The following is a 57,041-nucleotide window of genomic DNA, read 5'->3' as shown; positions in this document are numbered from 1 at the left end:
CGCCCCGACCAGCACAAACGCGTGCTCGGCGAGATCAGCGCGATGATCGCAGCCACCGGCAAGCTGGTTGCCGCCGCCCCCGGGGCCAAACCCCTCACCGCCAGCGTCGTCCGGTGGTCATCAGAGGGCCCGACCATCGTCGGCGGCAACTCACTGTCGAGTTGGGTGCTCGGCAAGGTCGGGATGACGCGCCCGCAAGCGCAGGAACGGATCAATTCCCGCAACCGCGCCGGTGAGAAGGTCAGCATGGAGAACCTCGACCTGATCGACGCGGACTACATCTTCTTCGGCGTCCTCGGCAACGCCGAGCAGGCACACAAGGAGCTTGACGCCGCACGTCGCAAACCCGGTTTCAACGCCCTGCGCGCGGTCAAAGCCGGGCACGTGTACCCCGTCGACGGCACGCCGTGGACGAGTGGGACCGGCCCGCTGGGCGTCGAAGCGATCCTGCACGACATCGATACCGCATTCCGCTAGCCAGACTCCCCGATCGGAGACCCGTGTCCATCCCACCGATAAGCCCGTACCGGCTGAGCGACGTGGCGCCGCACACCACACCCAGGCTCGACTGGCAGATCGACCGCAATCGTGCGGCGCTGCTGATCCACGACATGCAGAACTACTTCGTCGACGTCTACGAAGAGGGTTCCGAACCGCTGGCAACAGTGGTGCCGACGATCGTGGCGCTGCGCGAGGCCGCCGATGCGGCTGGCGTGCCTGTCATCCTGACTGCCCAGCCGCCACAACAACACCCATCGCGGCGCGGCCTGCTCACACAACGGTGGGGTCCAGGCATCCAGACCGCAGAGGAAGCCGAAGTCATCGAGCCGTTGCGCGCCCGCCCGAATGACATCACCGTCACCAAGTGGCGCTATTCGGCCTTCGCGCGCACCGACCTGCGGTCGCTGTTGGCCCACGACGGGCGCGACCAGTTGCTCATCACCGGGATCTACGCCCACATCGGGTGCATGCTGACCGCCGCGGACGCCTTCATGCACGATGTGCAGGCGTTCCTCATCACCGACGGAGTGGCCGACTTCAACTCCGGGTACCACGCCGGGGCCATCGACTACGTCAACTCCACCTGCGGTGTGTCCGCCACCGCCGACGAGGCGCTGCGGGCCCTGCAGTCTGACGCGGTCGGGGCCCGGCGGTGACCGAAGGGGCACTGCGCGGTAAGCGCGCTTTGCTCACCGGTGCGGCGGGGGGCATCGGGTCGGCCGTCGCGCAAGCGTTCGTCGACGCGGGCGCGACGGTGCTGCTCACCGATCTAGACCCTGCAGTCGCGGAGAAAGCTGCGGGCCTCGGCGCGCGCGGGGTGATGCTCGACCTGGCCGATCGCGCTGCCGTCGCAGAGCTCGTCGCCGATGCGCCCGGACTACTCGGGGGCCCGCTGACCACCGTCGTGCACACCGCCGCGGTCCTGGCTCTTGGACCCGTTGCCGACATCGACGACGACGAGTGGGACCGCCTGGTCGCCGTGAACCTGACCGCGACGATGGCGCTCCTGCGCGCGGCTTCGGGCGTGTTGGCCGATGGCGGGTCGATCATCGTGGTGTCGTCGAATTCAGCGGCCGTCCCGCGTGTCGGTATCGGCGCCTACGGCGCGACAAAGGCGGCGGTATCGAACCTCGTGCGCAGCACGGGCCTGGAGATGGCGGGCCGCGGGGTGCGGTGCAACATCATCACCCCCGGGTCGACCGACACCGCGATGCTGCACAGCATGTGGCCCGAGTCGGTGCCCCCGGAGCAGTCCGCGGAAGCGGTGATTGCCGGTACGCCCGAGCAATTCCGCCTTGGCATCCCGCTCGGACGGTTGGCGCAGCCGGAGGACATCGCCGCGTCGGCGGTCTTCCTCGCCTCCGACGCCGCCCGGCACATCACCCTGCACGACCTGCGCGTCGACGGCGGCGCCTCCCTCGACCAGTAGCCGACGCCGCCTGGGCCATCGGCCCAAATGTCGGAATTGGGTAGGTTGGAGGAGTGAAGTACGCCGTCATCATCATCATCGCGCTGCTGCTCATCATCGCGGTCGCCGTCGTGTTCAACACCCTGGCCGCCAATGCCACCCGAAAGGCGGAAGCGGAGGCCTTGCGCAACCGCACCTACCGACCCGGCGATCCGTTTTCCACCGCCGACGATGACGCCGTCCGGGGCGATCCGCGCCAACTCAAACCCGCCGACCTCGTCGATATCCGCGGCACGACCTTCGCCGTACGCGGCGTCATCCGGTTCACCCAGGACGGCTACAACTGGATCGAGGCACATCTGGACACCGGGACCGGCCAACGCGTGTGGCTGTCGGTGGAGGACGACCCCGACCTGGAGGTCGTGCAGTGGGTCGAACTGGGCGGCGTCACCGTCACCCCCGGACCCCCGACGATCGACTTCGAGGGCCGCCGCTACAACTACGACGAGGACGGCGCCGCCAGCTTCACGTCGGCGGGGACGACCGGCGCCGCAACCAGCGGCACCATGCGGTACCACGACTACGAGGCAGGCAACGCCCGGCTCTCGTTCGAGGACTACGGCTCGGGCTGGGAGGCCGCCCGCGGCGAGGTGCTCGCGCGCAGCGAGCTCCGCATCTACCCGTCGAACCCGTCGCCCGAGGCGGCGAGGTGACAGCGCTGGTCGAACTGGGCGGCGTCTTCGTCGATACCCGGGCCGGTGACCTGACCCTGACGCTCGACGCCGACGACCAGCCCGCGTTGGCCACCTGCGCCGGTCGACTCGGGCCTTTCGACATCCAATTGCGGCTTCTCGGTGCCAGCCATCAGGTCGTCGTCGACAGGCCACAGGGGCGGCTGCGCGAAACCCTCGCCTGCCTGCCCGGCGTCGAACCGGCGCTGCCGACACACTGGGTACGCGGCGACTACACCTTCAGCTCTGATGTCCGGGTTCACGACGAGGAGTCGATGCGCATGATCGTCGGCCATCTCGAAAGCCAGGTGCGTCCGACTGACGAGCGCGCGCTCGGGCTGATCGGCAGCTATCCCGGCCGCCCGTTGGCGGTGACGGCGGTGCGTGCTCAGCACGACCCGGCTAGCGGCGTACTGCAGTGGGATACCTGGCACTCTTACCCACAGTCCGGCGAAGTCGTCGTCACGACCAGCACCATCCGTGAGCGAACCGGAGACACAGACCGATGACCTTTCGAAACGGCGGCGGATCCGAGGATCCCAGAGCACTTCTGCGCTTCATGCGCAACGCGCTCATCGGGATCATCGCACTGGTCGCTTTCGCCGTCCTCGTCGTCACGTGCAACGTCGATGGCAAGCCGACCCAGCCCACGCGCACCCCTACCTACACCTATCCCACAACGAGCAGGCCCACCACCAGCAGTCCCACTACCAGTACTTCCGCCACCTCCGAAGCACCCACCGATCCGGGAGCGCTCGGTGCCCTGAATGCCCGCGACTACATCGAGAAGCGGTACCACCGCAAAGCCGGCCTGGACGAAGGATCCTCGCTGACCGGCTACGTCGCCGACGGTGACGTAGCCACCGTCGCCGAAGAAATTTCGCAATCGGAGCGGCCCACCGATACCCGGCCTGGTGCAACGGGCTATGGCAATGTCGCGGGATCCACGTTCTTGCAGTACCCGAAGTACATCGTCGGCCTGTTCCCCTACGGCGCCGACAAGACCCGCGTGATGGTGAGCAAGGACTACCGCACCGGCCTCAACCACTACCACGGCTACATCGGCAGCTACTGGGTCCCGACGCCCCACTACTCTGGCCGGGGCAACAGCTACCGCGGCGGCGGTAGTGGGTCGGGCAAATAGACCAAACCGCGCACCTCAACGGGCACCTACGAACGAAGGACGACTATGGATGAGAAGTTCTGGGACGACCTGATCGCGGCCGGCGCCTATTCGGTGGCGGGGATCGTCGCCATGGCAGTCGGCTTCATCGTCCTCGACCTGCTGACGCCGGGCAACCTGCGCGCTCAGGTGTGGTCCGATCGCAACCGCAACGCCGCCGCGCTGGTCGCATCGAACCTCATCGGCATGGTGATCGTCGTCGTGGCGGCGATCGCGGCAAGCGAGGGCGGCTTGGCGAGGGGCATGCTCTACACCGCCGCCTACAGCGCGCTGGGCCTCGTCGCAATGGCGGTTACTTTCGGACTGCTGACGCTGGTCACACCGGGCAAGATCGGCGACGCGATCATGGACGAGCAGCCGCATCCGGCAGTCGCCGTCCACGCGGTGCTCCATATCGCTGCTGCGTGCATCATTGCTGCCGCCATCCTCTGACACCATCGGCGCCGACGCCGGACCTGCGTCCCCGCGCGCGGGCCGTCGGCGGCTCGCGCGCGCGACACTGCTCGCCGTCGTATTCCTCTGCGCCGCCTGCGGACTCGTCTACGAGTTGGCCCTGGTATCGCTGGGCTCCTTCCTGATCGGCAATACCGCGACCCAGGCCTCCATCGTGCTGGCCGTCATGGTGTTCGCGATGGGCATCGGATCTCTGTCGGCCAAACCTCTCCAGCGATGGCCGGTCACGTGGTTTGCCGCCGTTGAACTCACGCTGGCACTGCTCGGCGGTTTGTCGGTCATGGCGTTGTACGCCGCCTTCGCCTACCTATCCCTCTACACCGCGGCACTGGTCGTCGTCGCGTTCGTCCTGGGCCTGCTCATCGGCGCGGAGATCCCGCTGTTGATGGTGCTGCTGCAACGGATTCGACGCCAAGACGCCGGTTCGGCGGTCGCCGACCTGTTTGCCGCCGACTACATCGGTGCGCTGCTCGGCGGACTCGCCTTTCCGTTCCTCCTTCTACCTGCGTTCGGGCAGCTGCGCGGGGCGATCGTCGTCGGCCTCATCAACGCCGTCGCCGGAGTCCTGCTGGTCGTCGTGCTGTTTCGGCGCGACCTGTCGCGACGAGGGCTGGCGGCAGTCGGCGCCGGGGCGACGACGGTGATCACGCTCCTCGTCGCCGCGTTCGCGTACTCGGGCACATTCGAAGTCACCGCGCGCCAAGCGCTCTACCGCGATCCCATCGTGTTCGCACAGCGAACTCCCTACCAGGAGATCGTGATGACCTCGGCCCCTTCCCTGCGCGGAGCCGAAGACATTCGCCTGTTCCTCAACGGAGACCTCCAGTTCGCCTCACCAGACGAGTATCGCTATCACGAGTCACTGGTTCATCCTGCGATGGCCAACCGTCCTCGCCGGGTGCTGATCCTCGGCGCCGGGGACGGACTCGCGCTGCGCGAGGTGCTGACCTACCCGACGGAATCGGTCACCCTCGTCGAGCTCGACCCGGTGATAATCCGGCTCGCACAGACCGACTCGCGCCTGACCAGACTCAATCGCGGTTCAATGACCGATTCCCGTGCCCGCGTGATCGCTGCCGATGCATTCAACTGGCTGCGGACCACCGACGAGAAGTTCGACGCGATCATCGTCGACCTGCCCGACCCCGACGAGACCGCGACGGCCAAGCTCTATTCGACCGAGTTCTATGCGCTCGTCGCCGCTCACCTCGCGCCCGGCGGCGTCGTCACAGTGCAGGCCGGGTCACCGTACTTTGCGCCGCGCTCCTTCTGGTGCATCGGCGCGACCCTCGCCGACGCCGGTCTGACGGTGCTGCCGTACCACGTCGACGTCCCGTCATTCGGCGACTGGGGCTTCTTCCTCGCCGCGCGCACCAAACCGACGTTGCGAATGGCGCCGGTGGCGCCGACGAGATTCCTCTCCGACGACGAGCTCCGTGCCGCCCAAGTCTTCCCGCGCGACCGTCCGCCGCTTCAGCTACCGCCGTCGACGCTGATGGACCCTCGCATTCTGCGCTACGCCCAGGACGAGTGGAAGCAGTACTGACTGCCCACTCGGCGTTGAAATCGGGCCCAGTCGGCGGATTCCATTGCCCACTCGGCGATGGAGTGGGGCCCAGTCGGGAGTCAGTAGGCGCTGATCTGCACCGACATCGCCGGGTCGGTAGCGACGGTCAGCGGCGACGGCTCCGCGCCGCCGGCGATAACGTGCGCGCCCAGGGTCGCGATCATCACGCCGTTGTCGGTGCACAACCGCGGCTTGGGCACCCGCAATTCGATGCCCGCGGCATCGCAACGCTCCTGCGCCAACGACCGGATGCGGGAGTTGGCGGTCGCTCCGCCCCCCAACACCAGCGTCGACACCCCGAAGTCCTCGCACGCCCGCAACGCCTTGAGCGTCAACACATCGGCGACCGCCTCTTGGAACGAGGCCGCGACGTCGGCCAGCGGCACGTCCTCGCCGCGGCGCTCGCACCCCTCCACGTAGCGTGCGACGGCTGTCTTCAACCCGGAGAACGAGAAGTCGTACCGCGCATCCCGCGGACCGGTCATCCCTCGGGGAAAGGCGATCGCGGTGGGGTCGCCGTCGCGCGCCAGCTCGTCGATGGCCGGTCCACCCGGATAGCCCAGGCCCAACAACCGCGCGACCTTGTCGAACGCCTCACCGGCGGCATCGTCGACGGTGGTGCCAAGTTCCTCGATCGGCTCCCCCAGGTCGGTGACGCGCAACAGGTGCGTGTGCCCGCCGGAGACCAGCAGCGCAATGCACGGCGGCATCGGCCCGTGCTCCAACGTGTCGACCGCGACGTGCCCGCCGAGGTGGTTCACCGCGTACAGCGGCACGTCCCAGGCCAGGGCATACGCCTTGGCTGCGGCGACGCCGACGAGCAGCGCCCCGGCCAGGCCCGGGCCGATCGTCACCGCGATCGCATCGGGCTTATCGATCCCCGCGGCGGCCAGCGCTCGGCGCATCGTCGGCACCATGGCCTCCAGGTGCGCACGAGAGGCGACCTCGGGCACGACGCCGCCGTAGCGGGCGTGCTCGGCGACCGAGGAGGCCACCTCGTCGGCCAGCAGCCGCAGCGGGCCGCCGTCGGCGTCGGGATCCCACGCCACGATCCCGACGCCGGTCTCGTCGCACGAGCTCTCGATGCCCATCACGATCAGCGGTTCAGGCATCGGGGTCCTCCGGCATCTTCTGACTCCCAGCGCTGGGACGGATCATCGTGTACGCGTCGGCCCCCGACGGTTGGTAGTACCCCTTGCGCACACCGCATCTGGTGAACCCGACACTCTCGTACAGCCCGATCGCCGGGTCGTTGTCGACGCGGACCTCCAGGAACACCGGCGCGTCGCGCACATCGGCCACGGCCAGCATCTCCTCGAGCAGTGCGCGCCCGATCCCCTGGCCGCGGTGCGTCAAGTCCACCGCGATGGTGTGGATCTCGCATTCGTGGTCGTCGGCACTTCCGAGGATCGAGATGCCCGCGTATCCAATCGGGGTGCCGCCCAAAGCCTCGCGGGCAGCGAAATAGCGGTTGTAGGGCGCTTTGATCTCGGCTCGAAAGGCCGCCGCCGACCACGGAGACTCGTCGGCGAACAGCTGCTGCTCCAACTCCGCACACCGTGCGACGTCGGCCAACTTCAGTTCGTCGATCAGCGTCATGCGCGCGCCCGCTTCTTCTTCTGATCAGCGAGTTCGACGGCATCGGGGCGGCGCAGATATAGCGGCAGCAGCGGATCGGGCTCGGCACCGGCCAGCACCGCGTCAGCGGCGATCGTGGCGAGGCTGACGACGTCAGGACCACAGTCACGGGATATCGATACACCGAGCTCGGCTAGCGCCTCACCTGGCACTCGACCACCACTCAGCAGCGCTGGCACCCCCGCGACGAGGTCGATCTGCTCACCCGCGAGTTCGTCGACGAGCACGGCCGGCGCGATGACTCCCGGTCCGGCAACGCACTCACCGTCGAGAAAGCGCGCCCAATAGACCTCTCGCCGTCGCGCGTCGGTCACGACGAGGACCGACCGCGTCCCGCTCTCCCGAACCGCCACGGCGGCGATGGCATCAAGACTGCACACTCCGTACACCGGAATCCCCAGCGCATCGCCGTACGCGGCAGCCGTCGCCATTCCGACGCGCAGCCCGGTGAACGGGCCCGGTCCGCAGCCCACGACGACAGCGTCCAAGTCGGCACCGTCCCAGCCCGCCTCCAGCAGGCAATCGGCCATCAACGTCGTCAGCGTCTCGGCGTGGCGACGCTCATCGGCCACCACCCGCGAAGACACCTCGCGGGCGCCCGACGCGGTGACCGCCGCCAACCCGGTGACCACGGCGTGGGTCGCGGTGTCGATCACGAGAACCCGCCGCTCAGTCACCGGCCCACTCCCAACTCACGGTGCGCACATCCGATTCCGGTTCGCGCGACAACCGCACCAACAGGTGCCGCCCGGCCAGACGCTCGGCCACCCCGGCACCCCATTCGACGACCACGACCGAGTCGGCGAGATCGGTGTCAAGGTCCAGTGCATCGAGTTCGTCGAGGATCGCGGTGTTCACCGACGCGGCGTCGTCAGCTCCGCCCCCCAGACGGTAGGCGTCGACGTGGACCATGCCCGGGCGGGTGGGATCGGCCGACCGGTGGGCGCGGGCGATCACAAACGTCGGCGACGTCACGCGGCCGAGCACGCCCAGCCCGGCGCCGATGCCCCGGGCCATCGCCGTTTTCCCTGCGCCCAGAGGACCGTCGAGGATCACCAGGTCGCCGGCCCGCAACGTCGCGGCCAGCGACGCACCGAACTCTTCAGTGTCGGCGACGTCGGGCAGTACGGCACTGCCCGATTCGGCGGTCACCGCTGCCTTCGCTGCCACCAGCGGCGGCGCACCGGCTCCGGCTCTACGACCGGTTCGACGATGACGGGATGCTCAACCGGTTCGCGGGAGGCGAGCTCTTCGCGCACGCGGGTGATCAGCCCGTCCAGGATCTCGTCGACCTCGGTCGGGCGCTCCATGGCGACCATGTGACCGGCCCCCTGGATGATGGTCAGCCGGCACTTCTCCCCCAGCGACCCGTACAGCGAGTACGAGTTCTGGAACGGCGTCATGCAGTCCTCGTCGCCGCACACGACGACGCTGGGCACCGTCGCCAGCACCGGGAGCGCAGCCGACTCGTCGTGCACCTCCAGGACGTGGAGGAATCCGACGATCGTTTCCAGCGGAGTCTGGCGGATCATCCGCTCGACCGCCCGCGCCGTCGCCGGACTGTAGAAGTCGGGCCCGAAACTGGCCGCGAGCAGGACCGGCTCCAGTGCGCGGCGGGCACGTGTCCGGCCCGCCTGGATGAACCAGGGCGCACGCCGCACCGCGAGACGGAACGCGTTGATCACCGGATTCTGGAGGCCCTCGCCCACCCCGGCCTCGGTGATCCCGCGTGCGGCCGTGGCCACCAACCCGACGCCGACGACCCGGCCACCTGGTGCGAACAGCGCGGGATGCCGACGGGCCAGCGCCATCGTCGCCATGCCACCCATCGAATGCCCGACGACGACGACGGGACCCGTCGGCGCAAGTGCCCGCAGCACCAGTGCCAGGTCGTCGCCGAGCTGGCTCATCGTCATCGTCTGCGGCGGCGCCGCATCGCTGCGACCGTGCCCACGGTGGTCGTAGAACACCAGTCGGGTCCGCTCGCCCCAGGTTGGCGCGAGCGCGGTGCGCTGGAAGTACCAGGAACTCATCCGCAACGAGAATCCGTGCACGAATACGACCGTCAGATCGGGATCGTCGACGTCGTTGACGACGCGGGCGGCCAGGCGCACACCGTCGTCGGTGATGACGCAGCGGTCGGGCTCGCGGTACATCGAATCGAACCGGATGTCGGCGAACGGGTCGTCCAACCCCGCGCGCGCCTGCGTCACCTGCCGGGTGACGCCGGTCGCCGCGAGGCTGCCGAGCATCGAGACCCCCGCACTGGCCTTGCGGCGCCGGATCATCGGCTCCTCATCGTCGAGGGCGATATCGGCCCGCACCCCGCGTCCACGCGCCATCACGACTGCCCGCCCACGTAGCGGCGGGCGATGCGCCCGCCGATGCCGGTGATGATCTCGTAGTCGATGGTGTCGCTCATCTCCGCCCATTCGCCCGCGGTGGGGGCGTCATCTGCGCCGGTTCCAAACAGTTCGACCTCGTCACCTTCGGTGACGCCGCCCCCGTCCGGTCCGAGGTCGACGACGAACTGGTCCATACACATCCGCCCGATCCCGGGGAAGTCACGCCCGTTGATCCGCACGCGCAACTTTCCCGACAGTGCTCGGGGCACACCGTCGGCGTAGCCGACTGGGACGATCCCGACGACCGTGTCAGCGGGCGCCACGTAGGTGAGGCCGTACGAGACGCCCCCACCGGCGGCCACCCGTTTGACGAGCGATACCTCGCTGCGCAACGTCATCGCCGGGATCAGCGGTGCATCGCTGTGGTTCGGCACCGGATTGAGGCCGTACAGGGCGACCCCTGGGCGCACCGCGTCGAAAGCCAGGTCGGGACGGGTCAGCGCCGCGGGCGAATTCGCCAGGTGCACCAATTCGGGGACACCGCCGACCGCGGCCAGGTCTGCGACGGCCGCGCGCAACCCGGCGGCCTGCGCATCGTTGGCGGGGTGGTCAGGTTCGTCGCTGCACGCAAGGTGCGCCATCACCCCGCGCAATGCGACGGCACCGGCGGCATGTGCACGGGCGAATGCCTCGATGAAGACCTCCCACTCGGCCCATCCCACGCCGCTGCGGTTCATCCCGGTGTCGACCTTGACGGTCAGCGTCGCCGGTTCACCGCGACGTGCGGCGGCGTCGACGACGGCGTCGAGTTGGCGCGGCGAGGAAACAGCAATGTCCACGCCGCCGGCGATCGCAGCCTCGAAATCGGTGTCGGGGACGTGCAACCAGGCGGTCACGGGCGCGGTGATCCCACCCTCGCGCAGCGCGAGGGCCTCGGCCACCTGGGAGACCCCGAGTCCGACGACACCGGCCTCGACGAGGGCGCGCGCGACGGGCAGCGCACCGTGTCCGTAGCCGTTTGCCTTCACGACGGCGAGCGCACCCACCCCCGCGACGTCGGTGACGACGCGGAGGTTGTGGGTGATCGCCGCCAGATCGACGATGGCGGTGCCCATGGAGGTGGTGCCGACAGATGATTGCATCGAGAAGATATTGTCTCAGATCCGCGCGAGATTACGACTTCGCCCCGGCTTGGGCCCGCAACCGCCGAATCGCATCGCTGATGGCCGCTACCAGCCCGGATGCCCCGATCGGCGCCCCGGGGGACCCCGCGGCAATGTGTGCGGCAACACTGTGAGCGCGCGCTCCCATGGCCGCGGCGACGTTCGCGGGCAGCCCGGTGGCCAACAATGCGCCGATGATCCCCGACAGCACATCGCCCGATCCGGCGGTCGCCGCCCACGACGATCCGGCCTCGTTGACCAGGACAGCGCCATCCCCCGCAGCGATCAGCGTCGCTCGGCCCTTCAACAGTACTGTTGCACCGAGGTCGGCAGCACAGGCGGTGACCGCGGCCACCCGGTCGGCACCGAGGGGCTCCCCGGTCAGCCGGGCGAACTCCCCGGCGTGCGGGGTGAGCAGCGTCGGCGCGCTGCGGTGGGCCAGCAGATCGCGATGGGCCGCCAGCAGGGTGATGCCGTCGGCATCGACGAGGACGGGGACGTCCGCAGCCAGAACGGTGCGCAGGCGGTCCAGTGCGGTGTCGTCGGTGCCGAGGCCGGGGCCCACGACCCACGCCTGCACCTTCCCCGCGTCAGCCACGTCGGACACTGCCACGACTTCCGGGTACCGGTCGACGACGGCCGTGGCCGCCGGGCCGACGTAGCGCGTCATCCCCGACGTCGCAGCGACCGCGGCTCCGGTGCACAACAGCGCCGCCCCGGGATAGGTGGCCGACCCCGCGACGATCCCGACGACTCCCTGCCGGTACTTGTCGTCGAACGGGCCGGGCACCGGCCACGCCGCACCGACCTGCTCGTCGGACAGCGACACCAGCTCGGCGTCGTGCCCGGGGTCCTGTCCCAGCCCGATGTCTACGACGACGACCCGACCGCACTGCGGCGCGGCCAGGACGTGGGCGCGCCGCGGCACACCGAAAGTCACGGTGAGGTCGGCGCGCACGGCCGAGTCGTTCACGACGCCGGTGTCGGCGTCGACACCGGATGGGACGTCCACAGCGACGACCAGCGCCGACGGGCAGTGCGCGCGCACCGCGTCGAATACCGACGCGGCGTTCGGGCGCAACGGACCGGAGCCGCCGATGCCCACCACCCCGTCGACGATCACATCGAGCGGCCCGAAGGCGTCGACGACACGACCGCCGGCGCCGCGCAGGGCAGCGAGTCCGCCGTCGTGTGCGCGCTCAGGCGCAAGCAGCACCGCCGACACCGCGGCACCGCGGCGGGCAAGGATGGCGCCGGCGTAGAGGGCGTCGCCACCGTTGTCACCGGAGCCGACGACCAGTCCGACCCGACGGCCATACACGCCACCGTCGCGCAGCGCGTTGATGATGGCCGACGCCAACCCGTGCGCCGCCCGGCCCATGAGGACGCCGTTTGCCAGCAGCCCGGTGGCCTGCTCGGCAGCGCGGATCTGGGCGACGGTGGGATAGTGCACGAGGGTGCTATTCGACCGTGACGGACTTCGCAAGATTGCGCGGCTTGTCGACGTCGTAGCCGCGCTCGTCGGCGACGGTCGCCGCGAAAACCTGCAACGGGATGGTCGACACCAGGGGCTGCAGCAGCGTGGAGATGTGCGGGATCGGAATGAAGTGGTCGGCGACGGCGCGCGCGGACTCGTCGTCGGCCTCGGCGATCACGATGGTCTCGGCGCCGCGCGCCTGGACCTCGCGGATGTTGCTGACCATCTTCGAGTGCAGCACCGCACGACCCTCCGGCGACGGCATCACCACGAACACCGGCAGCCCGGCCTCGATGAGCGCGATCGGCCCGTGCTTGAGTTCGCCGGCGGCGAAGCCCTCCGCATGGATGTAGGCCAGCTCCTTGAGCTTGAGCGCACCTTCCAGTGCCACCGGGTAGCCGACGTGGCGCCCGAGGAACAGGACCGTGTCGCGGTCGGCCATCGTGCGGGCCAGTTCCCGCACCGGCTCCATCGTGTCGAGCATGTCCTCGACGGCCGCGGCGGCGGCCTCCATATCGTGGAACTCGCGCGTGATCTCATCGGTGAACTTGGTTCCGCGTGCCTGCGCCAGGGCCAGCCCGACGAGGTAGGCCGCGACGATCTGCGCCAGGAAGCACTTGGTGGACGCGACGCCGATCTCCGGGCCGGCGTGCGTGTAGAGCACGGCGTCGGACTCGCGCGGGATCTGGGCGCCGTTGGTGTTGCAGATGGCCAGCACACGGGCGTTCTGATCCTTCGCGTGGCGCACCGCCTCCAGGGTGTCGGCAGTCTCGCCGGACTGCGAGATCGCGACGACGAGCGTCGAGCGGTCCAGCACCGGGTCGCGGTAGCGGAACTCGCTGGCCAGCTCCACCTCGACGGGCAGGCGCGTCCAGTGCTCGATGGCGTACTTGGCGAGCATCCCGGCGTGGTAGGCGGTGCCGCAGGCCACGACGAACACCTTGGAGACCTCGCGCAGTTCGTCGTCGGAGATGCGCTGTTCGTCGAGGATGATCTGCCCGTCGCGCAGATGCCCCATCAGTGTGTTGGTCAGCGCATCGGGCTGCTCGGCGATCTCCTTGACCATGAAGTAGTCGTATCCGCCCTTCTCGGCGGCGGCGAGGTCCCAGTCGATATGGAAGGGCTTGCCGCTGCGCGGCTCACCGTCGAAATCGGTGATCGTGTACGAGTCCGCGGTGATGACGACGACCTCGTCCTGGCCGAGCTCCACGGCGTCGCGGGTGTGCTCGATGAACGCGGTCACGTCGGAGCCGACGAACATCTCACCGTCGCCAACGCCGACCACCAGCGGTGTCGACCGGCGCGCGGCGACGATGGTGTCGGGGTGGTCGGCATGGGTGAAGACCAGGGTGAACGCGCCCTCGAGCCGGCGCAGCACGGCGTAGGCGCTGGCGACGAAATCACCGGCGGTCTCTCCCGAGGAGTAGGCGCGCTGCAGCGAGTGGACGGCCGTCTCGGTATCGGTGTCGGAGTTGAAGTCGACGCCCAGTGATTCGAGCTCGGCCCGCAGCGGGGCGTAGTTCTCGATGATGCCGTTGTGCACGACGGCGATCTTGCCGTCGGCAGACAGGTGCGGGTGGGCGTTGCGGTCGGTGGGCTTGCCGTGGGTGGCCCAGCGGGTGTGGCCCATGCCGGTGGTGCCGGTCAGCGTGTCGGCGCCGACCAGCGCGATCTGCTTGTCGAGGTTCTCCAGCCGGCCGGCCTTCTTTTCGACGACGAGACCCCCGTGACCGTCGAGGATCGCGACTCCGGCGGAGTCATATCCGCGGTACTCCATCCGGCGCAATGCATCGACCACGATGCCCAGCGCCTGGCGCTTGCCGACGTACCCGACGATTCCACACATAGTGCTCCAGGGTACCTAGGAGCCGCGCAACGCCCGAATCGACGAGAGTGCGACGCCGCCCGACGACGACTTCTTCGGGGCGGGCGGACCACTGAACAGCTTGTCGATGTGGGAGCGGTCGTCCTCGTCGGGTTGCGACGGGTCGACGTTGGTAGCGATGCCCAGCACGGCGTCGGCGTCGGTGAACGCCTCGTATGTTTCGTCGCCACCGAGGGTGGCCAGGAAGAATCCCGTCAACAGCGCCCGGACTGTCGAGTGCGTTGCCTTGTCGGCACCGTTGATGCCGACCAACGACTTCGGGGTGCGCCGCTCCAACAGGCCGCGGCTGCCGGCGCCGGGCAGGGCTCGCAACGTCACCGGCCCAGCCAGCGTGCGCGCCAGCGGCAGCGGGTTGGCGTCGTAGGTGTCGAGCGTCTGACCCGCGGCGATGACCATCGCTGGGGCGTCGACGACAGACGCGGCAGCAAAGGCCGCGGGCGTCGACTGCGACGGGAAGACGGCAGCGACGGCATCGACGGGCACCTGGACCGTGGCTTCGAGGATGTCGGGTCCGGCGGCGTACACGGCAGCCGAGGCTCCAAAACCGTGCCCCGCGAGTCCGCGCCGCTGATCGTCGACGGTGACGTTCTCGGCCAGGCCCAGGCGGACCCCGGGCAGTCGGTCCAGCGCCGTGCGCAGCCCGGCAGCCAGGACGACGTCCGATGGCGTGAACCCGCGCTCGACGTCGGGTGCGGCGACCACGATGCCGTGGCTCGCGAGGTGGAACAGCAGGTCGCGATACCGGCCGGAGTCAGCCATCCATGCGTGCGCAAACGCCACCAGCGGCAGCCCGGTGCCCTTCTCCGGGGTGAAGATCTGTCCCCGCACGCCGACGAATCCGAGGTCGCCACGCAGGACACGGTGCGGGCCGCGCCGCGCCAATACGGTCATCAACTCGTCCGGCGGCGGCGGTGGCACGTCCTTCTTCTTTCTGCCTGTCACGGTCCGAGCTTAAGCCCACCAACCCGCGCGTTGTAGCAGGCGTCGGGATTGGCCCCCGGACAAACCGCGGTCACCGACACCAGACGGTCGGTCACGCATCGACTCTCCGGTGACGGGCGCCCCGTCCGAGTTCGGCGTCACGGCAGCGGCGGCCGCGGCGGCGTCGATTGCCTCGATGCACTCGGACGCGGCCACGCGGATCCACTCGGCCACAGCCCGGTTGCGGGTCACCGCCCCCCGATCAGGACGAGATCGGCGTCGGGCCCGCCGTCGAGTTCGCCGAGCAGACCGTCGATCCGGGCGAGGCCCGCGCGGGCATATCCGGCCGCCGGGTGCTCGTCCCCGGAGTCGGCGAACAGATCGTCGGCGCCGTCGGCGTCGGGGTCGGCGAACACACCGGCCACACCGTCAGCCGCTTCGTCGGCCAGCCGGGCGAGCCGGGCGCATACGGCGGAAACGCCGTGCCAGGCGGCCTCCGCGGCCTCCCGGATCCCGTCGAGGACGTCGAGGTCGGCGCGCAACCGCTCCGGCAGGCCCGCCATGACCGCCAGCGGATCGTCGCCTCCCCCGACCTCCGAAAGGCCCAACCCTTGCGTCCGCGCCCGCAACGCCAGGACCTGCGCCCACCGCTCGCGCAGCGCCTCACCGGCCGTACCGAGCACGGCAGTATCGGAAGCGAGTCGCTCGACGTCGACCCCGAGCATGCGCGCCACGGTCACGGCGCCACCCCGCCCATCCGCGCGGACAGTCCCGATATCCGCCGCGCCGCCGCACCGTCGGCCGCCGCGATCGTCGACGAGCATGCGGTCAACCCGCGCGCCGCCGCCCGCAGCTCGATCGCACGTCCCTCCAGTCGCGCTGTCACCGCATCGACGGCCGGGCGATAGCCGGTGCCACCGCGGCCGCGCACACCGCCGTATCCCCCGGCGCGCAGCAGCGCCACGTGTTCGTCGATGGCGTCGGCCACCCGACGACAGTCATGGGCTAGCCGCGCCGCCTCGCCCGAATCCAACCGAATCCCGCGCATTGTGCTCACATCCCTTAGACGCACCGCGCCCCCGAACGGTTCCACTATTTGTTCCAGCGTTAACAGCTGTGCAACAACCGGGCCGTTGACTCATAGGCAGGCGATCGATTGATCAGTCGGCCCACGAGTCACCTGGAAGGACATTGCCCATGCCCGAGATGACGCTCATCGTGAAATGGCCCGACGGCCTGCTGCAGGAGTGCTGCGCACCGAGCCTGGCGCTGTACGACCACTTCGCCGAGGGCGTGACCTACACCGTCGCCCACTTCCGCAGCCAGATGTTGGACGCGCTCGACGGTGTGCTCGGCGACGCCCGCTCCCGCCTCGGCTTCACGCGCACCTCACCGGCGGCCACCGCCGAGCAGGTGAAAGCCGCCGCAGCGCGGTTCGCCGCGTCCGACAAGGTACGGGTCATCTCCATGTACCCACCACTGAAGACCGCCGCACGCGAGCCCCAACCCCTCCGGTGGTCGTCCTGAGGCAGGACGACCACCGCGGCTGATCAGCCTGGCGTTTTCACCGGTTTCCGGGCACAAGTCCATGCTGATCACGCAGTGCACCGCCGCCTATCCCGTCGTCCCGACGACCGATAGCCTGTGGACATGGCGAACAACTTCATCCGCACGCTCGCGAAGAGCTCACGGACGCTGGCGACCCGCGCGGCCCTTCAGCGCGCCTTCACCGTCGGTGACCTGACCGACATCGTGGCGCCCATCGACCTGTCGGGCAAGAAGATCGTCGTGACCGGCGCCTCGTCGGGAATCGGCGAAGAAGCCGCCCGACAGCTGGCCGCCGAGGGTGCCACCGTGATACTCGTCGCGCGTGGCATCGGTGAGCTCGAACGCGTCGCGAGCGAGATCTCCGCAGGCGGGGGCTCCGCGTTCGCGGTGTCGGGCGACCTCTCCACCGAGAAGGGTGTCGGCGACGTCCTCGACGCGGTGCTGACTCGCTTCGGCACACCCGACATCATCGTCAACAACGCCGGTCGCTCGATCCGCCGCTCGGTCGCCGATTCGACGGGCCGCATGCATGACTTCCAGCGCACGATGGCGATCAACTACTTCGGCCCGATCGGATTGACGCTCGGCGTCCTCGACGAATTCCTGCGCCGCGACAGCGGGCAGTTCATCAACGTCTGCACGTGGGGCGTCACCAACGGCTCGATGCCGCGCTTCGCCGCCTACGCCGCATCGAAGGCCGCGTTGGCCGCGTTCGGCCGCAGCCTCGCCGCCGAGTTGCTCGACACGGGGGTGAGCGTCACCAACGTGTGCTTCCCGCTGGTGAACACGCCGATGATCGCGCCTACCGCCGAGTATGAGCGAGTGCCGTCACTGTCAGCTCATGACGCCGGCGAGTGGATCGTCTACGCCGCGAAGCACCGGCCGCTGGAGATCATGCCGCGCTATGCGCGCGCCCTGCGCGGCGTCACGGCGATCTCGGCGTCGTGGGCCGACGGGATACTCGCACGCGGAGTCATCTAACACTCGGACCGGCTGCCGATTTCCGCGTGACCGTGATTCAGCGGTCGTAGGTCCAGCGGCCCCGCGTGCACTGCATTGCGCGCCCGTTGGGTCCGCGCGCCGTGATGTATTGGCCGGTGCACTTGGTCGCGGGCTTGCGCGCCTGCGGGTCGACGCCGTTGATCTGCACCCACCGGTGGGCACCCGAGCCCATCCGCGCGCAGACGACCTTGCCCCGAACACCGTTGCGGATGCGATTGACCTGCCTCTCCCCGCACGGGCGCCCCACGCCGGGCAGCCTGTTGCTGCCGGGGCGGGCCTGATTGCGCTGACCGGGCTTGCGCTGCTTCGGTTTGCCCGCCTTGCGCTGGTCGGCCGAACCGCGATGCACCTTCTTCTCGACCAGGGCGGGCCCGAACGGGTTGTCGGCCGGGTTCTGCGAGAGCGACCCGAAGTCCAGCACCGCTGAGCGGCCCGCGGGCACCGGCTTCGCGCCGGGTCCGACAGCACCGATAGTCGCGACGGCTCCGACGCCGAGGCCCAAGACAACCGCGCCGGCCAAAGCCGCACGGGTAAGCGCGGATCGCTTTGTCCGCTTAGTCACACCAGTCACATCAGTAACAATAGGGGTGGTTGTGCTGCACCCGGGTCGCGGCAGGGTCTCGGTTGGGCGTCGGTGCGTTGGTCCCGCTAGGCTCCCGCGCCGGCCACCACGTCGGCGATGCGCGCGGCAATCCCGTGCGCCGCGTCGGCGGTCGGCGCCTCGACCATCACCCGGACGAGCTGCTCGGTACCCGAAGGACGCAAGAGCACCCGGCCCTGACCGGCGAGTTCGGCCTCAGCGGCGGTGACGGCGTCGCGGACCGTCTCCGCTTGCGCGACGGCGTGCTTGTCGGCAACGCGGACGTTGATCAGTTCCTGCGGCAGCACCGTCATGATCGACGCCAAGCAGGCCAACGACTGCCGGGTGGACGCCAACTGCTCCATCAGGAGCAAGCCGGTGAGGATGCCGTCGCCGGTCGTACCGGCCGCGGGAACGACGATGTGCCCGGACTGCTCGCCGCCCAGCGCATATCCGCCGCGGCGCAGTTCCTCGAGCACGTAGCGGTCGCCGACGGCGGTGGTGCGCAGCTCGATGCCGGCCTTTTCCATCGCCAGGTGCAGCCCCAGGTTGCTCATCACCGTCGCGACGAGCACCCCGTCGGCCAGGTTCCCCTTCTCGGCCATCGCGGTGGCCAGGACGGCCATGATCATGTCGCCGTCGACGAGATTCCCGTCGGCGTCGACGGCCAGGCAGCGGTCGGCGTCGCCGTCATGGGCCAGGCCCAGGTCGGCGCCGTGCTCGAGCACCGCGGCGGTGAGCTTTTCCATGTGCGTGGAGCCGCAGGCGTCGTTGATGTTGAGGCCGTCGGGGTCGGCGAAGATGGGGATGACCGTGGCACCCGCGGCGCGATAGGCCTGCGGACCGAGCTGCGACGCAGCACCGTTGGCGCAGTCGACGACGACGGTGAGGCCCGACAGGTCGATGTCGACCTGCTCGGCGAGGTGGTCCAAGTAGCGCTGCGCCGAGTCCGGCGCCTCGCGCAGGCGGCCGATGTCGGCGCCGGTGGGCCGGGGCACGGTCTCGACGGTGGTCATGGCCGCCTCGATGCGGTTCTCCACCTCGTCGTCGAGTTTGTGCCCGCCGGGCCCGAAGATCTTGATGCCGTTGTCGGGCATCGGGTTGTGCGACGCGGAGATCATGACGCCGAAGGTGGCGTCGTAGTCCGCGGTCAGGAAGGCGACCGTCGGGGTGGGGACCACGCCGAGTCGGATCGCGTCCACACCGTGGGCGGCAAGGCCGGCACACACGGCGGCCTCGAGGAATTCACTCGACGCGCGCGGATCGCGGCCCACGACCGCCACGGGCCGGTCCGAATCCGACCCGGGGGTGTGTAGAACTTCCGCGGTGGCCGCGGCCAGGCGCAACGCGAGCTCGGCAGTGAGCTCGTCGTTGGCCCGGCCGCGGACGCCGTCGGTTCCGAACAGACGGGACACGCGGTTCAGCGCTTGCTGTACTGCGATGCCTTGCGGGCCTTCTTCAGGCCGTACTTCTTGCGCTCGACGGCACGCGGGTCACGCGTGAGGAAGCCGGCCTTCTTCAGCGCCGGACGATCCTCGGGGCTGACCTCGATCAGCGCACGGGCGATCGCGAGACGCAGGGCGCCGGCCTGACCCGAGGGGCCGCCGCCGCCCAGGCGGGCGTAGATGTCGAACGACTCGGTGCGGTCGACGGTCACCAGCGGCGACTTGACGAGCTGCTGGTGCACCTTGTTGGGGAAGTAGGTCTCCAGGTCGCGCCCACCGTTGAGGTGGAACTGGCCGGTGCCGGGCACCAGGCGCACGCGCACGACAGCCTCCTTGCGGCGGCCGACGGTCTGGATCGGGTGGTCGATGACCACCGGCGCACGCTCCACGGCGGGGGCGGCGGGCGCCTCCGACTCGGTGGTGTAGTCGTCGGTGGCGATCTCCACGGCGTCGACCTCGATGTTCTCTTCAGTCACGTTCTCGTCGCTCACTGGGCCACCTGCTTGATCTCGAAGGGGACGGGGCGCTGGGCCGCGTGCGGATGATTCGGGCCGGCGTACACCTTGAGCTTGGAGCCCATGGCACGACCGAGCTTGTTCTTCGGCAGCATGCCCTTGATGGCCTGCTCGACGGCGCGCTCCGGCTTGGTCGCGAGCAGGTCGCCCAGCGACGTGGACTTGAGGCCACCGGGGTGTCCCGAGTGGCGGTACTTCATCTTGCCGCTGGCCTTGTTGCCGGTGATGGCGACCTTGTCGGCGTTGACGACGATGACGAAATCGCCGCCGTCGATGTGGGGTGCGTAGGTCGGCTTGTGCTTGCCGCGCAGGAGCGTCGCGCTCTGCACGGCGAGGCGGCCGAGCACCACGTCGGTGGCGTCGATGACATGCCACGTACGCGTGATGTCACCCGCCTTCGGGGTGTAGGTAGACACGGTTGATCCTCAACTCTTTGTCGTGACTGCTGGTCAAGGTGGCTCGACGGAGTGATTCCCGGCGACCAGTTGGGACCCGGGAGCTCCGAAAACGCCGAAACACCGAGGAGCCAGAGTACGGGAGTGCCCAGGTCAGGGTCAAAACGACGATAGGGTCGGTTCATGACCCAAACGTGGACGATCGGCCCCGCCGACGGCGAGCTGCTCCTCAAGACCGACAAGACCGGCCCCGCCGCCAAGACCGGACATCGGTTGACCATCGGGTTCAACGACTGGACGGGCTCCGTCGACGTCGACGACACCACGCCGCAGAAGGTTTCGCTGGCGGTCGTCGTCGACTCCATGGAGGTGCTCAGCGGCGAGGGCGGCCTCACCCCGATGACCGGGGCGGAAAAGGCAATCGCCCGGTCCAACGCGCTCAAGTCGCTGAAGGCCTCGAAGTCCCCGACCATCACGTTCACCACCAGCAACGTCTCCCCCACCGACGGTGGTTACCGTCTCGACGGTCAGCTCACCGTCGCCGGCACGACCGTCCCGCACACCGTCGACGTGGCCGTCGCCGACGCGGATTCCGGCGCGAAGGTGAGTGCGACGACGACGGTCAGCCACAAGGCCGTCGGGATCAAGCCGTATTCGCTGGCCATGGGTGCGTTGAAGGTCGCCGACGAGGTGGGGATCGAGTTCCACGCCACCGTCGGCGCCTCCGAGTGAGGCACCGGTGCCGAGCACCCGCAAGGGCCACCGCACCGAAGAGGCGTTCCTCGCCGCCGCCCGCGAGTGTTTTGCCACGCTCGGCTATCTGAACACCAAGATCGCCGACATCTCCGCGGCCGCAGGTCGCTCGACCGCGTCGTTCTACAACTACTACGACAACAAGGAACAGATCCTCGAGGCGCTCCTGGGCGACTTCGCGACGTCGGTCGTGGAAGCATCGCTCACCACCGGGCACCACGATCCGTACGAAGGCGTCACCGCCGCGGTCACCGCGTACTGGAAGATGTACAAGGAGTACCTGCCGGAGATGATCGGCCTGCAGCAGATGGCGCTGACCGATCCCGGCTTCCGCCAGCGCCTCCTGGAGACGCGGGCCGCGGGGATCAAGCAGATCCTCGTCGGTCTGCACCGCGCCGAGGACTTGGGCTACACCGTCGACCTGCCCCTCGACCTCCTCGCGTCGGCGCTGACGTCGACGCTGGAGTCCAACTGCTCGGTGTGGCTCGCCGTCGGCGGGGACATCGGAATCCCACCGCCCGACGACGAGACAGCGATCCGGGTCCTCAGTGCGATCTGGTACCGCACCGTCTACAGCGGCCCGCCCGCGCCGGCCTGACTCGCCTCGATCAGCCCTTCTTGCGACCGCCGGTGAACCCGAACAGGTGGCCGGCGACGCGTCGCATCTGAATCTCCTCCGCGCCCTCGGTGATGCGGTAGCGGCGGTGGTGGCGGTAGATGTGCTCGAACGGCAAGTGCCGGCTGTAACCCATACCGCCGTGCACCTGCATGGCCCGGTCGGCAGCGTCGCACACGAGCCGGTTGGCCCGGTAGTTGCACATCGACACGTGGTCCGACAGTTCCATGTGGTCGACCGAGTCGAGGTCGGCGGCGGTCTCGCGGATGAGGCTGCGCAGCATCGTCGCCTCCGTGTGCAGTTCGACCAGCGGCCATTGGACGGCTTGACGGGTGGCCAGCGGCGCGCCGAACGTCTCCCGCGTGCGGGCGTAGTCGACCGACTGGTCGATGCAGTACTGGGCCGCGCCCAGGCTCGACGCCGCCTGTCGCAGTCGGTTCTCGTGGACGAAGGCCTGCGCAATCTCCAACCCACGGCCCTCCTCCCCCAGGATCGCCGAGTCGGGCACCCGCACCGAGTCGAACTTCACGTCGGCATGATCGGTCGGCATATTGAGGGTCCACCGGAAGAGCCCGATCTCGACGCCGGGTGTCCGCACGGGAACGATGAAGGCGGTGATGCCGCGCGGATCCCCACCGGATCCCGACGTGCGGGCGAACACGAGGTCGTGGGTCGCAACGTGCATGCCGGTGTTCCAGCGCTTCTCGCCCGTGATGACCCAGTCGTCGCCACTGCGCGTGCCGGTCGTCTCCATCCACGTCGCGTCCGAACCGTGCTCCGGCTCGGTCAGGCCGAACGCCAGGGTGCGCTCGCCGAGAACACCGGGCGCGCCGAACTCTGCGATCTGCTCCGGTGTGCCGAACCGCAGCACCAGGTGCACCGACGGGAAGTTGCCCACCACCGACGACTCGTCCTGCAGGTCGTTGTGCAGCCCCAATCCGCGATGCGCCAGGTGCTCGCGGATGATCGCCATCTCCAGGTTCGATGATGCGTCGCCGCCGACGCTGACCGGCAGGTCGTGGCGCAGGAAACCCGCGCGATCGGCGCGGCTCTTCATCTCGGCGAGCAGTTCCTCCCACTCGCGCCGCGGCAGCCCGCCGCCCTCGAAATCGGTGCGCGCCCATTCCCGGCGGTGGTCGAAGAATCGCTCGTTGTCGTCGGCGGCCTGCAGCGGCACGATCTGCGCGTCGATGAACTCGTCGAGCCGTGTGAGGTACTCGGCGGTCTCGGGGGCAACGGTGGACGGCATGGCGGCGTTCTCCTATCGAATGACCGAGTTTTCACCGTACGCTCACCGATGAGCACGCAGTGGCGAGAAAAGGAACGAGCCGATGACCGATACCGCCCTCGCTGCCGCGCTGGAGTCCCGACTCCGCGAGGTCTACGGCACGCCCGTCACGATCAGCGGTTTGCGGCACTTGACCGGGGGCGCGAGCCGCGAGACGTGGAGCTTCACCGCACAGGTCCACACCAGCGAGGGCACTGACGACTCGGACGGATCTGCGCCAAAGGGCCATCGGCTCATCCTGCGCCGCGATCCGGCGGGCTCCACGGGGGCCGAGCGAATGCGACTCGAGGCCGCGGTGTTGCGCGAAGCGGCCCGCATGGGCGTTCCGGTGCCGGTCGTGATCGACGATTGCGGGAGTGCCCCGGAGGTGCTCGGCGGTGCGTTCATGATCATGTCGTGCGTCGACGGAGAGGCCGCACCGCGCCGCATCCTGCACGACGCCGAGTTCGACTCGATCCGTCCGCGACTGGCCTACGAGATGGGCACCGTGCTGGCCCGCATCCACGCCGCCGACGCCGACCGGGTCCCCGGCCTGCCCGACGGCAGCGACCAGCTCGACGCCCTTTACCGCGAATACCTGGAATCCGGTACACCGCTGCCCGTCATGGAGATCGCGTTCCGCCGGCTCCGCGAGAACCAGCGTCCACCAACGCGGACCACCCTGGTGCACGGCGACTTCCGACTCGGGAACCTGCTCGTCTCGCCGTCGGGTATCACGGGCGTCCTCGATTGGGAGCTGACCCATCGGGGCGACCCGGCGCAGGACCTCGGCTGGCTCTGCACCCGGGCGTGGCGCTTCGGGTCGGCCGGGCGCGTAGGCGGCATCGGGGACCTCGGCGACTTGCTGCGCGGGTACACCGACGAGAGCGGCATCACCGTCGACGCCGAGTCTGTCGACTGGTGGCAGCTCTTCGGTTCGCTGCACTGGGCCATCATCTGCCGCCAGCAGGCCGGGCGCGCCGGGTCCGGCCACGACGCGCTGGAGCTCCTGGCCGTCGGGCGACGGGTAGCCGAGTGCGAGTACGACCTGCTCGTCGAGCTCGGGCTACCGATGCCTGCTTCCCCGCCCCAGGCCGGCGACGACGATCCCGATCTGTTCGGTGAGCCGACCGCGGCCGACCTCCTCGATGCCGTCGGCGGCTTCATCGCCGAGCTCGCCGACGGCGCGTCGGACCGTGACCGTTACCGAAGCAAAGTGGCCGCGCACGTCCTGCGCATCGTCGCTCGGGAATCCCAGACCGGCAGCGCCGCACGCACGGAGCTGGGTGCCCACTTGGCCCGCGCCGGCTTCGAGACCGAATCCGGCCTGGCGCTTGCGATCCGCGACGGGTCGGTCGATCCCGGCGACGCAGACATTGCCGCGGCCATCTCCACCGCAGTCGGCCTGCGGTTGGCGGTGGCCAATCCTCGCTACGCGTCCTGACCCCTCCCACTGCGGTGCACCGAATCGCACGTGGGATCGGGCTGGTGGCCGGCAGCGTTTCGGGCACCTGGGGCTACCGCCGCGAGCTCGCCGGGCAGGGGCGTCAGTTGCGCTGGCAGATCCCCCGACTGCAGCGCTGGGCAGCGGCTCGCCGGGGCGGTGAGGCGGCTCATCGGCCGCCACTGTCGCCGCCGCGCTCATGATGTGTGACCTGGGGTGCCTGAGGAGGCCTTCTGGAGACGACCCCGTTGGATCTTGCCCGTCGCGGTCCGCGGGATCTCGGCAACGACGACTATGCGCGTCGGACACTTGTAGTGGGCCAACCGGTCGCGGCAATAGGCGATGACCTCGGTGTCGTCGAGATGCGCAGCGCCAAGGCCCACGACGACGGCCGCGACGACGCGCTGCCCCCAGTGCTCGTCGGGGACGCCGTAGACCGCGCATTCCTCGACGCCCGGATGGCTTTCGAGGACTGCCTCGACCTCGGCGGGCTGCACGTTCTCGCCGCCGGTGATGATCATGTCGTCCATGCGGCCCTCGATGTAGACGTAGCCGTCGGCGTCGATGCGCGCACGGTCGCCGGTCGCCAACCAGTCGTCGGTCCTGCGGGCGGGCCCGATCCGCTGCCCGTCGTCCCAATATCCGAGCATCATCGTCGGGGCGCTCACCCACAGCTCGCCCGGCTCGTCGGTGTCGCAATCGCTGCCGTCGGGTCGCCGTGTCGCCATCGTCGCTCCGGCGATCGGTGTGCCCACCGACCGGAGCCGGTCGGCGTGCGGGCCGTCGGGATCGTGATCGTCGGGCGCCAGATAGCTCGCCACACCGCCGAGCTCGCTCAGGCCGTAGACGCCGCTGAAACGGCAACCGAGCACATCGATGGCATCGCGGAGCAACGCGGGCGAGATCGGCGCGCTGCCGTATCCGATGTGTTGCAGCGACAGTTGCGCCGGCTTGCCGCGCAGCGCCTCGACGAGGACCTGCAGGAGCGTGGGGACCGCGAGGAAGTGGGTGATGCGGTCGTCCACCAGCGACGACACGATCCCCGACGGGGTCGCGTCGGCGATGAAGTAGCCGGTGGCGCCGCGCGACATCACGTAGTGCGTCCAGATCGACCCGGCGGCGTGGAATACCGGCGGCACGATCAACAGCCGCGACGCCGTGCTCAACCGGTACCCCGACCGCAACGCAACGGCCAATTCGATCCGGTCCGCCGACAATCCGACTGCCTTGGGCACTCCGGTCGATCCGGAGGTGAACCAGAACAGCGCGACCTCGTCGTCGTCGCCGGGACGGTCGTGCAGTTCGACGTCGTCGGCGCGGTGCCCGTCCCAGGGCCTGCTGCGGCCCGCGTCGAGGACCACGACCTGATCGTGGTCGAGCTGCCGTCCGCCCTCGTGGTGATCGGCAACGACGATCACCGACGGCACGCGTGCCAGCGTCGCCGCCAGCTCGCCGTCGGTCAGTCGCCAGTTCCCACCGACCAGAGCTGCCCGCAGCCGCCGCGTGGCGAGGTAGACGATCGCGAAGTCGGGGCTGTTGCGCCCGAGCCACACCACGTTGTCGCCAATGCCCACGCCCGCCGCGGCGAGCCAGGCTGCGCACTCGTCCGCGGCTAGGTCGAGCTGTCGCCAGGTCAGCGTCGAATCAGGGCCGACGAACGCAAGACCGTCGCCGCGCTCCGACGCCCACTTGCGAACCGACTCGCTGATCGTGCGGTCGGTCGCCAACGAGCCGTCCGCCCCGGCGCGGCGGATCAGTTGCGCGGACGTCTGCATCGGTACGGCTCACGCCCCCGCAAAGCCGTGGCGCTTGAGCCAGTCGTCGGTGATCTCGACGGCCTTGGCCAGCGGCACGTCTTGCCCTTCGCCGAGGTAGTAGTGATTGGCGTCGGGGATCTCGTAGAGCTCTTTGTCGGCCGATCCGACGGCCTCGTAAAGGCCGTGGGTGTGCGCCGGAGTGCAGATCTCATCGTTGAGATTGCCCACCACCAGTGCTGGCACCGTCAAATCGCGCGAGCACGCGATCCCGTCGCCGCGCGCGTCGTCGTAGCTCCACTGCGAAAGCCAACTGCGCAGCGACGTGAAGCGGGCCAGGCCAAAGGGTCCTTCATTGACCTCCTGCGGCGGGCCGAGGTAGCTCACCCCCGGTTCACGCCCGTTGGGGTCGATCGTCGGGTCGAGCCACCGCGGGTCGCCCATCGTGCCGTGGACGACGAAGCAGTGCTCGTCCTGCGGGCGGTCCGACGCCTTGATCGCGGCCAGCTTCTCCTTGACCCAGGCGGTGATCTTCCGGTTGCGCGCGATCTGCGCCGCGAAGTAGCGCTCCAAGAATTCCTGGCTGTAGGGCGGGGAGACTTCCGTGCCGTAGATGTCCAGCGATGCGTCGCGCACCGTCGGGTCGCTCTCGTCGAGGATCGACGCGTCCAGGCATTGGGTGAGCGTGCCGTGGCGGCTGCCGTGCGCGGCGACCAGCATGATCGCGTCCGCCGGCGGGAGTTCGGCCTTGGTCAGGTCCGGGCCGTCGCCCGACGGGCTCGACGTCAAGGTCGGGTTGGTCGCCTGCTGCTGGTAGAACGCGGACAGCGATCCGCCGCCGCTCCACCCGCCGAGCACGATCTTGGAGTACCCGAGGCGCTTCTTCGCGAACTTGATGCTCTCCCCCAGGTCCTGCACCACCTTCTCCATCAGCAGCGCCGCGTCATTGCCGCGGTAGCGGCTGCTGGCGACGAGGATGTGGTGCCCGGCCTTGGCGAGCGCACCGATGATCGGCAGATACGCGCCGGTGAGCACCGGGTGCATGAAGACGATGAGCGTGTCGGACTCGTGGTCGACCGGTCGGACCAGCTGCGCCTCCAGGACGACGTAGTCGGTGGTGCCGCCGTAGGCGTCGCGGGTGCCGGTCTCGTTCTTGAACCGGAATCCGTAGGGGATTCGCTCGATGGTGTGGGCCACGTTCTGCCTCCTGATTGGTTAGGACTTGCCGAATGACGAGATCTGCTGCTGTGCCGCGGCACTGGCGAGGACCTCGAGCTGGTTGTCGCGCTCGGCGTCAAGGGCCTGCGCCAGCGAGGCCGACCAGGACGCGTCGAGCAGCTTCTTGTTGCCCGCCAGTGCGATCGGCGAGTGGCCCAGCAGCGTGTCGACGACCTCGCCGCCGACCGCGGCCAGCGCGTCGTCGCCGACGACCCTGGTGATCATCCCCATGTCGAGCGCGTCGGAGGCGGGGACCTGCTGGCCCAGCAGGGCCAATTCGCGGGCCCGGCGCTCCCCGACCAACCGTGGCAGCAGCCAACTGGCGCCACTGTCGAGGGACAGACCGCGGTGAATGAACAACTGGGCGAACCGGGAGCGCTGCGTCGCAATGACCAGATCGCAGGCCAGCGCCAGGTTCGCACCCGACCCCGCGGCCACCCCGTCGACGAGGGCGACGGTCGGGATCGGCAGGTCGTGCATCGCCAGAACGCACCGGTTGGACACGTCGATTCGTCTGGGCATCGACGACGGGTCGTCAAGCAGCCCGGTGACGTCGGAGCCGCCGCAGAAGGCGCCACCGGCACCGGTCACGACCAGGACGCGGTCCGCGCCGCCGGGGTCGAGCGCGCGCAGGTGGGACTCGAAGAGCGCCCACATCTCGTCGGTCATCGCGTTGCGCTTCTCGGGACGGTCCATCGTGATAGTGGCGACGCCGTCGCGGCGGTCCAGACGCACGGTCATCGGGCGCTCCAACCACCGTCGACGGCGAGTACCTGCCCGGTGATGAAGGTGCTCGTCGCCAGCAGCAGTAGCGCACCGTCGAGCTCGTCGAGACGGCCCGGACGCCGCATCGGCGTGTTGCGACGAATCCAGGCCAGGGACTTCTCGTTCTCGAACATCTCCTCGGTGATCTCCGACGGGAACCAGCCCGGCGCGATGGCGTTCACCCGGATGTCGCGGCCCGCCCATTCGGCACCGAGCTGTCGGGTCAGGTTGATGACGCCGCCCTTGGCCGCGCAGTAGGCGGCCTGCTTCACCGGCCACGAAGCGCCCAGCCCGAGGATGGAGGCGATGTTGATGATCGCCCCGCCCGACCCCATCTCCTTCGCCGCAGCCTGGGACACCGCGAACGTGGCGGTGAGGTCGACATCGAGGGTGCGGCGGAATTCGTCGACCGATACCTCCAGGGCATCGCCCTCGTCGCCGAAACCGGCTGCGTTGACGACGATGTGCGGGCCGCCGAGCTCGACCGCGGCGGCGACGAGCGCGCCGACGTCTCCGTCGTTGGTCACGTCGCATTCGACGGCACGGGCAGCGGCGCCGTCGGCGACCAGGTGCTCGAGCCGGTCGATTCGCCGCGCCGCGGCGACGACCTGTGCCCCGTTGCCCGACAGGACGCTGCAGAAGTGTCGGCCCAGCCCGCTCGACGCCCCGGTGACGATGGCGACGCGCCCGCCCAGGTCTGCGGTGATGGTCATGGCGCTCCTACCAGCAGGTCAAGGCAGCCGGCCTCGACGGCCCGGTCGCGATGTTGGGCCGGGGTGCCGCCGATGGCCGCGGTGGCCCGGGCCCGACGGAAGAACAGGTGGGCGTCGTGCTCCCAGGTGAAGCCGATCCCGCCGGACACCTGGATGTAGGAATCGGTGGCTGCGGTGAACGCATCAGCCGACTCGGCGCGTGCCAGTAGGGCGAGCTGGAGGGCCGCGCCACCATCGCCCCCATCGTGGGCGGCGGCTGCGGCGGTGACGAGGGCGCGCGCTGCGGCGATGTCGACGGCGGTGTCGGCGCAGCGGTGCGCAATGGCCTGGTAGGTGCCGATGAGTTTGCCGAACTGCTCGCGCACTCCGGCGTAGGCGACCATCCCGGCGAGTGCACCCTCGGCGCCGCCGACCTGCTCGGCGGCGACCAGAATCGTCTCGAGTCGACGGTGGGCGTCGAGGCCCGCGGAATCAGCCGGGCCCACCAGCACCGCCGCGGGGGCACCGATCACCGCGACGTCGGCCAGTGGCGTCGCAAGATCGACGGTCCTGCGCGGGGTTCGCGACACGGTCGTTGCGTCGCTGAGAAGGACAAGCGCCACAGCCGGGCCCAGTTCGGTCGCCACCTCGCCGAGCAGCAGGTCGGCCGACCCACCGTGGGTGACAGCGTCGAACCGTCCCGTCACCCGCCCGTCCGCGAACGCCGGACTGTCCCCGGGGACGCCCGGCACACCGGCGATCGCGGTGCCACCCAAGAACGCCTCGACCCCGCTGCGCATCTGCGACGAGGCGTTCTCGGGCGGCACCAGTCCCCCAAGTGCGGCGGCTAGCAACACCGACGCCCGCACCGGCCCCGGATACAGCGACGCCGCACACTCTTCAACCACACCGGCCAACGACTCGGTGTCGCAGGCCAGCCCGCCCCAGGCCTCGGGTGCGCCCAACCCGGTCACTCCGAGCTGTTCGGCAAGCCGCTGCCAGGTGGCCCGGTCGAACCCGGGATGGCTCGCGTCGCCGTCGGCGCGGTCGCGATTAGCACGCACCTCGGCGATCCCGGGCGTGTGCGCGAACCAGTCGCGCAGCGACGCCCGGATTTCGTCGACGGTCAGTTCGGCAGTCACACCTGGACCTCTTCGGCGACCTCGACAGGGGCGCTGGCGCGCATCACCGGCGCTGGCGTCAGCCGCCGCCGGGTGTCGATGGCCAGCACCTTCCACTCGACGCGCTCGTCGACGTCCGTGCGACGGCGAGCGCGCTCGCGAGCACGCTCGGGCATGCCGTGGTGGACGCCCTGCGGTGCGTGGGAGATCAGGCCGGGCGGCATGTTGATGCCGAACACGCTGCCCCCGTGGTAGAACGCGATCTCGTCGTAGTCGACGTTGCGGTGGTACCACGGCGGGCGTTCCGCGCCGGGCCGCCCTTCGGCCCGGCGCGGCAGGAAATTCGCGACGTAAACACCGGTGGCCTGCAGGAACAGGTGCACCATCGGGACCAGGTGCACCGTGTCCGAGGCGATGACGTCGTAGTCCTCGATGTTGTAGGTGAAGGCGAAGTTGTCGCCCTTCCACCCTTCGACGTCGAGCGGGTTGTGCGGGTAGAACAGCGACGTGCGGCCCTCGCGCTGGCGCAACCGCACCTCGTACTCGTCGCGGCCGTCGTCGTCGAAGGCCTCCGCCTCCGGCACGGTCACCAGCGACGAGTCGAACGGATGGTGCCGTCCGAGCAGTCCGGCCTCCGGCACCCGGAACTCCTCGGTCGCCTCGATGATGATGAAGAACGACTCGTCCTGCGGGATCTGGCGATATGTCGTGGACTTGGGCAAGTACACGTAGTCCCCCGGCCGGTAGGGCAGGCGTCCGTACTCGGTCTCGAAGTAACCGGTGCCCTCGTGGACGAAGATCAGTTCGTCGCCGTCGACGTTGCGCGTGTAGAACGGCGCGGTCTCGCTGCGCCGGCTCAGCAAGATCCGACAGTCCTCGTTGTGGAACATCAGCAGCGGCTCGCCGGCCGGGTCGATCTGATCGGTCGGCGTCAAGTCGTAGCCCTGCCGGTCCAGCGGTGCGAGGTCGCCCTCGGCGCGGTAGGCCGTCGGATCGTTGCGGCGGTAGTAGTGCACCGTCCGCCCGACGAATCCGGCGCGGCCGGCCTCGTCGTCCTTGAGGTCCTCGACGTCGCGGTGGATCTGCCGGGGCGTGCGGCCCTTGCGGTGCTGGATGAAGCTTTCCATCGGTGCGTTCTCCTTATCTCCGCGGCAGGCCCAAGCCGCGCTGTGCGATCACATTCCGTTGAATCTCGTCGGTACCACCCGCTAGATGTAGCGCAGGAACACCGAGCACGAACTCCGACCACGCGAATTCATCGCGCGCGCCGCTGTCGACAAAAGCGTCGGACCCGAGGACCTCGGCGACCAGCGTCGCGATCTCGTCGAGAGCCCGCACCATCAGCATCTTCGCCACCGAGCCCGACATGGGTGCCAGGTGGTGCGTCCACGATCCCGGAGTCAGGGCGGCGCTGGTGCGCATCGCGGTGACCGCGGCGACCGTCTTCGCGATCTGGCGACGGTGGATCGGGTCGGCCTCGGCACCCAATCGGCGCACCAGAGCGACGAGTCGCTCAGTGACGTACGGGGTCAGCGGGCCGGCGGCGCCGCTCATCGTCGACCGTTCACTGCCCAGGCTCGTCGACGCGACCGTCCATCCCTCCCCCACGCCGCCAATGCGTGCGGAGTCGGGAACGCGGACCTCGTCGAGGAACACCTCGTTGAACGCGGCACCACCGGTCATCTGCCGGATCGGGCGGACGGTGACACCGGGGGCATGCATGTCCACGAGGAACATCGTCAGCCCGGCGTGCTTGGGCGCGGCGGGATCGGTGCGCACCAGGGCCTCGCCGACGTCGGCGAGGTGCCCCATCGACGTCCACACCTTCTGCCCGTTCAGTACCCACTCGTCACCCTCGCGGACCGCTCGGGTGGCCACCGACGCCAGGTCGGACCCGGCGCCGGGCTCGGAGAACAGCTGACAACCGATGAGCTCGCCGCGGTAGAGCCCGCCGACGACACGGTTCGCCAGTTCCGGCGCGGCGTGGTGCACGAGCGCCGGGGCGACGATGTTGAGGCCGACGAACAGCGCTTCGCGCGACGGGAAGCCCATGTCCTCGAGCACCTCGTCGAGCACTGCCTGATGTGTCGCCGGCAGCTCCATGCCGCTGAACTCGGCGGGCCCCGACGGCCAGGCCAGTCCCGTGTCGAAGAGCGCCCGCTGGAAGCGTCGCACCTGCTCGACCACGGCCTCGTGGCCTTCGCGCAGTTCCTCGACCGCGGCGATCCGGTCGTCGTCGGCCGGGCGCGCGCCGGTATCACCCGCGTATTCGTCGACCAGCGGCGCCAACCGCTCGCGCAGGTGCGCGGCGAACTCCGTGAGGTCCGTCGGGATCGTCGGCGAGGCAGTCACTACAGGCCGGCCAACCGCAGGGCCAGCTTCTTGGCGTGGTCCATGTCGTAGTGCTTGCGCGCGACCATCCGCTGCGCGTACAGGCCGCCGCCGGACTGAAGCATCGTGACGAGTTGCCAGCCGCCGTAGGCGTCGGCGGTGAAGTCGCGGATCGCGTGGAACAGGCGCAGCCGGTATTCGCCGCTAATGCCTTCCTTGGTCGCCATGTACTTCTCGATGAAGGGCCCGACCTCTTCGCTCTGCAAGTCCTGGATCGACGGCGCGGTGAGGATCGACCCACCACCGATGTCGTGCAGGTGGCGGACCATCAAGCTGTAGTCGGCGGCGGCGTAGTGCTTGGCCGCGTTGGTGTATAGCTCGCTGGGGAAGCACCAGCCCTCTTCGCTGAGCTCGGCGTTGGCGATCGCCGCCTCCAGACCGGCCCGGGTCATCGTCGCGTAGATGACCATCTCGTTGATCTTCTCTTTGATGTGTGGGATGCGCTCGGTGCCGTTGGCCTCGGCGATCAGCTGGGCCAGGCCGACGAGCTGATCGGCGAACTCGGCCATGTGCGCGGTGCCGCCGAGGCGCTCCCACAGCCCGAGAGCATGCGCGAAGGCCGCCGAGTACTCGGTCTGACCGTCGAGGAAGACGCGCTCGTTGGGGACGAACACGTCATCGAAGATGATGAACCCCTCGGGCATGTTGAACTTGCCGCTGACCGGGAAGTCCTCGACGCGCTCGCGCGGGGCGTAACTGGTGTTGACGATGCGCACGCCGGGGGCGTTCACCGGGACCGCGCACGCGACGGCGTAGTCCTCGTCGCCGGGCTTCATGTTCTTGGTCGGCATCACCACGAGTTCGTGACTGACCGAGGCCGACGAGATGTGCAGCTTGGCACCGCGGATCACGATGCCGTCGGGCCGGCGCTCGACGATCCGCGTGTAAACGTCGGGATCGGCCTGTTGCCCGGGCGCCAGCTTGCGGTCGCCCTTGGCGTCGGTGATGGCCTGGACGCAACGCAGGTCGTTTTGCTTGCAGTAGTCGAAGTACTTCTCGATCCGATCGGCCAGCTCGGGGTAGTCCGCGCGCATCCGCGTGGCCGCAGTGATGAGGGCCAGCAGGCCTTGGCTCGTCGTCACGGTGACCATGTCCCAATCGGCGAGGAGTTCCAGGATCTCCTTGAGCTCGCCGGGGCTGTGCGGGATCCGGAAGTAGGGTCCGCTCGCGTCGTCGCCGGGGATGTAATTCTGCTCGTAGCCCTCGCCGACGAGGCTGATCGCGGTGGCGAACTGAGGATGACTGGCGAGGTCCTTGATCTCTTCGCCCTCGGCGAAGGTGCGCCGTCCGTCATCGAGCGACGCCACGTATTCCTCGCGGGTCATCATCGCCATCGGGTTCTCCTTCATAGTGCGCCGGTCTGGCTTGCGGCAGTCGGGCTAGTCTCGGTCTCGTACGGCATGTGGCCCACGCCATTTTCTGATGTTAGATTCAGTTTCAGAAAGTATCAAGCACTTGTCGCGCCGACCCCGAGGAGACGACCACCGTGACAACCGGCGCACTCGACGGAATCCGCGTCCTGGAGATCGGAACACTCATCTCCGGCCCCTTCGCGGGCCGGCTCCTCGGCGACATGGGCGCCGAGGTCATCAAGATCGAGCCGCCCGGGCAACCCGACCCGATCCGGACGTGGGGCCAGGCGGAGGTCGACGGTTACCACTTCATGTGGACCGTCCACGCCCGCAACAAGAAGTCCATCACCCTCAATCTGCGCGAGCCCGACGGCGCGGCGGCGTTCCTCGACCTGATCAAGCGCTCCGACATCGTCGTCGAGAACTTCCGCCCCGGCACCCTGGAGAAGTGGGGCCTGGGCTACGACGTCCTCTCCGACGCCAATCCGGGCATCATCCTGGTGCGCGTATCCGGGTACGGGCAGACCGGTCCGGACGCGGGCAAGGCCGGGTACGCCTCGGTCGCCGAGGCGGCCAGCGGCCTGCGGCACATGAACGGATTCCCCGGCGGGCCACCACCGCGCCTGGCGATCTCGCTGGGCGACTCGCTAGCCGGGATGTTCGCCGCCCAGGGCGCGCTGGCCGCGCTGTACCGCCGCACCATCACCGGGCGCGGGCAGGTCGTCGACACCTCGCTCATCGAGGCTTGTCTGGCCGTCCAGGAGTCCACGATCCCCGACTACGACGTGGGCGGTGTGGTCCGCGGACCGTCGGGCACGCGGCTCAAGGGCATCGCGCCGTCGAACATCTACCAGAGTTCCGACGGCAGCTGGGTGGTCATCGCGGCCAACCAGGACACCGTCTTCCGTCGGCTGGCCACCGCCATGGAACAGCCAGAGCTCGCCGACGACCCGCGCTACGTCGACCACGTCGGGCGCGGCCAACACGAGGACGAACTCGACGAGATCATCGGCGCGTGGGCCGCGCAGCACTCTGCCGCGCAGATCACCGAGATCCTCACGGCCGCCGGTGTCATCTGCGGACCGATCAACACCGTCGCCGAGGTGGTGGCCGATCCGCATCTCAACGCACGCGGTGCCATCGCCGACCACTGGGACGAGCGCTCGCAGCGCACCGTGAAGGGACCCGGAATCGTCCCGCAGCTGTCGGAGAGCCCCGGCAGCGTCCGCAACGCCGGGCCGCCGGCAATGGGCCACAGCAACGACGAGGTGTACCGCGAGCTGCTCGGCTACTCCGACGACGAGGTCGCCCGCCTGCAGAAGGAAGGGGTCATATGAGCACGCACGTAACGATCCGCGACGTCGCCCTGCGCGACGGGCTGCAGATCGAAGACCCGATCCCGCTGGAGGCGAAAGTCGAGCTCCTGGAGGCCATCGTCGCCACCGGGGTCACAGAGGTCGAGGCCACCGCTTTCGTCTCCCCCAGCAAGGTGCCCGCACTCGCCGACGCGGCCGAGCTCGCCGTCGAACTCAAGCGCTTCGGAGACGTGGCGTTCTCCGCGTTGGTCGCCAGCGCGGGCGGCGCGAGTCGTGCGCTGGCCGCCGGACTCTCGTCGATTGAATACGTGGTATCGGCGGCCGACGCCCACAGCACGGCCAACGTCGGGCGCGACACCGAAGCATCCACCGCCCTCATCCCGGAGATCGCCGCGCTGGCCCATGACCACGGCGCCACCGTGGAGGTCATCGTCGCCACCGCGTGGGACTGTCCGTTCGACGGTCCGACCGACCCGCAGCGCGTCGAGCGCGTGGTAGCCGCCGGCGTGGCCGCGGGCGCTGACCGGATTGCGATTGCCGACACCATCGGCACCGCCACCCCCGGGCGCGTCGTCTCGCTCATCGAACGGGTCCGCCCCCTTATCGGCGACCTGCCGCTGGGCGCGCACTTCCACAACACCCGGGGCACCGGCCTGGCCAGCGCCTATGCCGCGGTGACGGCGGGCATCACGCGGCTGGACGCGTCGACCGGCGGCCTCGGCGGCTGCCCGTTCGCACCGGGCGCCAGCGGCAACATCGCCACCGAGGACCTCGTGTACCTACTGCGCGACAGCGGGTACGAGGTCGACGTGGATCTCGACACCGCCATTGCGGCCGCGGCTGTCGCAGAACGCTTGATCGGGCACCCGTTGACCAGCGCACTGCTCGCCGCCGGCGACCGAAAGCACTAAGCGGGCCCGCCGACGAGCCCAAACGCACGCCGACCGAGCCCACCTCAACGCCGACCGAGCGCGATACGCTCACACCCATGCCGCCGCACGACCGCGTAACGATTCGCCGCGCACTTGCCAGCGACGCCGACGCGGCCGTCGACCTGCGCGTGCGGGTCGTCGACGAGGGCATCTGGATGGGGACCGAACCGCCCGTCGATCGCGCCGTCGCCATCGCGGCATTCCACCACTACGTCGATTCCGACGACAAGGGTTCCTTCGTCGCCGTCGTCGGCGAGACCGTCGTCGGGGCGATCGTCGTGTCCTTCGCCCTGCCCGGGGTGACAACCCTGGGCATGAATGTCGACGCCGAGTGGCGCGGACGCGGCATCGGCAAGGCCCTGGTCGAGCAGGTGATCACCTGGAGCCGAGCACATGGCGCACACAAGATCGAATTGGAAGTCTGGCCGCACAATGCCGCGGCCATCGGACTCTACGAGCGCACCGGATTCGAGCGCGAGGGCCTGCGGCGACGCCAATACCGCCGCCGCAACGGCGAGCTGTGGGATGCCATCGTCATGGGCCTGGTCCTCGACACCCAGTCGCCCGGATCCACACTGTCTTAAGGCCGCGCTCAAACGCTCGCAACCGCCCGGCGGCACGCCCGCTCGAACTTGGCAGCACCGGAGTCCTGACACCCGACGCTGACCTGCGACATGCCCCGCCCTTCGACATCGGCGACGCGCACGTACCAGCGGATCGGCGCGCCGGAGTCGGGTGTCTCGCGGTAGGCGGTCACCGACTGACCGGCGTACTGCGCACGCGCAGCGAAGTCACTGACGGCATCATCTCCGCGCTGGCGGATGCGCTCGGCAAGGCTCGCGGCGACCGACTCCGGTGTCGCCCCGGCGCGCAGCGGGCTCACCGCGACGACGATCCGACTACCGGTGCCGGGTTCGACGAATACCGCGCGTGGCGCGGGCTCACCGGCCAGTTCAGTGCGGCGCCAATCGTCGGGAATCTCCACCCGCACCCCGCCGACCACCGCGGGCGCGGCAGTACCGGCATCCGGACGCGTAAACGACACGGCCGACGCCACCCCTAAGACGAGGACAGGTGACGCGACCAACCAGGGCCACCGGCGCACGCGACGATGCTCGAAGCCCTCGATGACCGGGCTCAACGGGGGCAATGGCCGGTGCGCACCGAAGCGGTGCAGCAGCCCCTCGTCGACAGCAACGAGCCGAGCGGAACCGATCACCGCGGAGACCGTACGCATCGCAGCGCCAACGCGCCCCGCTGGCGCGTCGACGACGACTAGGTCGACGGTTCGCGCCGCTGTCCCCAACTCGGCGATCACTGTGCCGACGGCACCCCGGAGCACCAGATGCGCCGCTTCCGCGGCCGCACCACCGACCCGGTGCACGAGCCACTCCCGCCCATCGGTCGCGACCACGAGCAGCGCCGCGACCCCTGCGTCGGCGTGGCTGCGCGCAATGGCGAGCGGCCGGCTCACTGTTGCTGCGCCACGTGGATGACTTCGCTGCCCGCCCGGGTGACAAACTCGCCGCGCCCGGGGATGCGTCGACTCATCCGGGTCTGCCCGACGATGTAGCCCTCATCGCGGTCGCCACTCATCAGCAGCATGTCGGTCGACAGGTCGCGCAGTCGGCCGATCACCGGATCGAACAGCGCGCGCGACACCCCGCCCGAACGGCGGGCCAGGATCAGGTGGAAGCCGATGTCGCGGGCGCTGGACAACAGGTCGACCAACACGAGCAGCGGATTGCCACTGCTTGTTGCGACCATGTCGTAGTCGTCGACGAGTAGGTAGACGTCCGGTCCGGTCCACCAATCCTGTGCGGCAAGTTGCGCCGGGGTCACGTCCTCCGGCGGCAATCGCCCCTCCAGCAGGGTCGCGAGTTCAGCCATGAGCGGGCCTGCCGACGACGCTGAACTGGCATACCCTGCGCGATGTGAGTCGGGTACGCGGCCGAGCATCGTGCGGCGATAGTCGACGACGACGAGCTTGGCCTCCTCGGGAGTCGAGCCGGCGACCAGCCCCGACGCGAGCGTCGTGAGCAGCGTGGTCTTGCCATGCTCGACGTCGGCGAACGCCAGTAGGTGCGGCCGGGCGGTGAAGTCGAGCAGCACCGGCGCGAGGTCGGATTCGCCGACGCCGATCGGTACGACCCCCGAGGGCAGATCAGCCCCGGCACTGACAAGGTGCGCGCGCAGCGCGACGAGGTCCAGGCTGGTCGGCAGGAGCGGTACCGGCGGAGCATGGTCGTCGGGGTGCTGTGCAGCGACGGCCTCGACGAGGTGAGCAGTCCCCTCGTTTTGCCCCAGTCCCGGCACGGCTATCAGTAGGTGCAACCCCTCCGCGGTGATACCCCGGCCGGGCCGGTTGGCCGGGACCAGTTCGGCGTCGCGTCGACTCATCTCCGAGTCAAGCGGATCACCCAGGCGCAGTTCGATCCGCGAACCCATCAGGTCCCGGATCGAGGGATGGATCTGTGCCCACCGTGCCGCCGTGACGACGACGTGCACGCCGTAGGACAGGCCACCGGCGGCGATCGCGGCCAGCTCGGATTCGAGTTCCTCGAACTCGTCGCGCAGCACACCTATGCCGTCGACGACGAGGAACACGTCGCCGTGCGGGTCGGCGGGCTCCCCGTCGACGGTCTCGTACCCGTTGTCGCGGCGACGCCGGAACTCGCGCATGGACTCGATGCCGTGCCGGGCGAATTCGTCCTCGCGACGAGCCATGATCGCGCGCACCTCGGCGAAGGTTCGACGGATACGCTCCGGGTCGGCGCGTGTGGCCACCGAACCGACGTGCGGGAGCCCCACGAGGCTTGCGAGCCCACCGCCGCCGAAGTCGAGGCAGTAGAACTGCACCTGGGCGGGCGTGTGCGTCAGGGCTGCCGCGCACAGAAGCGTTCTGAGGGCCATCGACTTGCCCGCCTGCGGACCACCGACGATGGCCACATTGCCCGCCGCGCCGGAGACATCGACGATGAGCAACTCTCGGCGCTGGTCGTAGGGACGGTCGACGATGCCGACGGGGAGTCGAAGCGCCCCGGTGACGCCGGCGATCTCCCTGGGCAGCGGGTCGACGAGCTCCCCGATGAACGGCGACGCGTCCAATGGCGGCAGCCACACCTCGTGGGCTGGGGAACCGTGGTCGGCCATCGCACCGACGACGACGTCGAGCAGCGACGGCCCGGTGCGCCGGCCGGTGGGCTCGGTCGGCGCGGATTTGGGCTCGCTCGGCGCGGATTTGGGCTCGGTCGGCGACATAGCCGAGAAATCGAGAACCCACCCCGAGCGGCGCGGCCCGCCTACCGAGCCGGCGGCTCCCTCCTCGTCATCGACCTCGTCAGCAACCGGCCCCGACACGTAGCAGGTGTTGAACCGTCGCGGCGACGAGGAGTCGCACTTGAGGTAGGCCGATCCGGGAACGCTCGGCAGGTGGTAGGCGTCCGGGACGCCCAGCACCGAGCGCGACTCGTGGGCCGAGAACGTCTTCAGCCCGATCCGGTAGGACAGGTGCGAGTCGAGCCCGCGCAGCTTGCCCTCCTCCAATCGTTGCGATGCCAGCAGAAGGTGGATGTGCAGCGATCGTCCCAAGCGCCCGATCATCACGAACAGCTCTGCGAAATCGGGCTTCTGCGCGAGCAGCTCGGAGAATTCGTCGACGACCACGAAGAGCGCTGGCAACGGTGGCAGGTCAGCGCCGTCAGCACGGGCCTGCTCGTATTCGGTGACGTTCGCGAAGTTGCCCGCCGCGCGCAGCAATTCCTGGCGCCGGTTCAATTCGCCCCGCAGCGCGTCGCCCATCCGGTCGACCAGTGACAGCTCCTGCTCGAGGTTGGTGATGACCGCGGCGACATGTCTGCTCCGCTCGAGTCCTAGGAAGGTGGCGCCGCCTTTGAAGTCGACGAGGACGAGGTTCAGCTCGTCGGGCGAATGCGTTGCGAGCAAGGCTAGGACGAGAGTGCGCAACAGCTCGGACTTGCCCGACCCGGTGGCTCCGACGCACAGGCCGTGCGGCCCCATCCCGCCGTGCGCGCTCTCCTTGAGGTCGAGTTCGACTGCACTGCCGTCGGGTCCGTAGCCGATCGGCACCCGCAGCCGCTCGCGTCCGGTCCTCCCCCGCCACCGAGCCCCGGGGTCGAACGACCGTGGATCCCCGAGGTCGAGAAGCGCCACCAACCCGGGGTCGGCCGTCGGGCCGTCATCACCGAGGTCGGCCAGCGAGGGGAGCACCGTCGACGGCCGGAATCCTGCCAACCGTCGGGCACATGCCACAGCCTGCGCGACGGTCAGCCGATCGGCGATCGCGAAGTCCTCGAATCCGACCGCCGTCTCGGCAGAAAGGACCGACCCCGAGACACGCAACGCGAGGCCGCGCCGCAACGCGACGTCGCGCATCGAACCGTCGACGGCGAGGATCGCGACACCGTCGATACCGGCGTCGCCGGCCAGTCGTTCGTCGCCCGTCACCTGCCCACCGTCGAGCACGACGACGACCTGGGGGCGGGCCGCGGTCCCCGGCTCACCCCGGGTGAAACGGGTGCGCTCGGCGAACTCGACCGACAGCGCTGACTCCAACTCCTGCAACGAATCCACCAGCAGCACACCCGGCCCGAGTGGGTGTGCGCACTCGCTGCCCCGGTCAGGCCGCGCGGCGTGCGGCAGCCACTTGACCCAATCCCACTGCGCCCGGGCATCTGCTCCGGCGACCACGGCCAATCGCATTTGATCTGGCCCGTGCCACACGGCGAGGTGCACGAGCATGGCCCGTGCCAGGGCACGTACATCGTCGGGGGGACCGTCGACGGCCACCACCGGGAATCCCCGCATCGACACCGCGATGGGCAGTCGGTGCACCGCTGCGTGGGCGCGCAGGAACCGACGCAAGGCGACCATGGCGACCGGTTCCAGGTCCTCCGGCGGCGCCATCTCCGGCGGTACCAGCCGCGTGGCAAGTCGTTGCGATCCGACTCCGACGCGAAGGTGCGCGAAATCGGAGTCGGCGGGGCCGCGCTCCCACATCCGCCGCGACCCGACGATCCTGCTCAGGGCGGTGGGCGTCGGATGGCACCAGCGCAGTGCCGCGGACTGCTCGTCGACGGTGGTGGTTATCTGACCGCGCAGCTGCGCAAGGTAACGGAAGTAGTCGCGGCGCTCCGCCGCCAGTTCGGCCGTGCGCTTGCCCCCGCCTCGGCCACCGGTGGCGAACATGCCGACCATCGACATGAGCATCATCATCGGGAACATCAGGAAGAGCGGATTTGCCAGCACCGACCGTCCACCGGTCACGAACATCAACGCGATCATCCCGACGACCGCGATGACCATGATCGCGGGCAGCGCGGTGGCAGCCAGGGAACCCGGGACCGGGCGCGACACCTCCGGCGGTGCGATCAAGTCAATGTCACCGCCCGGCGCCGGTGGTGGCTGGATGCGTGTCTCCCGGACGAACACGCGCGTCGACTCGGCCATTGATCCCCCCAGATCTCCTGCTCCGACCGCGCTCCCCCGAGCGCCGGTCAGCTCGCAACACTAGCGCCGACACGCCGTCTGGACCGGCGAATCGCCCCAAACCGAGATTCCCCCGATTTCAGTAAGCTTCGCATCGGCCGCCAGTCGTGCGCCCCCTCGGAGAGCGGGGCGCACGACGAGACGATCAGCGCCCGTCGTAGAGGGTGCCGACCACTTCCCCCGTCGCCGAGGTCAGTACGAGCGTGGTGCCGTTGCGCTCGCGCAGGGCCAGTCCGGACGCCCCACTCGCACCGTTCTCGCCCGTGCCCGCCTCCCACAGCACAGAACCATCACGACCGGTCAGGACCACTCCGGCAGGCGTCGCCCGTGCGCGGACCGGGGTCTGCGAGACACCGTCCGGATGGGACGACCACAGCAGTTTCCCACCGGCATCCCGCAGGGCGAGTCCGTACTCGGCGTCGACGGCCAGCGTGGCCGAACCGCCGGACGAACGCAGTGTCTGGCTCGGCAACAAAGACGAGCGACTGTCGGCATCGATCCGGTCGTCGACGAGAGCCTCCCCCAGCAGTGACTGTGGCAGAAGCCTGCGGACCGCATCGGCGTCCCATCCGTTGCCGGACCAGCCCTCTTCGGCGAGCAGCACGATGAGCTTCGTGATCGCCGAGATCGGCGTCATGTCGCGGATCCCGATCGCCCCGGCCTCCGGGAGCCACGCACCGGAGGCGTAGGCGGTGGCGTTCACCGTGCCCGAGAGCACCTGTGTTCCGTCTGCGATCACCACTCCGGCGGCCGTCGCCGCTGCCAGGGCCTTGGCGATGGTGCCGTCGCTGGCCGAATCCGGGTAGCCGGACGGAAAGTTGCCTTCGCCGTAGGACTCCAGGACCAAACCCTTCGCCCCGGTGGCGACAATGGCGTCGACCACCTTCGCGATGAATGCCGGACCATCCGACGTGAACCGCGCCGGCACGGCCGGCACCGGCACCACCGGGCAGTCGTTGATGCGGCCGGCAATGTAGTTCATCCGGTCGCGGGCCCGGGCGAGCACATCCGGGTTAGAGAGCGCCACCTGCGGTGACTGCGGTCCAGCCAGCACCGCGTCTTCGTCGACGGCGAAATCGATGCCGATGATCGCCAGCGGCGCCAAGTTCGGCGAATGGAAGGCATCGTCGTTGTTCGCACTGACCTTGAGTACCCGCGCGCCCCGCATGATCTTGCCGCGGAACGCGACGGTCACCTCGGGCACCCCGGTGAGCGCCATCGCGACCGCCGCACACACGTTCTGGTAGGCGTCGGTGTTGAATCGCAGCGTCAGCGGCTCGTCCGGTGTCGCCTGGAAGAAGAGCGGTACTTGGGAGCCGGTCAGGACCACCGGCTTGTCCTGGACGATCTGCCCAGTGCCGTCGGCGTCGAACGATGACAGCAGGAAGGGCAACGCTCCCGCGGTGTAGGCCATGCTGTCCGTGCCGTGCAGGACGATCCAGGCGTCGTAGTCGACGTAGTCTTCCAGGATCCGACCGCTGATCAGGCACCAGTCACTGGGCTGCAGGTTGGTCGAATCGAGCGTGCCGCTCTTCGACTCGGGAAAATGCAGATCGGTGATGCAGTCGAAAGTCACGTCGGGGTACTGCTCGACGAGTATCGGCTCGACGATCCGCTGGAAGGCCTCGGCGAACTGTGCGGCCGTCATCGGCGACAGCGGCGTCCCGACGCAACTGATAGTGCCGCCGGTGTTGATCACCGCGATGCGCGACGTTGACGTCACTTCGCGGCCTTCCATTCCTGCTCGTACTCCTTGGCGACACGAACGATCCCCTCACCGATGGTGCGGTAGTCCTCTTCGTTCAGGTTCGCCAGTGACAGCCGGATCGACCATGGCGGACCGTCGAAGCCGGAGCCGTTCAACGCGACGATCTCGGTTTGCGCAGCGATCCGGAACAGGATGTCGGCCGGCTCGTAGTTGGCTTTCAGGTACTCGCCGAATTCGGCCGGGTAGTGCTCCTCGGCGTAGGCGAGGAAGTCGAGCTCGATGTAGTAGCCGACACGCAGCGGATCGGGCGCGAGCGTGATGCCGAGGCCCTCGACCAGAGCGTCGAGCCGACGGCGCACCAGGGCCTGGGCGTCCTTACGGTATTGCTTCTCGGTGTCCAGCAGGTCGAACAGCGAGAACAGCGCCAACTGCACCTGCTGCGGGCCTGAGATACCAGCGGTGTGGTTGAGCGCCACGTCACGCGAATCGGCCACCAGCCGCTGTGTGAACGTGAGCGACTCGGAGTCGTCGGTGAACGAGGCGTACCGCTTGGCCAGCCGTGCCTTCACGTCGGCAGGCAGAGCGGCCAGGTGCTTGTCGAGGACGGTGGTCTTCGTCGTGGCGACAGTGCCGAGGCGCCAACCCGTCGCACCGAAGTACTTGGAGTACGAGTACACCAGGATGGTGTTGTCGGGGATCACCGACGCGAGCGAGCGGAAACCGTCGATGAAGGTGCAATAGACGTCATCGGTGATGACGATCAGGTCGGGGTTGTCCTCGGCGATGATCTGCTTGATCTGGGCGACGGTGTCATCGGACACACGGACCGACGGCGGGTTGGTCGGGTTGATGCAGACCAGTAGCTTGATCGACGGATCGCGCAGCTTGTCGATCTGCTCGGGCGAGAACTGCCAGGTGTGCCGACCGTCGGAACCCACCACATCGGCCTCGATGAGGACCTTGTTCAAGGCAAACTCGGGCAGATCGGCGATGTCCAGGTACGGGGTGAACACCGGGGCCATGATGGCCACCGTGTCGCCCTGCGAGAGCAGCGAATTGGCGAAGAGTGTGCCGAAGATGTAGCACATGGCGGCGCTGCCGCCCTCGGTGCCGAACAGGTCGATGTCCTCGGGTGCGGGGAAGCCCTCACCCATCACCGAACCGAGGTACTGGGCGGCGATCTTCGCGGTGAAGGGCGTCATGGCCGGCGGGGACACGTAATGCTCACCGAGGATGTTGTCGGCCAGCTCCCACACGAAGGCGTCGGCGTCCCAGCCCTGCTGCTGCGCCCAGTCGAGGACGGACCCGAGGAAGGCGATGCCCTTCTGGCCTTCGCGCGCGCCGAGCCAGGTGCGCAGGCTCGCCGCGATCCCGCTCTGGTTGGGCTGTGCCAGCAGGTCCGGTGACCACTGCCCGGCATCGCGCGCAGCCTCGACGGCGAAGAGGCCGAACTGGAAGAAGGCATCTCGTGGCGTGGCGGTGACGAAGTTCGGATTGCCCCGGCCTGCATTCAGGAGTGGCGCGCCGGTCCGCTGCTGTTCCTTGCCCGCCAGCGCGATGAGTCGCACCCGCAGTTCGAACGGCGAGAGCTTCTCGAGGTCGGCCATCTCGGGTCGCGAAGGGATCGCGGGTGTGTCGGTCAAGGGAGGCTCCCATTCAGGTGTCGATTACTTTTCCGTATTTGGATCAATTAAATAATGCTACTCAGAACTATGCCGGATGGAACGCCGCCGGCACCGGCGAATCGCGGCTCTGGGATTTCGCCGTTTCGGCCCGCGCCCATCGCGGCGGCTGGTAGACCCTTTCGGGCAAGGGGAGCTTCATCTGGGGGGATGATTCATGACTGCATGGGCACGCGTATGCGTGGCGGGACCGGATTCGAGCGTCGACGTCGGACTGCCGGCCGACCTGCCGATCACCGATTACCTCGACGAATTGGTGCTGCGGTTGGCCGGGCCTCCCGACCCCAAAGCGCCAGCACTCGAATGGACGCTGAGCCCGATCGGCCGCAACGCGATCGACCCGAGCGAGACGCTGCGCAGCGCGGGAGTCGACAATGGGACGCTGCTCGTCTTGCGCGAGGGTCCCGCGGCGGACCCCGCGGTCCTCATCGACGACACACTCGATGCATTGACCGAGTTGACCGACTCCCGTCACCGGTCCTGGTCGCCGCATTCGGCACGAGTCGTCGGCTCGGCCGGTGCAGTCTGCGCCACCGCTGTCGGCGCCGCCGGGCTGATGGTCGCCCGCAGTACTGCCGCACCGCCAACGCAGGCCGCAACGGCGGCAGTGGCCGCCATCGGAGCAGTGTCAGTGCTGGCCGCCGCCCTGTGGACCGGTCGTGCACATCAGCGCGGCGGACCGATCCCCGTCGCACTGTGCGCGATGTCCGCGCTGCTGTGGGCCGCCGTCGGATTCACCGTCGTGCCGGGGCACCCGGGGGCGGCACACGCCCTCCTCGCCGCAGTCGCCGCGATGGTCAGCGCGGCAATCACCCTTCGGCTCACCCACCGTGCACCGATCGCCCACCTCGCGCTGATCACGGCGGGCGCGCTCGCGGCACTGACCTCAGCGGTCGCAGTCGGCGGCCTGGACCGATCGCGGACGGCGGCCCTCATCGGCGTCGTCGCTCTGCTACTAACCTTCGCGGCGCCACGGCTGACCGTGGTCCTCGCCAAGATCCCGCTGCCGCCGGTGCCATCGCCGGGCGAGCCGATCGATGCCGTCGAGGTGCCGCTCCTGCCGACGATCGACGCGGTCGACGCCGTCTCGCTGAGCGCCCTCCCCGACATCGATGCGCTGACACGCCGCGCCGAACACGCCCGTCAGTGCTTGACCGGCCTGTGTGCGGGGGCGGCCGCAGCGGGTGCCGTGGCGATCACGGCGGCCGGGATCGATCCGCCCGACTGGCGCTTCACCGCGGTCGCACTCACCGTCGGGTTCGCATTCGTGCTGCGCGGCCGCTCACACACCGATCTCACGGCGGCAACGGCTCTGATCACCGGAGGTGCGATGGGGGTTCTCGGGTTTCTCGCGGCCGGCATCACCACGGCCGCGGTCACCGACGACCCGACTCGCCCGTTCCCCGACGGCCTGGCCGCCCTCGCCGCCGCCGCGGCAGCGCTGGTGATCGGCGGCTGGGCCGCCGGTCGCACATTCTCGCCGTTACAGCGGCGCGCGGGCGAACTCGCCGAGTATGCGCAACTCGTCGTGCTGCTGCCGATGCTGCTGTGGGTCCTCGAGGTCTACCGGATGATCCGGGAGGCGTGGTGAGCGAACCGCGCACGCCTCGCCTGGTCGACGGAATACGGTTCGGGCGCGTCGCCGCCACCTGCGTCATTGTCGCCGCCCTCGGTGCGCCCGCGACGATCAGCGGCATTGCACCCGCGGCAGCCGTCAACCCGCCGCTGATCGCACCGGTGCCGCCCGGCGAGAACGCACCGGCCGGCAGCGCCGAACAACGGACCAAGTGCGCGATCCCCGTCCCCGCGGACCGACCCACCTCTGCCTCGCGCACGGCTCACACGCTTCTCGACGTCGACCGGGTCCACCGGCTCAGCACCGGCGTGGGTCAGCGCGTCGCAATCATCGACACCGGTGTCACACCGCATCCTCGCCTGCCGCGGATCGTCGACGGCGGCGACTTCGTGTCCACCGGCAACGGCCTGTCCGACTGCGACGCGCACGGCACTCTGGTGGCCGGTCTCATCGCCGCGCGACCCGATCCCGCCGACGACTTCGTCGGACTTGCCCCCGGGGTCACGCTGATCTCCATCCGCCAGTCCAGCGCCGCCTTCTCACCACCGCGGCGCCCTGCGGACGACGACCCGGAGGCCACCGTCGGCAGCGGCTTCGGCTCGGTGGCCGGGCTGGCGGCAGCGGTGATGCGCGCCGTGCGTCTCGGCGCCACCGTCATCAACATCTCCGAAGTCGCCTGCGCCCCGTCGGCGTCGAGTGCAGGTCTGCACGACGCGGATTTGGGCGCGGCACTGCGGCACGCCGTGGACCGCAACGTTGTGGTGGTGGCGGCGGCTGGCAACGTGAGCAACGACGGCGGGTGCCGCGAGCAGAACCCTCCCGCCGGACGGGCCCAGCAGTGGGATTCAGTGCGCACCGTCGCCACGCCCGCCTGGTTCGGCGATGACGTGCTGACCGTCGGATCGGTGGACACGGCCGACGGCTCCCCGTCGCCGTTCAGCCTGGCCGGCCCGTGGGTCGGTGTCGCCGCGCCGGGCACCGACCTGACCAGTCTGGACTCACGACCGGGTCGTGGCGGGCTCGTCGTCGGGCTCAACGGCACCGACTCGACGGTGCCGATCAGCGGCACGAGCTTCGCGACCGCCTACGTCAGCGCCACGGTCGCGCTCGTGCGGGCACGCTATCCGCATCTCGACGCCCGCGCCGTCATGCGGAGGATCACGGCGACGGCCACCGGCAGCGGAGACGGGCCGGATCCGCGCACCGGGCATGGAGTGATCGACCCGCTGGCAGCGCTGACTGCTCAAATCCCCGACGTCGGTGACGCGCGAGCGCAGCGATTCAGTCCGCCGCCGGCGGCCCGCGGCACCAACCCAGTGCCGATGATCGTGGCCCTGTCCGGCGCAGCACTTCTCGTCGTCGTCCTCGCCGTAACCTCGGGTGTCACGCGTCCGCGCATCGAGCCTCTCGACGACGACCTCTGAAGTGTGCCCGGCCGCTAGAGGACGACGAACTTCCCGGTGTCGATGTCGTAGTACGCGGCGACCACCTCGAGCTTGCCCTTGGACACCTCCGCAGCAATCAGCGGATCCTTCAGCACGATGTCGCGGGACTGGATCGCATTGGCCTTGATCGCCTCTGTGAGCAGGTTTTGGTCCGGGGTGACCTCGTTCTTGGCAGCGCGCACGGCCGGCAGGATGTGGTTGACGATGTCGTCGACCGCCCCGCCGGGCATGGCTCCGCCATCGGCCACCCCGACAGCCGCGTCCACCGCGCCGCACTTGGCGTGACCCGCGACGGCGATCAGTGGGACGTGCAGGTGCTCCACCGCGTACTGCAGGCTCCCCAACTCCGATGAGCCGACGACGTTGCCGGCGACGCGGACGACGAACAAGTCGCCAAAGCCCTGATCGGTGACGATCTCGACGGGGACCCGCGAGTCGGCACAGGTGAGGATCGCGGCGAACGGCTCCTGCTTGAGCGCGACCTCCACGCGGCGCATCTCGTCGGTACCCGGGTGAACCTGCTCGCCGTTCAGGTAGCGCTCATTGCCTTTGCGCAGTTCCTCACGGGCTTGCGCCGGTGTCTCGATCTCGGGGCGGTGCACCGGACCGGGCGCCGTCTTGGACGTCGAGGTGGGCGTGGCCTCGTCCTTCTTGTCATCGGTGGAACACGCGGCCAGCGCGGCACCTGCCGCCGCCACACCCGCGACACCGAAAAGCCTCCGACGGTTCATGTCCATAGCCATACGCGAAGGCTACGACGCTGCACCCTGCTCGCACGGCATAACACGCGTTGACGCCGGGGACTTTCGGACCCGGGCCGGCTACTTGGCGGTGCGCGCCGGACGCAATTCGCGGGGCAGCGCGAAAGTCAGCGTCTCCTCGGCGGTGTTGATGGTCTCGACGTTCTCGTAGCCGTACTCGGAGAGAAAGTCGAGCACGCCGCGGACTAGAACCTCGGGCACCGACGCCCCCGACGTCACGCCCACCGTCGTCACACCGTCGAGCCAGGTCGGGTCGATCTCGCGGGCGTAGTCGACGAGGTAGGACGCGGAAGCGCCCGACTGCAGCGCAACCTCGACGAGGCGCACCGAGTTCGACGAGTTCTTCGAGCCCACCACGATCACCAACTCGCAATGCTTGGCCATCGCCTTCACCGCGACCTGCCGGTTCTGGGTGGCGTAGCAGATGTCGTCGCTGGGCGGGTCCTGCAACTGCGGGAACTTCTCGCGCAGGCGGCGCACCGTCTCCATGGTTTCGTCCACCGAGAGCGTCGTCTGCGAGAGCCACACGAGCTGCGCACCCTCGCGGACCTCGACGTCATCGACGTGGTCAGGGCCGTCGACGATCTGGATGTGGTCGGGCGCCTCGCCCGAGGTGCCCTCGACCTCCTCGTGACCCTCGTGGCCGATGAGCAGAATGTCGAAGTCGTCGCGGGCGAAACGCTTGGCCTCCTGGTGGACCTTCGTGACCAACGGGCACGTCGCGTCAATGGTCTGGAGTTTGCGCTGCGCCGCGGACTCGTGGACCGCCGGGGACACCCCATGCGCAGAGAAAACGACGATCGCACCCTCGGGCACCTCGTCGGTCTCCCCGACGAACACCGCACCGCGTTCGGAGAGGGTGTCGACGACGTGGCGGTTGTGCACGATCTCGTGGCGCACGTAGACCGGCGCGCCGTGCTTCTCCAGGGCACGTTCGACGGTCTCCACGGCGCGATCCACCCCGGCGCAGTAACCCCGCGGTTCGGCGAGTAGCACCCGCTTGCCGCCGCTGTGCGCGACGGAGCTGGTGGCACCGGGAATCCCCATGTTGACGGTTGGCGGCATGGATTCAGGGTACGTTTCCCCGGCGTGGCCGGGCCAGCCGTAGGCTGGTGCCCATGGCTCAAGCACCGTACGGGATCCGCCTGCTGGTCGGCGTGGCCGTGACCGCCATCGAAGAGACCCGCAAGCTGCCGCAAACCATCGTGATGTATCCGATGACGTTCGCGAGCACCATCGCGCAGCTGGTGATGAAGGTGCAGCAGGATCTCGCGGGCTTCGCCATCAAGGGCGACGCCGCCCTGGAGATGGTGTTCCCGCCCAAAGAGGAGAAGCCCGACTGGGCGACGTTCGACGAGGACGACGAGCCGGAGCCCGAGACCCCGACCGCCAACGGGGAGCGTGCGACCGAGGGGCGGTTCGCCTTGTATTCGGTGACCGACCCGCCGGGGCGGACCGCAGGCGCCAGGGCGGCAACCGGGGCGAAGAAGACCGCCGAGGAACCTGCCAAGCCGGCCGCCGAACCGCCGGCCATCGCCGGTGAACTCGACTACGACTCACTGACCCTGGCCCAACTGCGGGCCCGCATCCAGTCCCTGACTGTCGCCGACCTCAGGGCACTGCTGGCCTACGAGGAATCCGCCAAAGCCCGCGCCCCGTTCCAGACGCTGCTGGCCAACAGGATCACCCGCGCGACCGCCAAGTGACCAGCGCGCAGGGCAGCTCGGCGGAGAACCCGTTCCCGGTCCGGGCGGTCGCCACCCGGGTTGCGGCCTGGATCGACAAGCTCGGCACGGTCTGGGTCGAGGGTCAGCTGACCCAGATCAACCTGCGCAGCTCGACGGCGTACATGGTGCTTCGTGACCCCGCCGCCAACATGTCGCTGGACATCATCTGCCCGCGTGACCTGGTGGCCGCGGCGCCGGTGAAACTCACCGAGGGCACCCAGGTCATCGTCCGCGGCAAGCCCAGCTTCTACACCGTGCGCGGATCGTTCTCGTTGCGGGTCAACGCGATTCGCGCGGTCGGGCTCGGCGAGCTGCTGGCCCGGATCGAGCGGCTGCGCCGCCTGCTGGAGGCCGAGGGACTGTTCGACCCGCGGCTCAAGCGGCCGCTGCCGTTCCTGCCCAAGGCCGTCGGTCTCATCTCCGGCCGGGCCTCCGCCGCCCAGCGCGACGTGGTGGCCGTGGCCACCGCCCGCTGGTCGTCGGTGCGGTTTGAGATCCGCGACGCCACCGTGCAGGGTCCGGCGGCGGTGCCGAGCATCCTGCCGCTGCTCGCCGAACTCGACGCCGCCGAACACGTCGAGGTGATCATCATCGCCCGCGGCGGCGGCAGCGTCGAAGACCTGCTCCCCTTCTCCGACGAAACCCTGCTGCGGGCGGTGTCCGCGTGCCGCACCCCGGTGATCAGCGCCATCGGCCACGAACCCGACAGCCCGCTGCTCGACCATGTGGCCGACGTGCGCGCCGCCACCCCCACCGACGCCGCCAAACGCGCGGTGCCCGACGTGTCCGCCGAACTCACCGCGATCGCCGAACTGCGCCGCCGCAGCGCCCACGCCCTGCGCAACTGGGTGCACCGCGAGGAACGCGGCCTGGCCGGGCTCCGCGCCCGGCCGGTGCTCGCCAGACCGCTCACCATGATCGATGCCCGCGCCGACGACATCACCCGCATGCGGTCGGCGCTGCGCCGCGACATCACCCGGGCCGTCGACGGTGAACAGCGCCGCATCGAACACCTGTCGGCCCGGCTGAGTACGCTCGGCCCCGCACAGACCCTGGCCCGCGGCTACGCGGTGGTGCAGCGACTCGACATCGACGACCCGCACGCGGTGTCTTCGGTGGACGACCTGCCCGCGGGCGCGAGAATCCGGATCCGGGTCGCCGACGGCTCCGCCCCGGCAGTCATCGACACAGCCGCCGTTGAAGCTAAGGAAGAGCAGTGACCAAGGACGAACGACAGCCGGTGGCCGAACTCGGCTACGAAGCGGCCCGCGACGAACTGGTCGAGGTGGTCACGCTGCTCGAACGCGGCGGACTCGACCTCGATGCCTCACTGGCCCTGTGGGAACGGGGCGAAGCACTGGCGGCCCGCTGCGAAGAACACCTCGCCGGTGCCCGCGACCGCATCGAAAAGGCCCTCAATACCGAGGACTAGCCGGCGGGCTCGGGCAGCGGCTCCTGCGTTACCCAATCCCGCCCACCAACTAGCCGGCCGGCTTGGGCAGCGGCTCCTGCGTTACCCAATCCCGCCCACCAACTAGCCGGCCGGCTTGGGCAGCGGCTCCTGCGTTACGACGCCCACCGCGATTTTTTCGATGTCGGCGTCGAGACCCTTCGAGCGGACGCCGATGCGGACGTCACCGAGGTCGGTGATCCAGAACTTGTTCTTGTCCTCACCGTCGTAGACCACCCATGAGTGGCCGCCCGCGTCGCGCTTGCCCGCGCCCATCGCGTCGAAACCGCCGAGGAAGGCGACCAGCTCGTCCTCGGGGGCACTGGTCTGCGTCAGCTGGACGTACGAGCCCTTTTTGCTGACCCAGCCGACGTTGCTCGCCACGCTGCCACCGACCATCTGCGTCGATCCCGAATTGGGCTTCCAGCCGTCGGGGGTTGCCGGACGGCGGATCGGGAACGGCATCGACCGGGCGTCGGCGACGAGCGCGGCCGACACGTCGAATGCGGGCACCTTGTCGTCACCGTTGCCGGCCTTGAGGCCGAACGTCCAGTTACCCGACGCGAACAGCACGAAGATGCACACCCCGAGCAGCGCGAGGACGGTCCAGATCATGTCCCGCCCGTCCTGCAGGATCCGTGGTTTACCGGTGGCCATGACGACCAACATAAACCGGCCTGTAGCTCACACCGAAATCACGACTTCACGCCGCCCGCGGTCAGACCCGAGACGATGCGCCGCTGGAACAGCAGCACCATGATCACCAGCGGGACCGTCACGATCGCGCCCGCGGCCATGATCGTGGTGTATGGCTGGGTGAACGAGTTCTCTCCCGAAAATCGGGCGATGGCCACGGTCACCGGTTCGGTATCCTGCGTCGACAGCTGACTGGAGAGCATGAACTCGTTCCAGGTGGCGATGAACGCGAGGATGGCCGTGGTGAACAGGGCCGGCGCGGCCAACGGCAGCACGATCAGCCGGAAGGCCTGAGTCCGGGTCGCGCCGTCGATTCGGGCGGCCTCTTCCAGTTCCCACGGCATGTCGTTCATGAACGAGGTGAGTGTGTATACCGTCAGCGGCAGCACGAACGAGATGTTCGGGATGATCAGCGCCTGATAGCTACCGATCCAGTTCAGGTCACCGAACAGCTGGAACATCGGCGTGATCAGGGCCACGCCCGGAAACATCGACGCCGCCAGGATGATGCCGCTGACGATGTACTTGCCGCGGAACGCGACACGGGCCAGCGCGTACGAGGCGAAGATGCCCAGGATCAATGCCACCGCGGTGGTGACGGCACCGATCAGCAGGCTGTTGACGATGGCGGCGAGGAAGTCGTTGCTCTTCTCCGTCGACAGGGCGTCCCGGAAATTCTGGAAGGTGACATGGGTGGGCCACCATGTGGTGTCGAAGGTGTGTTTGACGTCCCGGAAGGCGGTGATGACCATCCAGTAGAACGGCGCCAGCCCCCACACCAGGATCAGCAGCACGCCGCCGTAGGTGCGGATTGCCTGAAAGATCTTGCGCCGGTTACGTGTCTGCACGCTCGACGCCATGCGTACCGGCGTTGCGGTCGTCACCGGACTCCCTTTCGCTGCTCTTCCTGCGTGCGAACCACGTTGGCGCCCAAGAACTTCACCATGATGAACGCGACCGCGAAGATCATCAGGAAGACCATCGTCGACAATGCCGAGGCACTGTTGAAATTGCCGCTGCGCATCTCATCGACCACCAGGATCGACACGGTGGCAGTCGGGCTCGCACCGCTGGTACTGGTTAGGATCGCCGGCAGATCGTACATGCGCAGCACATCAAGAGTCCGGAACAGCACCGCCACCATGAGCGCCGGCTTCACCAGCGGCAGGGTGATGTGCACGAACTGTTTCCACTTCGACGCACCGTCGACGCGGGCCGCTTCGTATACGTCGGACGGGATCAGTTGCAGCCCGGCCAGAATCAGCAGCGCCATGAACGGCGTGGTCTTCCACACGTCCGCGATGATCACCGCGAACCGCGACGTCCACGGGTCGGTGGTCCAGGCGATGTCGGTGCCGAACATCTTATTGGCGATGCCGTTCTCGGCGAAGATGAAGAACCAGAGCTTGGCGGTGACCGCGGTCGGGATCGCCCAGGGGATGAGCACGCTGGCCCGCAGCAGCGAACGACCCACGAAGGTGCGGTTCATCACCGTGGCCATCCACAACCCGAGCACCACCTCGATGGCGACGGTGACGACGGCGAAGAAGAAGGTGATCCCCACCGCCTGCCAGAAGTCACTGCCGAGATTGCCGTCGGGGCAACTGCCGGCACCGGTCCCGCAGTCGCCGGTCAGCCACATGAGGTAGTGCTGGAATCCGGCGAAGCCACCGGACTCGAAGCGGCCGGTCTCCTCGTTCAGGCCGGCGTCGTCCTGAAACGACAGGTAAACGGCACGCAGGACCGGGTAGGCGATGACCACCGCCAGCACCGCCATGGTGGGTGCCAGCAGCCAGAACGCCCGGAGATCCCGGCCCTGAGTGCGTTTGGTGAGCGGCCCCATCACGTCCGGTCAGACCGGACGCGACGGGGCCGGACCCGCGAAATCACTTGGTCGCGACCTTGATCGCCGCGTCGATGTCGGCGGCGGCCTGATCGACGGTCTTGGATCCGTTCAGCGCGGCGTAGGTGTTGTCCTGGATCGCCTTGCTCACACCGTTGTAGTACGGGGTGACCGGGCGCGGCTTGGCATTCTCCAGTGCGTCCTTGAGCGCCGGGAGGTACGGGAACTCCTTGACCAGCCCCTTGTCGTCGTAGATCGAGGCCAGCACCGGCGGGAACGAGGCCTTGGCGAACGACTTCTGGTTCTCCGCGCTCTGGATGTACTTGATGAAGTCCAGCGCGGTGGCCTTGTGCTTGGAGTAGACGTTGATCCCGTCGTTGTAACCGCCGAGCGTCGAGGCGCCGGCACCGTCGGGTCCGACGATGGCCGCGACACCGAACTTGCCCTTCACTTTCGACTCGGCATCGCCGGCGTTGGTGTACATGTACGGCCAGTTGTAGGCGTAGGCCGACTCACCGCCGACGAAGGACAGGTTGGTCTCCTCCTCGGTGAAACCGGTGGCCTTCTTGGGGATCAGGCCCTTCTTGTAGGCGTCGACGAGAGCCGACAGACCCTCCTTCGCCTTGGTGGAGTTGACCTCGGGGGTCTTGCCGTCGGAGCCCACGACCTGGCCACCCCACGAATGGATGAACTGGCTGGCGTTGACGGTCAGACCCTCGTACTGCTTGAGCTGGGTGACCAGGCAATCGACCTTCTTGGCCTTGGCCTTGGCGCAGCTCTCGGTGAGCGCCGCCCAGTTCTCCGGGGCCTTGTTGCCCACGATGTCCTTGCGGTAGTAGAGGAGCTGCGCGTTGGTGTTCTGCGGGCCCGCGTAGAGGACATCGCGGTAGGTGGCACTCTCGACGGTCGCCGGCAGCAGCCCGGCGGTGTCGATGGCCAGGTCGCCGGTGAGCGGTTCCAGCCAGCCGTTGGCGGCGAACTCCGCGGTCCAGGTGACGTCGAGCGCCATCACGTCGAACTCGCTGTTCTTGGCCTGTAGGGACTGGACGAGGCGTGAGCGCTGGTCGTCGGCCTCACCAGGGAGCTCGACGAGCTTGACCTGCTCGTCGGCGTGGGCCTTGTTCCACGAGGCGACGACCGGCCGGATGAGGTCGAGGTCGTTCTTGCCCATGGCGAACGAGATGGCGCCGCGGCCGTCGAGGTTCTTGCCGGCCGAATCGTCGGCGCTGTCGCCGTCGTCGGAGCAGGCCGAGAGCACAAGTGCTGATGCCACCGAAAGCGCAACGGCGAACATACCGCCGCGGCCAAACCGGGTCCTGGTACCCATAGTTCTCCTGTTCACAGGTCTGGTCGAGAATTTTCGCCGCACACACGACATGACACGTGGGTCGCGGGTCACACCAAGCTCAGGCAAAGTATCACATCCGCAAGGTGACGTGGCTTACAACCGCTTACCCGTGATCGTCGAGAACAGATGCACCCGGGACACGTCGACGGCGAGGTTCAAGCGGTCGCCCTTGTGTGGCGGATAACGCCAATCGGCCCGCGCCACCAGCGATGCCTGCGCACCGAACAGTTCGGTACTTCCGTACAGGAACGCGTCGGAGCCTAGTTCCTCCACGACGTCGACGTCCACCGGCAGCGACTGCGGCACCGACCGCCCGTCGACGATGGCCAGGTCCTCGGGCCGGATACCCACCACCACCTCGTCGGCGTCGAGGTTGGCCGACGACGGCGGCGGGATGGAGATCCCGCCGAGTTCGATGCCACTCAGACCCACCGGCACGGTGAACAGATTCATCGCCGGCGAGCCGATGAATCCGGCGACGAACAGGTTGTCGGGCTTGGCGTACAGGTCGCGCGGCGTGGCGCACTGCTGCAGCACGCCCTTGTCGAGCACCGCCACCCGATCCCCCATCGTCATCGCCTCCACCTGATCGTGGGTGACGTAGAGCATCGTGGCGCCGATGGACTGGTGCAGGCGCTTGATCTCCACGCGCACCTGCGCGCGCAGCGCGGCGTCGAGGTTGCTCAGCGGCTCGTCGAAGAGAAACACCTGCGGGCGGCGGGCGATGGCGCGACCCATGGCGACGCGCTGCCGCTGGCCGCCGGACATCTCGCGGGGGTAGCGGTCGAGCAGGTGGCCGATGCCGAGCATGGCGGCCACCTCGTCGACGCGCTTGCGGATGTCGTCCTCGGGCGTCTTGCGCAGGCGCAGCCCGAAGGCGACGTTGTCGCGCACCGTGAGGTGCGGATAGAGCGCGTAG

General features: G+C 68.8%; 56 protein-coding genes and 1 pseudogene (1 of these 57 running past the window's edge). 22 read left to right on the top strand and 35 right to left on the bottom strand.

The window, feature by feature from the left end; translation table 11 throughout:
* The 8 genes in view from B4L26_RS04065 to B4L26_RS04030 are tightly spaced (at most 53 nt apart) and all read left to right on the top strand, a layout consistent with a single transcriptional unit that may run on beyond the window.
* A protein-coding gene (locus B4L26_RS04065) for an ABC transporter substrate-binding protein (RefSeq protein WP_290716128.1) crosses the window boundary here: on the top strand, positions 1 to 477 show its 3' end. 492 nt of this gene lie to the left of the window's left edge; the window shows 477 of its 969 coding nt (coding positions 493-969); the start codon falls outside the window, past its left edge; the stop codon is at positions 475 to 477.
* Positions 478 to 500: 23 nt separating this feature from the next.
* Entirely contained in the window at positions 501 to 1,157 is a 657-nt protein-coding gene (locus B4L26_RS04060; protein WP_290716126.1) for an isochorismatase family protein, read from the top strand.
* The gene (locus B4L26_RS04055) at positions 1,154 to 1,930 is read left to right on the top strand and encodes an SDR family oxidoreductase (RefSeq protein ID WP_290716124.1); all 777 of its coding nucleotides are present in this window, start codon (positions 1,154 to 1,156) and stop codon (positions 1,928 to 1,930) included. The genes B4L26_RS04060 and B4L26_RS04055 overlap by 4 nt, the downstream gene beginning before the upstream one ends.
* A 53-nt stretch (positions 1,931 to 1,983) precedes the next feature.
* Positions 1,984 to 2,622 carry a DUF4178 domain-containing protein gene (locus tag B4L26_RS04050; RefSeq protein ID WP_290716122.1) on the top strand — a complete coding sequence of 213 codons (639 nt, stop codon included), beginning with the start codon at positions 1,984 to 1,986 and terminating at the stop codon, positions 2,620 to 2,622.
* On the top strand, positions 2,619 to 3,149 hold the full coding sequence (locus tag B4L26_RS04045; protein WP_290716120.1) for a DUF2617 family protein: 531 nt from the start codon (positions 2,619 to 2,621) through the stop codon (positions 3,147 to 3,149). The genes B4L26_RS04050 and B4L26_RS04045 overlap by 4 nt, the downstream gene beginning before the upstream one ends.
* On the top strand, positions 3,146 to 3,784 hold the full coding sequence (locus B4L26_RS04040) for a DUF4247 domain-containing protein (protein WP_290716118.1): 639 nt from the start codon (positions 3,146 to 3,148) through the stop codon (positions 3,782 to 3,784). Before B4L26_RS04045 ends, B4L26_RS04040 begins: the two co-directional genes overlap by 4 nt.
* A gap of 45 nt (positions 3,785 to 3,829) precedes the next feature.
* Positions 3,830 to 4,255, top strand: coding sequence for a DUF350 domain-containing protein (locus tag B4L26_RS04035; protein WP_290716115.1), 426 nt, complete (start codon positions 3,830 to 3,832; stop codon positions 4,253 to 4,255).
* On the top strand, positions 4,239 to 5,822 hold the full coding sequence (locus B4L26_RS04030; RefSeq protein ID WP_409563542.1) for a polyamine aminopropyltransferase: 1,584 nt from the start codon (positions 4,239 to 4,241) through the stop codon (positions 5,820 to 5,822). The genes B4L26_RS04035 and B4L26_RS04030 overlap by 17 nt, the downstream gene beginning before the upstream one ends.
* Before the next feature lie 80 nt (positions 5,823 to 5,902).
* Here the strand turns inward: B4L26_RS04030 and tsaD are convergent, their stop codons facing one another.
* The 11 genes from tsaD to B4L26_RS03975 all read right to left on the bottom strand — a co-directional run bounded on the left by tsaD (position 5,903) and on the right by B4L26_RS03975 (position 16,260).
* Positions 5,903 to 6,943 carry a tRNA (adenosine(37)-N6)-threonylcarbamoyltransferase complex transferase subunit TsaD gene (tsaD, locus tag B4L26_RS04025; RefSeq protein ID WP_290716154.1) on the bottom strand — a complete coding sequence of 347 codons (1,041 nt, stop codon included), beginning with the start codon at positions 6,941 to 6,943 and terminating at the stop codon, positions 5,903 to 5,905.
* A 4-nt stretch (positions 6,944 to 6,947) separates the two neighbouring features.
* Positions 6,948 to 7,442, bottom strand: coding sequence for a ribosomal protein S18-alanine N-acetyltransferase (rimI, locus tag B4L26_RS04020; protein ID WP_290716114.1), 495 nt, complete (start codon positions 7,440 to 7,442; stop codon positions 6,948 to 6,950).
* On the bottom strand, positions 7,439 to 8,158 hold the full coding sequence (tsaB, locus tag B4L26_RS04015; protein ID WP_290716112.1) for a tRNA (adenosine(37)-N6)-threonylcarbamoyltransferase complex dimerization subunit type 1 TsaB: 720 nt from the start codon (positions 8,156 to 8,158) through the stop codon (positions 7,439 to 7,441). The genes rimI and tsaB overlap by 4 nt, the downstream gene beginning before the upstream one ends.
* Positions 8,151 to 8,651 (bottom strand): tRNA (adenosine(37)-N6)-threonylcarbamoyltransferase complex ATPase subunit type 1 TsaE, encoded by a 501-nt coding sequence (tsaE, locus tag B4L26_RS04010; RefSeq protein WP_290716110.1) that lies wholly within the window; start codon positions 8,649 to 8,651, stop codon positions 8,151 to 8,153. Before tsaE ends, tsaB begins: the two co-directional genes overlap by 8 nt.
* Complete coding sequence (locus B4L26_RS04005; RefSeq protein WP_290716152.1) at positions 8,630 to 9,769, bottom strand: alpha/beta fold hydrolase; 1,140 nt, start codon at positions 9,767 to 9,769, stop codon at positions 8,630 to 8,632. The genes tsaE and B4L26_RS04005 overlap by 22 nt, the downstream gene beginning before the upstream one ends.
* A gap of 53 nt (positions 9,770 to 9,822) precedes the next feature.
* On the bottom strand, positions 9,823 to 10,968 hold the full coding sequence (gene alr / locus B4L26_RS04000) for an alanine racemase (protein WP_290716108.1): 1,146 nt from the start codon (positions 10,966 to 10,968) through the stop codon (positions 9,823 to 9,825).
* 31 nt (positions 10,969 to 10,999) lie between these two features.
* On the bottom strand, positions 11,000 to 12,442 hold the full coding sequence (locus B4L26_RS03995) for an NAD(P)H-hydrate dehydratase (protein WP_290716105.1): 1,443 nt from the start codon (positions 12,440 to 12,442) through the stop codon (positions 11,000 to 11,002).
* A 7-nt stretch (positions 12,443 to 12,449) separates the two neighbouring features.
* Positions 12,450 to 14,312, bottom strand: a complete 1,863-nt coding sequence (glmS, locus tag B4L26_RS03990; RefSeq protein WP_290716103.1) for a glutamine--fructose-6-phosphate transaminase (isomerizing) — start codon at positions 14,310 to 14,312, stop codon at positions 12,450 to 12,452.
* A 15-nt stretch (positions 14,313 to 14,327) separates the two neighbouring features.
* The gene (locus B4L26_RS03985) at positions 14,328 to 15,293 is read right to left on the bottom strand and encodes a dienelactone hydrolase family protein (protein WP_290716101.1); all 966 of its coding nucleotides are present in this window, start codon (positions 15,291 to 15,293) and stop codon (positions 14,328 to 14,330) included.
* 227 nt (positions 15,294 to 15,520) lie between these two features.
* Positions 15,521 to 16,012 carry a hypothetical protein gene (locus tag B4L26_RS03980; RefSeq protein WP_290716100.1) on the bottom strand — a complete coding sequence of 164 codons (492 nt, stop codon included), beginning with the start codon at positions 16,010 to 16,012 and terminating at the stop codon, positions 15,521 to 15,523.
* Positions 16,009 to 16,260: a hypothetical protein gene (locus tag B4L26_RS03975; protein ID WP_290716097.1), complete on the bottom strand. Its 252-nt coding sequence runs from the start codon at positions 16,258 to 16,260 to the stop codon at positions 16,009 to 16,011. The genes B4L26_RS03980 and B4L26_RS03975 overlap by 4 nt, the downstream gene beginning before the upstream one ends.
* Positions 16,261 to 16,469: 209 nt before the next feature.
* On the opposite strand from B4L26_RS03975, the gene B4L26_RS03970 reads away from it, so the two are divergent.
* A complete protein-coding gene (locus B4L26_RS03970) occupies positions 16,470 to 16,799 on the top strand; it encodes a hypothetical protein (protein ID WP_290716094.1) in 330 nt (109 codons plus the stop codon).
* 123 nt (positions 16,800 to 16,922) lie between these two features.
* Positions 16,923 to 17,801 carry an SDR family NAD(P)-dependent oxidoreductase gene (locus tag B4L26_RS03965; protein WP_290716091.1) on the top strand — a complete coding sequence of 293 codons (879 nt, stop codon included), beginning with the start codon at positions 16,923 to 16,925 and terminating at the stop codon, positions 17,799 to 17,801.
* A 37-nt stretch (positions 17,802 to 17,838) separates the two neighbouring features.
* On the opposite strand, the gene B4L26_RS03960 is transcribed toward B4L26_RS03965, so the two are convergent.
* From B4L26_RS03960 to rplM, 4 genes are all read right to left on the bottom strand, one after another.
* Positions 17,839 to 18,384, bottom strand: a complete 546-nt coding sequence (locus tag B4L26_RS03960) for a hypothetical protein (protein ID WP_290716089.1) — start codon at positions 18,382 to 18,384, stop codon at positions 17,839 to 17,841.
* A gap of 86 nt (positions 18,385 to 18,470) precedes the next feature.
* Positions 18,471 to 19,817, bottom strand: coding sequence for a phosphoglucosamine mutase (gene glmM / locus B4L26_RS03955; protein WP_290716087.1), 1,347 nt, complete (start codon positions 19,815 to 19,817; stop codon positions 18,471 to 18,473).
* Positions 19,818 to 19,822: 5 nt separating this feature from the next.
* Complete coding sequence (gene rpsI / locus B4L26_RS03950; RefSeq protein WP_290716085.1) at positions 19,823 to 20,338, bottom strand: 30S ribosomal protein S9; 516 nt, start codon at positions 20,336 to 20,338, stop codon at positions 19,823 to 19,825.
* The gene (gene rplM, locus B4L26_RS03945; RefSeq protein ID WP_290716082.1) at positions 20,335 to 20,778 is read right to left on the bottom strand and encodes a 50S ribosomal protein L13; all 444 of its coding nucleotides are present in this window, start codon (positions 20,776 to 20,778) and stop codon (positions 20,335 to 20,337) included. Before rplM ends, rpsI begins: the two co-directional genes overlap by 4 nt.
* 162 nt (positions 20,779 to 20,940) lie before the next feature.
* Between rplM and B4L26_RS03940 the strand changes: the two genes are divergently transcribed.
* Positions 20,941 to 21,489 (top strand): YceI family protein, encoded by a 549-nt coding sequence (locus B4L26_RS03940; protein WP_290716079.1) that lies wholly within the window; start codon positions 20,941 to 20,943, stop codon positions 21,487 to 21,489.
* A gap of 7 nt (positions 21,490 to 21,496) precedes the next feature.
* The gene (locus B4L26_RS03935; protein ID WP_290716076.1) at positions 21,497 to 22,108 is read left to right on the top strand and encodes a TetR/AcrR family transcriptional regulator; all 612 of its coding nucleotides are present in this window, start codon (positions 21,497 to 21,499) and stop codon (positions 22,106 to 22,108) included.
* Positions 22,109 to 22,118: 10 nt separating this feature from the next.
* On the opposite strand, the gene B4L26_RS03930 is transcribed toward B4L26_RS03935, so the two are convergent.
* The gene (locus B4L26_RS03930) at positions 22,119 to 23,375 is read right to left on the bottom strand and encodes an acyl-CoA dehydrogenase family protein (protein ID WP_290716074.1); all 1,257 of its coding nucleotides are present in this window, start codon (positions 23,373 to 23,375) and stop codon (positions 22,119 to 22,121) included.
* A gap of 82 nt (positions 23,376 to 23,457) precedes the next feature.
* On the opposite strand from B4L26_RS03930, the gene B4L26_RS03925 reads away from it, so the two are divergent.
* A complete protein-coding gene (locus tag B4L26_RS03925) occupies positions 23,458 to 24,837 on the top strand; it encodes a phosphotransferase family protein (RefSeq protein WP_290716072.1) in 1,380 nt (459 codons plus the stop codon).
* Between the two features lie 32 nt (positions 24,838 to 24,869).
* A pseudogene (locus B4L26_RS03920) lies at positions 24,870 to 24,962 on the top strand (sulfite exporter TauE/SafE family protein); the annotation flags it as partial.
* A 72-nt stretch (positions 24,963 to 25,034) separates the two neighbouring features.
* On the opposite strand, the gene B4L26_RS03915 reads toward B4L26_RS03920, so the two are convergent.
* The 8 genes from B4L26_RS03915 to B4L26_RS03880 are packed head-to-tail and all read right to left on the bottom strand — an operon-like array spanning position 25,035 to position 34,112.
* Complete coding sequence (locus tag B4L26_RS03915; protein WP_290716070.1) at positions 25,035 to 26,612, bottom strand: class I adenylate-forming enzyme family protein; 1,578 nt, start codon at positions 26,610 to 26,612, stop codon at positions 25,035 to 25,037.
* A gap of 9 nt (positions 26,613 to 26,621) precedes the next feature.
* Entirely contained in the window at positions 26,622 to 27,788 is a 1,167-nt protein-coding gene (locus tag B4L26_RS03910) for an alpha/beta hydrolase (protein WP_290716068.1), read from the bottom strand.
* 18 nt (positions 27,789 to 27,806) lie between these two features.
* Positions 27,807 to 28,550 (bottom strand): enoyl-CoA hydratase/isomerase family protein, encoded by a 744-nt coding sequence (locus tag B4L26_RS03905; protein ID WP_290716066.1) that lies wholly within the window; start codon positions 28,548 to 28,550, stop codon positions 27,807 to 27,809.
* Positions 28,547 to 29,287 carry an SDR family NAD(P)-dependent oxidoreductase gene (locus B4L26_RS03900; protein WP_290716064.1) on the bottom strand — a complete coding sequence of 247 codons (741 nt, stop codon included), beginning with the start codon at positions 29,285 to 29,287 and terminating at the stop codon, positions 28,547 to 28,549. The genes B4L26_RS03905 and B4L26_RS03900 overlap by 4 nt, the downstream gene beginning before the upstream one ends.
* A complete protein-coding gene (locus B4L26_RS03895; protein WP_290716061.1) occupies positions 29,284 to 30,408 on the bottom strand; it encodes an acyl-CoA dehydrogenase family protein in 1,125 nt (374 codons plus the stop codon). The genes B4L26_RS03900 and B4L26_RS03895 overlap by 4 nt, the downstream gene beginning before the upstream one ends.
* Positions 30,405 to 31,514, bottom strand: a complete 1,110-nt coding sequence (locus B4L26_RS03890) for a homogentisate 1,2-dioxygenase (RefSeq protein WP_290716059.1) — start codon at positions 31,512 to 31,514, stop codon at positions 30,405 to 30,407. The genes B4L26_RS03895 and B4L26_RS03890 overlap by 4 nt, the downstream gene beginning before the upstream one ends.
* 13 nt (positions 31,515 to 31,527) lie before the next feature.
* Positions 31,528 to 32,739, bottom strand: a complete 1,212-nt coding sequence (locus tag B4L26_RS03885) for an acyl-CoA dehydrogenase family protein (RefSeq protein WP_290716057.1) — start codon at positions 32,737 to 32,739, stop codon at positions 31,528 to 31,530.
* Complete coding sequence (locus B4L26_RS03880) at positions 32,739 to 34,112, bottom strand: 4-hydroxyphenylacetate 3-hydroxylase N-terminal domain-containing protein (protein ID WP_290716055.1); 1,374 nt, start codon at positions 34,110 to 34,112, stop codon at positions 32,739 to 32,741. The genes B4L26_RS03885 and B4L26_RS03880 overlap by 1 nt, the downstream gene beginning before the upstream one ends.
* A 152-nt stretch (positions 34,113 to 34,264) precedes the next feature.
* Between B4L26_RS03880 and B4L26_RS03875 the strand changes: the two genes are divergently transcribed.
* The 3 genes from B4L26_RS03875 (at position 34,265) to B4L26_RS03865 (ending at position 36,962) form a co-directional block, all read left to right on the top strand.
* A complete protein-coding gene (locus tag B4L26_RS03875) occupies positions 34,265 to 35,467 on the top strand; it encodes a CaiB/BaiF CoA transferase family protein (RefSeq protein WP_290716053.1) in 1,203 nt (400 codons plus the stop codon).
* Positions 35,464 to 36,357 (top strand): hydroxymethylglutaryl-CoA lyase, encoded by an 894-nt coding sequence (locus B4L26_RS03870; protein WP_290716050.1) that lies wholly within the window; start codon positions 35,464 to 35,466, stop codon positions 36,355 to 36,357. Before B4L26_RS03875 ends, B4L26_RS03870 begins: the two co-directional genes overlap by 4 nt.
* 77 nt (positions 36,358 to 36,434) lie before the next feature.
* Positions 36,435 to 36,962, top strand: a complete 528-nt coding sequence (locus tag B4L26_RS03865; RefSeq protein ID WP_290716048.1) for a GNAT family N-acetyltransferase — start codon at positions 36,435 to 36,437, stop codon at positions 36,960 to 36,962.
* An 8-nt stretch (positions 36,963 to 36,970) separates the two neighbouring features.
* On the opposite strand, the gene B4L26_RS03860 is transcribed toward B4L26_RS03865, so the two are convergent.
* The 4 genes from B4L26_RS03860 to B4L26_RS03845 all read right to left on the bottom strand — a co-directional run bounded on the left by B4L26_RS03860 (position 36,971) and on the right by B4L26_RS03845 (position 45,237).
* Complete coding sequence (locus B4L26_RS03860; RefSeq protein ID WP_290716044.1) at positions 36,971 to 37,852, bottom strand: type VII secretion-associated protein; 882 nt, start codon at positions 37,850 to 37,852, stop codon at positions 36,971 to 36,973.
* Positions 37,849 to 41,847: a type VII secretion protein EccCa gene (eccCa, locus tag B4L26_RS03855; protein ID WP_290716041.1), complete on the bottom strand. Its 3,999-nt coding sequence runs from the start codon at positions 41,845 to 41,847 to the stop codon at positions 37,849 to 37,851. Before eccCa ends, B4L26_RS03860 begins: the two co-directional genes overlap by 4 nt.
* Before the next feature lie 184 nt (positions 41,848 to 42,031).
* On the bottom strand, positions 42,032 to 43,624 hold the full coding sequence (locus B4L26_RS03850) for an asparaginase domain-containing protein (protein WP_290716040.1): 1,593 nt from the start codon (positions 43,622 to 43,624) through the stop codon (positions 42,032 to 42,034).
* Positions 43,606 to 45,237, bottom strand: coding sequence for a bifunctional aspartate transaminase/aspartate 4-decarboxylase (locus B4L26_RS03845; protein WP_290716038.1), 1,632 nt, complete (start codon positions 45,235 to 45,237; stop codon positions 43,606 to 43,608). The genes B4L26_RS03850 and B4L26_RS03845 overlap by 19 nt, the downstream gene beginning before the upstream one ends.
* 196 nt (positions 45,238 to 45,433) lie before the next feature.
* Here B4L26_RS03845 and eccD point away from each other — a divergent pair, with 196 nt between their 5' ends.
* Positions 45,434 to 46,867: a type VII secretion integral membrane protein EccD gene (eccD, locus tag B4L26_RS03840; protein ID WP_290716036.1), complete on the top strand. Its 1,434-nt coding sequence runs from the start codon at positions 45,434 to 45,436 to the stop codon at positions 46,865 to 46,867.
* Positions 46,864 to 48,276 carry a type VII secretion-associated serine protease mycosin gene (mycP, locus tag B4L26_RS03835; protein ID WP_290716034.1) on the top strand — a complete coding sequence of 471 codons (1,413 nt, stop codon included), beginning with the start codon at positions 46,864 to 46,866 and terminating at the stop codon, positions 48,274 to 48,276. Before eccD ends, mycP begins: the two co-directional genes overlap by 4 nt.
* Positions 48,277 to 48,290: 14 nt before the next feature.
* Here mycP and B4L26_RS03830 read toward each other — a convergent pair whose 3' ends face one another.
* A complete protein-coding gene (locus tag B4L26_RS03830; protein WP_290716030.1) occupies positions 48,291 to 49,040 on the bottom strand; it encodes a carbonic anhydrase in 750 nt (249 codons plus the stop codon).
* A gap of 78 nt (positions 49,041 to 49,118) precedes the next feature.
* Entirely contained in the window at positions 49,119 to 50,123 is a 1,005-nt protein-coding gene (locus B4L26_RS03825) for a 4-hydroxy-3-methylbut-2-enyl diphosphate reductase (RefSeq protein ID WP_290716028.1), read from the bottom strand.
* 53 nt (positions 50,124 to 50,176) lie between these two features.
* Between B4L26_RS03825 and B4L26_RS03820 the strand changes: the two genes are divergently transcribed.
* From B4L26_RS03820 to B4L26_RS03810, 3 genes are read left to right on the top strand one after another with little or no spacing between them, the layout of a single operon-like run.
* Positions 50,177 to 50,764, top strand: a complete 588-nt coding sequence (locus tag B4L26_RS03820; protein ID WP_290716026.1) for a lipid droplet-associated protein — start codon at positions 50,177 to 50,179, stop codon at positions 50,762 to 50,764.
* A complete protein-coding gene (xseA, locus tag B4L26_RS03815) occupies positions 50,761 to 52,005 on the top strand; it encodes an exodeoxyribonuclease VII large subunit (protein ID WP_290716024.1) in 1,245 nt (414 codons plus the stop codon). Before B4L26_RS03820 ends, xseA begins: the two co-directional genes overlap by 4 nt.
* Entirely contained in the window at positions 52,002 to 52,217 is a 216-nt protein-coding gene (locus B4L26_RS03810; protein ID WP_005185956.1) for an exodeoxyribonuclease VII small subunit, read from the top strand. Before xseA ends, B4L26_RS03810 begins: the two co-directional genes overlap by 4 nt.
* Before the next feature lie 102 nt (positions 52,218 to 52,319).
* Here B4L26_RS03810 and B4L26_RS03805 read toward each other — a convergent pair whose 3' ends face one another.
* From B4L26_RS03805 to B4L26_RS03785, 5 genes are all read right to left on the bottom strand, one after another.
* Positions 52,320 to 52,892 (bottom strand): DUF4245 domain-containing protein, encoded by a 573-nt coding sequence (locus B4L26_RS03805; protein WP_040514813.1) that lies wholly within the window; start codon positions 52,890 to 52,892, stop codon positions 52,320 to 52,322.
* Between the two features lie 38 nt (positions 52,893 to 52,930).
* Complete coding sequence (locus B4L26_RS03800) at positions 52,931 to 53,791, bottom strand: carbohydrate ABC transporter permease (protein ID WP_040514774.1); 861 nt, start codon at positions 53,789 to 53,791, stop codon at positions 52,931 to 52,933.
* 20 nt (positions 53,792 to 53,811) lie between these two features.
* The gene (locus tag B4L26_RS03795) at positions 53,812 to 54,774 is read right to left on the bottom strand and encodes a carbohydrate ABC transporter permease (RefSeq protein ID WP_005185959.1); all 963 of its coding nucleotides are present in this window, start codon (positions 54,772 to 54,774) and stop codon (positions 53,812 to 53,814) included.
* Positions 54,775 to 54,817: 43 nt separating this feature from the next.
* Positions 54,818 to 56,101, bottom strand: a complete 1,284-nt coding sequence (locus B4L26_RS03790; RefSeq protein WP_005185960.1) for an ABC transporter substrate-binding protein — start codon at positions 56,099 to 56,101, stop codon at positions 54,818 to 54,820.
* A gap of 114 nt (positions 56,102 to 56,215) precedes the next feature.
* Positions 56,216 to 57,041 (bottom strand): ABC transporter ATP-binding protein (locus tag B4L26_RS03785; protein ID WP_290716015.1); only part of this gene is annotated, 826 nt, incomplete at its 5' end.

Source organism: Gordonia sp. UBA7599, from assembly GCA_002477755.1.
Classification (GTDB): Bacteria; Actinomycetota; Actinomycetes; order Mycobacteriales; family Mycobacteriaceae; genus Gordonia.
This window is presented reverse-complemented; position numbering and strand designations above follow the sequence as displayed.

What these genes read in the sequence shown, in the direction of transcription:
- B4L26_RS03940 (WP_290716079.1), top strand. Translation starts at nt 20,941, where the DNA reads ATGACCCAAACGTGGACGATCGGCCCCGCCGACGGCGAGCTGCTCCTC.
- eccCa (WP_290716041.1), bottom strand. Translation starts at nt 41,847, where the DNA reads ATGGCCGAGTCGACGCGCGTGTTCGTCCGGGAGACACGCATCCAGCCA.
- B4L26_RS03925 (WP_290716072.1), top strand. Translation starts at nt 23,458, where the DNA reads ATGACCGATACCGCCCTCGCTGCCGCGCTGGAGTCCCGACTCCGCGAG.
- B4L26_RS03900 (WP_290716064.1), bottom strand. Translation starts at nt 29,287, where the DNA reads ATGACCATCACCGCAGACCTGGGCGGGCGCGTCGCCATCGTCACCGGG.
- rimI (WP_290716114.1), bottom strand. Translation starts at nt 7,442, where the DNA reads ATGACGCTGATCGACGAACTGAAGTTGGCCGACGTCGCACGGTGTGCG.
- B4L26_RS03830 (WP_290716030.1), bottom strand. Translation starts at nt 49,040, where the DNA reads ATGGCTATGGACATGAACCGTCGGAGGCTTTTCGGTGTCGCGGGTGTG.
- B4L26_RS03905 (WP_290716066.1), bottom strand. Translation starts at nt 28,550, where the DNA reads ATGACCGTGCGTCTGGACCGCCGCGACGGCGTCGCCACTATCACGATG.
- eccD (WP_290716036.1), top strand. Translation starts at nt 45,434, where the DNA reads ATGACTGCATGGGCACGCGTATGCGTGGCGGGACCGGATTCGAGCGTC.
- B4L26_RS03820 (WP_290716026.1), top strand. Translation starts at nt 50,177, where the DNA reads ATGGCTCAAGCACCGTACGGGATCCGCCTGCTGGTCGGCGTGGCCGTG.
- B4L26_RS03930 (WP_290716074.1), bottom strand. Translation starts at nt 23,375, where the DNA reads ATGCCGTCCACCGTTGCCCCCGAGACCGCCGAGTACCTCACACGGCTC.
- B4L26_RS03880 (WP_290716055.1), bottom strand. Translation starts at nt 34,112, where the DNA reads ATGGCGATGATGACCCGCGAGGAATACGTGGCGTCGCTCGATGACGGA.
- B4L26_RS03915 (WP_290716070.1), bottom strand. Translation starts at nt 26,612, where the DNA reads ATGCAGACGTCCGCGCAACTGATCCGCCGCGCCGGGGCGGACGGCTCG.
- B4L26_RS03790 (WP_005185960.1), bottom strand. Translation starts at nt 56,101, where the DNA reads ATGGGTACCAGGACCCGGTTTGGCCGCGGCGGTATGTTCGCCGTTGCG.
- B4L26_RS04035 (WP_290716115.1), top strand. Translation starts at nt 3,830, where the DNA reads ATGGATGAGAAGTTCTGGGACGACCTGATCGCGGCCGGCGCCTATTCG.
- B4L26_RS03870 (WP_290716050.1), top strand. Translation starts at nt 35,464, where the DNA reads ATGAGCACGCACGTAACGATCCGCGACGTCGCCCTGCGCGACGGGCTG.
- B4L26_RS03805 (WP_040514813.1), bottom strand. Translation starts at nt 52,892, where the DNA reads ATGGCCACCGGTAAACCACGGATCCTGCAGGACGGGCGGGACATGATC.
- B4L26_RS03795 (WP_005185959.1), bottom strand. Translation starts at nt 54,774, where the DNA reads ATGGGGCCGCTCACCAAACGCACTCAGGGCCGGGATCTCCGGGCGTTC.
- glmS (WP_290716103.1), bottom strand. Translation starts at nt 14,312, where the DNA reads ATGTGTGGAATCGTCGGGTACGTCGGCAAGCGCCAGGCGCTGGGCATC.
- B4L26_RS03850 (WP_290716040.1), bottom strand. Translation starts at nt 43,624, where the DNA reads ATGGAAGGCCGCGAAGTGACGTCAACGTCGCGCATCGCGGTGATCAAC.
- B4L26_RS03800 (WP_040514774.1), bottom strand. Translation starts at nt 53,791, where the DNA reads ATGGCGTCGAGCGTGCAGACACGTAACCGGCGCAAGATCTTTCAGGCA.
- B4L26_RS03865 (WP_290716048.1), top strand. Translation starts at nt 36,435, where the DNA reads ATGCCGCCGCACGACCGCGTAACGATTCGCCGCGCACTTGCCAGCGAC.
- B4L26_RS04040 (WP_290716118.1), top strand. Translation starts at nt 3,146, where the DNA reads ATGACCTTTCGAAACGGCGGCGGATCCGAGGATCCCAGAGCACTTCTG.
- B4L26_RS04005 (WP_290716152.1), bottom strand. Translation starts at nt 9,769, where the DNA reads ATGATCCGGCGCCGCAAGGCCAGTGCGGGGGTCTCGATGCTCGGCAGC.
- B4L26_RS03825 (WP_290716028.1), bottom strand. Translation starts at nt 50,123, where the DNA reads ATGCCGCCAACCGTCAACATGGGGATTCCCGGTGCCACCAGCTCCGTC.
- B4L26_RS03965 (WP_290716091.1), top strand. Translation starts at nt 16,923, where the DNA reads ATGGCGAACAACTTCATCCGCACGCTCGCGAAGAGCTCACGGACGCTG.
- B4L26_RS03970 (WP_290716094.1), top strand. Translation starts at nt 16,470, where the DNA reads ATGCCCGAGATGACGCTCATCGTGAAATGGCCCGACGGCCTGCTGCAG.
- B4L26_RS03890 (WP_290716059.1), bottom strand. Translation starts at nt 31,514, where the DNA reads ATGGAAAGCTTCATCCAGCACCGCAAGGGCCGCACGCCCCGGCAGATC.
- alr (WP_290716108.1), bottom strand. Translation starts at nt 10,968, where the DNA reads ATGCAATCATCTGTCGGCACCACCTCCATGGGCACCGCCATCGTCGAT.